Below are 56520 nucleotides of genomic sequence, written 5' to 3'. Positions count from 1 at the left end.
TACATCGGGGTGCTCTCGAAGGGGTGGAACAGCACCTCGTAGGCGTTGGCCCGCCCGCCGAGGTACTCGGCCTGGCTGTCGACCCAGCAGTGCTCGTCGCCGAAGGTGGCCAGCTCGGCCTTGGACAGCGGGACGGGGTCGCCCGCGAACACCCGGTTGTAGACCGTGCCCACGCCGTTGAACAGCAGCCACGGCAGCAGCAGCCCGAAGACGCCGCCGATCACGGCGAAGACGCTGATGGTGGCGGTGTCGTAGCGGTTGCCGGTGAACTTGCGGATCAGGGCGATGGCGAGGGCGCCGAGGGTCGGCAGGAACGCGATCAGCGCCCCGGCGGTGCTGGTCGCCCACACCCAGTCCCCCGGGCAGATCCCGGGCCCGAAGATGCTGTGCGCGAACGACAGCAGCGAAGCGGCCAGCTCGAGCACTGCGCCCACTGCTCCTCTCTTGATCCACCGGCTTTGCGGACCAGCCTAATGCCGGATGGGATCGCGTCCTCGGGCCTCATGGGGTGGGACGTGCGGGGGCCAGGTCGGGTTGCTTCCCCCCCGGCGCCTCCTCGTCCCGCCCCGGACGCGAGAAGGGCCCGCTCCCGGGTGGGAGCGGGCCCTTCTGCGGCTCGGCTACTGCTGGCCCTCCTGGGCCTGGGCCTCGGCGATCTTGGCGCGGACCTCGGTCATGTCCACCGCCTTGACCTGGGTGATCAGGTCTTCGAGGGCGGCTGCGGGGAGGGCGCCGGGTTGGGCGTAGAGCACGACGCCCTCGCGCACGGCCATGACGGTGGGGATGCTGGAGATGCCGAACGCCTGGGCGAGCGCCTGCTGGGCCTCGGTGTCGACCTTGCCGAAGACGACGTCGGTGTGCTTCTCCGACGCCGCGTCGAACACCGGGGCGAACTGGCGGCACGGGCCGCACCAGCTCGCCCAGAAGTCGACGAGCACGGTGTTGCCGCCACCCACGACTTCGTCGAAGTTATCGGTGGTCAGCTCGACGGTTGCCACATGGCCTCCCTGGTCTCGGCTGTCCCCAGGTTAACGATCCCGGGGGCGGGGGAATTCCCCGCCGACGCGAGTGCGCAATCCCGAATGGGCGGATTAACACGCACGGTAAGCGGTCACGACCACCGATGCGGTCACCCGGACCACCGGGGGCATGGCCGCGATGCGCTCCTCGCGGTCGGGCCGGGTGTGGAAGGCGTTCGGCCCCATCCCGACGAGCGCGCGGACGTCGGCGGGCGACAGGGTGAGCGGGAACTCGCAGAGCCGCTGGTCGAGCACGGCGAAGTGCGGGGCGAGCCGGGCGTCGATGCGGTCCTGCTTGTCCTCGTCGACGGTGAGCAGGTCCAGCCCGGCCACCAGTTCGGCCAGGTGGGCGCTGGTCGGGGCGGCCACCAGCAGGGTGCCGCCGTCGCGCAGGACCCGGCGCAGCTCGGGCGGGTTGCGCGGGGCGAAGGCGTTGAGGACCAGGTCGGCGGCGGCCGTGCGGACCGGCAGGGGCTGCCAGAGGTCGCAGGCGACCGCGCCGATGCGCGGGTGGGCCTTGGCGGCCCGGCGCAGGGCGGGCTTGGACGAGTCGAGGGCCACGCCCGGGCCGTCGTCGAGCAGGGCGGCCAGGTAGAAGCCCGTGCCCGCGCCCGCGTCGACCACGGGACCGGGACGCCGCCACGCGGTCAGGGCGCGCACGAGCGGGTCGTAGTGGCCCGCCGCCAGGAAGGCCGCCCGGGCGGCCACCATCTCGGCGGTGTCGCCCGCGGCGGGCGCGCCGCGCAGGAGGGTCACGTAGCCCTGCTTGGCGATGTCGAAGCTGTGCCGCCGCCCGCAGCGCAGAACGCCGACGTCCTGCGCCAGGCCATCCCCGCAGTGCGGGCAGACCAGCAGCGGCAGGACGTCGGCGAGCACGCACCGACCCTACGGGGTCAGCGGCGGGCGATCGCGGCCCGGACCCGCGGGCTGAGCAGGGCCGCGCCGCCGCCGAGCAGCAGGAGCAGGCCGGTGAGCAGCAGCCAACCGGGGTTGGCCCCGGTCTCGGCGAGGTCGTCCCCGCCGCCGGGCACGGCCGCGTCCGTGGTGGGGGTGACCTCGGGCGAGGTGGGCGCCCCGGTCGTGGCGCCCGTGGTCTCGCCGACCGACGTCGTGCTGGTCACCTCCGTGCTGGTGGTGGCGTCGGTCGTGGTGGTCGTGTCGGTCGTGGTGGTGGTGGTGGTGGTCGTGGTCGTGGTGGTCTCGACGTCGATGACGCAGGCGAACCAGTGGCTGACGTCGGGGACGTTGCCGCCCCGGTTGATCGGCGAGTACAGGTCCAGCCAGGGCAACTCGCCCAGGGCGGCGGCGGAGTACTTGTTGTAGCCGTTGCCGCCCTTGACGATCACGCCGACGATCTCGATGCCTGCGGGCACCGACGTGATGTCGATGTACTTCTTGCTCGGGTCGGAGTCGGTCGGCATGAAGCCGCGGCTGCCGGGCCAGAGCTTGGGGCAGTCGTCCCGCTTGCCCGGCTCGAACCCGACGTTGTTGCCCCCCTGGACGTCGTGCTGGGTCGCCCGGGGGTCCTCCACCGGCTTCTCCGCCGCCGCGACCGACGGCAGGATGCTCAGGAGACCAGCCAGCACGGCGGCCACGCCAACTCGACGCACAGTAACCACGATCTTCACCTTCGCTCGGGCATGCCCCCAAATGGGTGACGGCGGGCGGATTAGACCGCACCGAGACGACCCCGCGCCATACCCGTACGGGTGATTTATCCCAAATCTTCCAGCGCGGCCAGGATCGCCCGGTGGAACGTCGGGTAGGCGTAGACCATCCCGCGGAGCCGCTCGACGGGGACCTCCCCGTGCACGGCCACCGCGAGCGCGCCCAGCACCTCCCCGCCCGTCGGCCCGACCGACGTCGCCCCGACGAGCACGCCCCTGGCCGCGTCGGCGACCAGCTTGATGAAGCCCTCGTTGCCCACCTTGTGGATCCACCCGCGCGACGACGACGGGATCAGCGTCGAGCCGACCCGCACGTCGATGCCCCGCTCCCGCGCCTCCCGCTCGGTCATCCCGACCGCGCCGACCTCGGGGTCGGTGAACGTCACCCGCGGCACCGCCCGGTAGTCCGCGGCGGCGGGCCTGCCGAGGATGTCGGCCACCGCGATCCCGGCCTGGTACATCGACATGTGGGTGAAGGCGCCCTCGCCGGTCACGTCGCCGATGGCCCAGAGCCCGTCCGCGGCCCGCATGCGCGCGTCGACCCCGATCCCCCTCGCCGACTCGTCCAGGCCGTAGGCCCCGACGCCGAGCGCGGCCAGGTCGGTCTTGCGGCCGGTGGCGACGAGCACCTGGGCGGCCTTCACGGTGTCGTCGTCCACCGTCACCGAGAACGTGCCGCCGTCGTGGCGCACGGCGCTGACCTTGGCCCCGACCTGCACGTCGATGCCCTCGGCGGCGAACTGCTCGGCGACCACCTCGCCCGCCTCCGGCTCGTCGCGCGGCAGCAGCCGGTCGGCGGACTGCACCAGCGTCACCCGCGCGCCGAAGCGGCCGAAGACCTGCGCGAACTCGCAGCCGACCGGGCCCCCGCCGATGATCACCAGCTCGCCGGGGACCGCGGTGGCCCGCACCGCCTCGCGGTTGGTCCAGAACGGCGTCCCCGCCAGGCCCTCGATCGGGGGCACGGCCGGGTCGGTGCCCGGGTTGAGCACGATGCCGCGCTCGGCGTGGATGGTCGTGTCGCCGACGACCAGCTCCCCGCGGCCGGTGATGCGGGCGCGGCCGCGGACGAACTCGACGCCCGCCTTGGTCAGCCGCTCGACGGCGACCGCGTCGTCCCAGTCGTCGGTGGCCTCGTCGCGGATGCGGGCGGACACCATGCTCCAGTCGGTGTGCACCTCCGCGGTCCCGGCCAGCTCCCGCACCCGCCGCGCCTCGGCGAGCGCGTGCGCGGCCCGGACCATCATCTTGGTGGGCACGCAGGCGTAGTACGGGCATTCCCCGCCCACCAGCCTGGCCTCGACCGCGGCGACCCGCAGGCCCGCGCCCGCCAGCTCGGTCGCCACCACTTCCCCGCCCGGGCCCAGCCCGACCACCGCGACGTCCACCCGCACCGGCTTCTCCTCTCGACGGCCTCAACTCTGCCACCGACGAGGGGTCCCGGCCCCCTGTGGCGGGGACCGGGACGCCGCGGCTACTGGAAGACCACGTCGCTGCAGAAGTAGTAGGACTGGTCGAGGTGGCTGGCCTGCCAGATCGTGTAGACGACGTGGCGGCCGGTGCGGCTGCCCGCGTCCACGTCGACCTGGTAGCTGCCGCTCGGGGCGTACCGCCCGGTCGAGGCGACCAGTTGCAGGTCACCCCACCGCAGCGGCTGCGCGGTCGGGTCGACGCCCTGCCGGGTGATGTAGACCAGCAGGTAGTCGGCGCCGTGCCGGGCCTGGTCGGTGATGGTCAGCCGGAACCGCCTCGGCTTCACCGCCGCCTGCCACGGCCCGACCGCGTCCAGCGAGCGGTACCGCCCGCCCTCGGTCAGCCCCGCGCTGCACAGCTGGCCGTCCGGGACCGCGGCCTGGTGGTTGCCGCGCACGTTCTCCCGGAACAGCCCGTTCCAGTTCCACATCGCGTTCGGGTTGTCCCGCCACGCCTGCCAGCACATCGGGTCCTGCGTGGCCATGTCCGGGTTCTGGAAGTCGTCGCCCCACCGCTGCCAGCAGCCGTAGTTGCGCGACGCCGGGTCCGTCGCCGAGCCGTGCGCGGCCGCCGTCCCGGTGCCCAGCCCCGACATCGCCAGCCCGACCGCCGCGAGCACCGCGGCCAGCCTCCTGCCTGCCTCCACGAGCGCCACTGTCGCCTCCGGTTGAGGAATCACCAACAGAATGGGAGCGCTCTCGATCCTTCACCCTAGGCGGCTTCGGCGATCTTGTGAACCCCCTAGACCCAGACGGCGACGGCGGTGCGGTCGTCGTCGTAGGTCTTGCGGGCGAAGCCGACCTGGGCGGCGAACTCCAGCTCCGGCGGCGGGGTGCGCCACAGCTCGGCCAGGGCCGCGCCGACCTCGCCGGTCCCGTCGCCGAGCGGGTCGCCCACCCCGTCGGACAGCACGACCAGCACGTCGCCGGGCTCGACCTGCCCGCTGACGACGACCGGCTCGCCGGGCAGCGGCAGCGCGCGGACCGCGGAGGTGTGGATGACCGCGCCGTCGTTCTTGACCGGCTGCAGCGGCCGCCACCCCTCGCGCAGCAGCCAGATCGACGTGTCGCCGACGCTCGCCCCGTCCAGCGCGCCGGTCTCCAGGTCGAGCACGGCGAAGGACACCGTCGCCGCCATCTGCTCGGCCACCTCGCGCGCGGGCAGCCCCGGCGCGCCGAGCACCCTCCCGCCGAACTCGGCGATCTCGGCGGCGATCACCTCGACCAGCTTCCCCCACGGGATATCGTCCAAAGTAGACAGGATCTCGCAGAGGTAGTCGGTGCCCAGGCGCACCGCCCAGCGCGCGGCCCGGTGCGAGAGCGGACCGGCGGACACCCCGTCGGCGACGGCGACCAGCAGGTGGCGGCCGTCCGGCGTGGTCCGGCACAGGTACTCGTCCTGGCGGACCTTGCCGTAGCAGCGGTGGGACAGCCCGCGCACGCTGGCCGCCCGCACGTGCGCCGTCCGGTCGCCGCGGTGCACCGCGTACCCGTCGACCACGGTGTCCGGCCGGTGCCAGTGCTCCGGGTCCGGCGCGGGCACCACCGCGGCGAAGGCGCGGCCGGGCTCGCCGAAGACGTAGGCCATCAGACGAAGTCGTCGGCGCTGTAGGTGGAGACCCCGCTGGGCAGGTCCTCGGCGGGCGGCAGCAGGATGCCGGAGTCGCCGGAGGCCAGGCTCTGCCCGGAGGCCAGGATGCTGGAGATGAGGATCTCGGCCATCATCGTGATCGCCTTGGCCGCGTCCTCGCCCTGGTCGGCCAGGAACATCCGCATCGGCTTGGGCCCGCGCGCCGGGTGGATCAGCCGCTGCAGCACGGCCGGGAGCGCCCCCTCCACCCCGCACGGCACGACGTTGGGGAACATCGGGAAGCCCTGCCCGCTGGCCTTGTCGTAGTGGGTCAGGTCGTGGAAGGCGCCCACCCAGTCGGCCTCGGGGTCGGTCGGCCCGCCGTCGCTGAGGAAGAAGACCGCGGGCCGATGCACGGCGTATCCGTCGGCCTTGAGCTGCTTGACGTTGGCCTCGATCTCGGTGCGCAGCAGCCGGAACGCGGCGACGTAGGACGTGCCGCCGCGCACCGCCAGCCGGGGCAGCACCACGTTCTCGTCCAGCACGTCGCACAGCGGCAGCCGGACCTGCGCGTCGTCGGAGAAGTCGAGCACGCCGAAGCGGACCTTGTCGGACAGGATCGGCGCCTTGGCCAGCGCGTCGACCACCGCGGGCAGGATCCGCGACGCCGCGTCCAGCTTCGGGCCCGACATCGAGTACGACACGTCGATCACCAGGTAGAACGGGAGCAGCTTGCCGCGCATTGTCTCCTCCTAGTAGTGGTGCCCGTTGGTGTGCAGCGGGCGCAGCCGCACGGTGTCCTCGGCCGAGCCGTGCGGCCCGAAGCCCTGCGGGCGGCGCACGTTCGCCCGGTACCAGCGGTCGAGCTCCTCGTCGGTGCGCGCCATCGCCACCTCGGCCCACACCTCGACCGACCGGATGGCGATCTTGCTCTGCCGCGCGACCAGCTCCTCGGTGGCCCGCCTGCCGACCTCGACCTGGGCGTCGATGCGCTGCTGGGCCACGGCGACGCGGGCGTCCTCCTCGGCCTCGCGCAGCCTGCGGTCGTTGGCCACGCGGCGCTCGTCGGCCGCGTCCGCGGCGTCGTCCGCCCGGCCCGCGATGCGGTCGTAGAGGGAGTTCGCGCCGATGCTGGTGAGGATCTTGACCAGGATCGGCAGGATCTCCACGAACAGGAACAGCAGGAACAGCATCAGTCGGGCGGATGCGGCGCTGGACTGGTCCGCGGTGATCCGGTCGAGCGCGGTCAGCCGGGCGAGCAGGCCGCTGTTGCCGCTCTGCGCCTCGTGCGCGGCGGCGTCGGCGGCCCGCTTGCGCTCCTGGGCGACGGCCAGGTCGGCCCGCACCTGCGGCAGCTTCGCGCGGGCCGCCTCGGCGGCCGCGGCCCGGCCGTCCTCGGCCCGCCTGGTGGCCGCGGCGGTCACCTCGTCCAGCGCGCGCTTGGCCGCGTCGCGGTCGGCCCTGGCCCGGTCGGCGGCGGCGCGCTTCTGCCGCTGCGACTCGCCGACCCCGGGCACCCCGCTGCCGCACGTGCCGTCCAGCTCGCACTGGGCGGTGCGCTCGGCGTCGCGGTAGATCTCGTCGGCGCGCTCGTAGGCCGCCGTGGCCGCCTTGACGTCCGGGTCGTCGGCCACCGACGTTGTGTCGCGGCCCTCGATGACGGCCGCCAGCCGCCGCTCCTCGGCGCCCAGCGCCTCGATCTGCTGGAAGGCCGCGTCCAGCTCGACCTGGCTGCGCTGGTACGCCTCGGCCTTCATCGAGGTCAGCTCGGCCTCGATCTCGGGCTGGAAGACCCGCAGCACCAGCGGCGTGGACACCACCGTCCCGATGACGAACGCCAAGGCCAGCCGGGGCAGGGCGACGCCGACCTTGTGCCAGAACCCCGCCACCGACCCCATGCTGATGACCAGCATCCGGTCGAGGTTGAGGATCACGACGAACCACAGCAGCGCGGCCCCCACCGCGGCGGCGGTCCCGATGCCGAGCACGGAGTGCAGCGCGAAGAAGGCCGACACCCCGGCCAGCCCGGCGGTGGTGAGCAGCACGCCGCCCATCGCGGCCTGCTTGCCCAGGTCGCCGGGCGCGCGGGCGAGCACGTCGGGGCGGGCGCCCGCCAGCCGGGCCAGCAGCAGCCTCATGCGGCTCCTTCCGGGTCGAAGGTGAAGGCCGGGCCCGCGCCGATGAGGTCCTCCGGGACCATCGGGGCGGTCAGGGGGAGCTCGAACCGCAGCGGACCGCGGGCAGGCGCGGGGTGGGCGGTGAACGCGGGCGCGGGCAGCGGGACGGGCAGCGCGGGCAGGCCCAACGGCGGCACGGACAGGTCGACCTCGGGGAGCACCAGTGACGGCAGCGGCACGGGCAGCGAGGCGGTCTCCGGCGGCTGGAGCACCGCGACCGGCCCGACCACGGCGACATCCGAGCCCAGCTCGTTGTGCGCGTGCACCTGGAGGTACCCGCTGCGGTCGAGGTCGGCGAGGACGGTCCCCCGCCCCGGCGCCCCGTCGACGCGCACGGCGAACCCGCCCGAGCGGACCTCGATCGTCTTCGCGTGCTCGGCGACCCACCTGACCTCGACCGGCTGCCCCCGCAGGACGTGCTTGCCCGCGACGGCGGCCTCGGTGATCACCGGCGGCTCCTCGGGCTCGCCGAGCAGGGCGTTGAGGTGCCTGCGCCATTCCCGCGCGGTGGGCCGGACCGCCGGGTCGGGGTGCAGCGCCCTGGTCAGCAGGTCGACGCCCGCGGCGTCCAGGACCGCGGCCGCGGGCGCCGGGTCGGTGTTGTTCGAGGCGTCGGCGCCGGGCAGGAGGCAGCGCAGGACGAACAGGCCGTACTTGTAGAGGTCGGTGGCCCTGGTCAGCGGCCCGGGCTCGGGCGGCACCCAGTCGGGCGAGTTGAGCTGCGAGTGCCGCGCGACGACCCCCCGCGGTCGCACGCCGTCGCAGTCGATGAAGAAGACGCCGGTCGGCTGGAGCCGGTAGAGCTCGTTGGCGTGGTTGATGTCGCCGAAGACGACCTGCAGCTCGTCATGGAAGAACGCCAGCGCGGCGGCCATGTCCCGGCACAGCGAGATCCGCTCGCGCATGCTGGGCGCCTCATGCCCGAGCCGCGCCATCCGCACGGGGTCGATGAAGAGGTTCTGCACCTCCCGCGCGTGCGTGGCAGTGGTGTTGCTACCAGGCAGCTTGACATCGGCGAGGTAGGCGGCGGGTATGCGCGGCATGACCACCCCGACGACATCCCCACCATCCTCCACAACCCGACAAGGCCACGCGGCGAGTCTGTCCACTGTGTCCCGTCTTTGCAGGTCCAACCCACCCCTGACGGCCACGATCGTCCGCAACCGCCCCGGCTCGGTGTGCGCCCGCCGATACTCCTTGAACACCAAAGCCCCGGGGCGATCCGGCAACGAGAACTTGGGCAACTCGTACACCGCCGCCTCACCCCCGCGGCCGAGCAGCCTGCCCACCTCACCCAACTGCCCGCGCCCCACGGTGCCCACCAGAGCCACAATCCTCCAACCAGTCGCCCCAACCGTCCGGCAAACATAGGGTCCCCACCAGCCAATCGGACCGACTGGACAGAAAGTGTCCTGAAGCTGTCAGGTCCACGCCCGGAGGTCGAAGAACCCTCATCGAGCCACCACCGCGATCATGTTGAAGGTGATCGCCGCCCACGGCCGATAGTTACCGCCGACTTCCGACAGGCATGCCGGCCCTAGAGATACGCATCAGGCGTTGCGACGAAGGTGCGCTCCGTACCTGTCGGTCCGCTTGTGAACATGCTCGCCCTCCTCGCGATACGCAGGCCAAGACAGGATGAGGAACTCCTCATCGGGCGCATGCGAGTCGTAGTGCGCCGGGCCCGAGTCCCGCCCCCGGGCGGCGACGCGAATCCGGTACCGCCCGGCGCCGCAGGACGCGAGATCGGGCAACTCCCGCTCCATAGGCCCAAGCAGACTCGTGACCAGCAGCGAACCGCTCACGCACGCGAAGTCGAAGTCGACGACCTCGTCCCACTCCCCGAAGTCACCGCCTGCGGGAGCGGAGTCGTGCACTTCGACAGTGATCGACACCCGACCGGTATGAGTAGCCGCCCAGACCCGAGCCCCACCCGCCTCACGGCTCACAATGCCGTTCGCAGGCCCAACCACCCCAGGCGCGTAGTCACCAACGCGCTCACTAACCCAGAACGTGTGGTGACCGGCGTAGACGTCTCCCCTACGACCCTCAAGCTTCATCCCGCCTCGTCGCCTTCCGGTCAGCTGGCTCAACCAGCGGGACCTCAAGAGGTCACCAGCAACGCTGGCAACCAGGCCCCCGTCACCGACACTGCCGCTCTGCTCGCGTTGCCGACGGCCGTCCATTATCGGGCTCGTCGCGACTCCTTATCGGCACCACGGGCATATTCATCCCCCTCGGCGGAAACCTTGGATCGACGCCGCGAGTGGCGCGCAAGGTGACCACCTGTCCGTCCCGCCAGCTGACCGAGGATGACGACATGGCAGGAGAGCTCGATGGAACTCTTCAGGCCGGTGCCGGACATCTCATGTGAGCAACGACGTGCACGCCGGGCTCGGCTCGGACGCGGATCTGTGGGCGAGGGTTCGCGACGGCGACATGGCCGCCTTCCGGGCCGTCCACGACCGCCACGCGGCCCGGGTCTACCGGCATTGCTACGCCCGGATCGGCGATCACGCCGAAGCCGAGGAGGCCGTCAACCAGGTCTTCCTCACGGCGTGGTTGCGCAGGCACAAGATCGTCGCCGGGGCGGACGGGCTCCTGCCGTGGCTGGTGATCACGGCAGGCAACACGGCGCGCAACCACTTGAGGTCCCTGCGTCGCCGCGGCGCCCTCCTCAATCGAGTGGCCTCCGCCGTGGATCGAGGCGACGAGGCGGCCACCTACAACGCGGCGGTGCGGGCGGCGCTGGACAAGCTGAATGCCGCTGGACTCGCGGTGGTCGGGTTGTGCCTCATCGAGGGCTACACGTACGAGGAGGCGGCACGGGTGTTGGGCATCCCGGTGGGCACGGTCCGGTCCGGGTTGAGCCGCGCGAAAGACCGACTGCGCAACGAACTGAAGAAGAACGGTATCAACTACCAGGAAGGGGGCGTCTGATGCGGTCGCTGTTCAACGGGGCGCAGGAGTTCGACACCGCCAGCTCGTGGCGTGCGACCCGGGCTTTGATCGCCGGTCGTGCTCCGCGCCGGAAGAGGCTTGCCGTGACGGTGGGGGTGGTGCTGGCCGTGGCGGGCGGCGGTGCTGCCGCGATGGTGACCGCGCTCCCGGTGACCGATCCGTCGGGCGTGGAGTGCCGGGCTGTCGCCGCGGACGGGACTTCCCTCCCCGGGACGTTCGTCGGCGAAGCTGAGCCGTCGGACGGCCCCGCTGATCCAATCGCTGCCGTGGACCTGTGCACCACGCTGTGGCGCACAGGCTTGCTGCGACCCGGCATCAAGGGAGCGGTGCACCCCGCGCCCGGCACCGACCCCAACACGGCAGGCCCGTACCCGGTCCCGCCCCTGGTCGCCTGCGTCGACCAGGACGGCGGCCACGCGGTCGTGGTGGTCGGCCCCGGCCCAGCATCTTGTTCGTCGGCCGGTCTGGCACCTCTGGCTGAGTAGCTCTGGCGGGAGCGAAGCCAATGGTCACTCCTCCGCTCCTCGGCCGGCGCACAGCAACCCGCCGGTGATGGGCGCGGACCGCGCTGCCGTTCGGTTGATGTCTGCTCTCTCCCCCTGGTGAGCTGCTCGACGGCGTGAGCGTCAGCTCTCCTGTTCGCAGCTTCGGCTGCGCCGTCCGGGTGATCTTGGTGCGAGCGAGTTTGGCTGTGTGGCGTGGTGGCTATCACGGAGCTCGGGGGTACTGGGGTAACTCCTCGGCGTCGCAGGCGGCGCGCTCAAAGGTGTCAGCAGGCTTCCCGGTCAGATTGCGAAACTCTTCTGATGACGAATCCCCCAACTTTCCGTCATAGTCCCCGCTACTACCTCATCACAGGCACGCTCCTCACGATCGCGGCAGTCCTCGGATTCCTCTTCATCGACGAGGCGAGCTGGGCCCTGGTGATCGTCGGATGCCTCATCGGCGGATTCATCGCCGACGGCATCGCAGACCTCGTCCGGACCAAGCGAGCGAACCACCCTGGCTCTTGACCCAACTCCTGGCCGGACAGGCCAACCACCTCTCCGGCAGCGGTAAGAAGAACAGGCACCAACGACTAGCTCCACCCGCTCGGCGGTGCCGCTCGTAACCACCGAGCGGCACCGTCTTCGTCATCACGTACGACCTGGGGAATGACGTTGTCCATCGAGGCGGTCGCCGCTGAGCTGCGAGAAGCTCTTGCGAAGCTGCCGACCGGCCCGCTGCTCCAGGCAGCCACCAGCTTCGATGAGGCCCGCACGATCCTGGCCGCAGTCAGCCAGGGCACCAGTCGCCCAGAAGCAGGCACCGCTATCCACCACTTGAGCCACGCTCTTACCCAGACCGGTGAGGCACACGGAGCTGTGACGACCGCACGCGGCCTCGTCGAGGCGTACATCGCGCTCATCGCCAGCGATGCCCAGGCGGGTACACCCGTGACCACGGCACCTACGCGAGCACCGGCGGCACCAGCTGGCCTACGCTCCGGCGTCAACAAGGAGCTGGTGGCGGAGGTGCAGCGGCGCGGCGACAAGATCAGTCCGAAGAAGGTCGTCCCGACATGGCATCGCTTGGGATGAGATCGTGGACGCTGTGTTCACCGCCCTGACCGACGGCAGGCCAATCGGGATCACCGGCCGCGATCGGGTCGTCTACGCCGTCGACTACCGAGGCCGTCCGGTACGCCTCGCTGTCAGCGTCGGCAGCAATGGCTTCATAGTCGGCGCCAACCCGTTCAGCCTCGACCAGAAAGTGAAGCCGCTGCCATGAGCGACAATCCCGAGCTGCAGATCACCCTTCAGCCCGAGTGGGGCACCGGCCCGATCTGGGTCAGGAGAGGTGACGACATCGCTGAACCCTACGACGCCGAAGAAGTCACCGACGTGCTCAAGCTCAGTGACGAGTTGCGAGACGCCATCGCCGCATGGGACGAGCGCTTCCAGAACACGTTCAACGCGGCGTACCCGCCCGACTCGGCCTTCCCGACGCCGGAAGAGGAAACCGCCTGGCTTGCCCAAGGCAAGGAGCTCGCACTCCGGCTGCGCGCGGAGGTACCCGAGGCTGCGGTGACGTACGAAACGATCGGCGGCAGGAACATCCCGCTCGATGACGCCACCCATTCCCAGGACTGACCTGCCGGTCAGCTCACTTACACATCGGCTTGCAGCGGCCACCCATGTGCTGGCCTCCACACGGCCGAGCAAGCCCTCAAGGCTGCATCACCACGACTCAGACACCACAGAGGGGGCCGAGAACAGCAGAAGGCCCCTCCCTAAGGGAGGGGCCTTCTGATCTGACCTTGGAGGTTCTGCTAGACGGCGAGCTGGCCGATTCTTCTAGCAGGCCCTCTGGGGTGGAGCTGAGGGGAATCGAACCCCTGACCTTCTCGATGCGAACGAGACGCGCTACCAACTGCGCTACAGCCCCGTGGTGGTGCGCGGAGAGCATAGCAAGGGGCTCCGCGCACCCCCGAAACCGGGGGTCCTCACTCCCCCACCGCCCGCCGGTACGCCAGCTCGCGCGGGTCGCCGAGGTCGTCGAACCAGGGGTCTTCGTCGTCGATGTCGACGGCTACCGCGCCGGGGTGGGTCGGGCGGGCGGCCGGGCGGGTGTACTCCTCGACCGGGCGGGCGTGGTGGCGGCGGGCGGCCTGCATGCGGGCGAGGCGGCGGCGGCGGATCTCGTCCTCGATGCGGACCTGGCGGCGCAGGTAGGACAGGTACGCGACCAGCAGGACGTCGATGGCGCCGTGGACCCACCACAGCCACGGCAGCGCCACGCCCGCGGCCACGGCGGTCGCCACGGCGGCCAGCAGCATGAAGACGACCACGCGCTGGCGGAAGCGGTACTTCGCGCGGGCGGCGCGGGCGGCGGCGTCGGGGTCGTAGCCGCCGCGGCCGGGGCGGTAGCGGCGGGGTTCGATGTCGTCGTCGGGGAGCTCGGCCGGGGGCTCATCGTCGGCGGCCGGGGAGTCGTCGGCAGGGCGGACCACGCGGCCCGCGAGGGTGGACTCGGTGGTGCGGGCGATCTCCTGGCGCTTGCGCACGACCATCGGGACGAGGACGACGAGCCAGGCCACGACGAGCGCGACCACGATCAACGAGCTGGGCATGCCCCGGTACCTCCCCCTGTCCGTTCTCCCACGATGCTCCTGCCTTCGCCACGTTAGTCACAACAGTCACACGTGTGGCGGAGGCGCGCCGCACGTTATCGCCCATTCGGGTGGTCGCGCAGGGACTTTCCCCCGTAACGGTCTTGATCAAACTTTTATGGCGGCGCGGCCCGCCCGGCGGCCACCAGGCGGGCCACCAGGCCGCCCGGGATGTCCTCTGTGGTCAGCGCGAGGCAGCGGTGGTCGCGCCAGTCGCCCGCGACGTCGAGGTAGCGGCGGAACAGCCCTTCCTCGCGGAATCCCAGCTTCCCCAGCACCCGCAGGCTGGCCGCGTTCTCCGGCCGCACGGTCGCCTCCAGCCGGTGCAGGCCCGCCCCCGCGAAGCAGTGGTCGACCACCATCGCCACGGCCGCCGTGGCGACCCCGCCGCCCGCGGCGTGCGTGCCGACCCAGTAACCCACCCACCCCGAGCACAGCGCCCCCCGGACGATCCCGCCCACCGTGATCTGCCCGGCCACGCGGCCGTCCAACGTGATCACCAGCGGGATGGACGCGCCCCGCCGCGCCAGCCCGCGCAGCGTCCCCCACTGCGCCAGCCAGGCCAGCGCCGAATTGCGGTCCTCCCAGCTGCCCGGCGCGACCGGCTCCCACTCCTCCAGGTACCGGCGGTCGCGCAGCCGGATCCGGCTCCACGCGCCGCCGTCGGAGAGCCGGGGCGGCCGCAGCTCCACCACGCCCGCGGGCACCCGCAGCGGGCCGAGCCGGGCAGGCCACCCGGGATGGCGGCTCCCCGGGTCAGCCACGCTGGGCGAGGAAGCTGACCTGGACCCGCTCACCCGCGGCGACCTCCGTGGTGTCCTCGTCGACCAGGATCAGGCAGTTGGCCTCGGCCAGCGACGCCAGCAGGTGCGCGCCGGAGAGCCCGAGCGGCTGGACCAGGTACTCCCCGGTGGACTCCTCGCGCAGCAGCTGCCCGCGCAGGAAGCCGCGCCGGGCCTTGGTCGAGGTGATCGGGGACAGCAGCGACGCCGACACCACCCGCCGGTGCGGGTTGCGCTTGCCCTGCGCGGCGCGGATGAGCGGGCGCACCACGACCTCGAAGACCACCAGCGCGCTCATCGGGTTGCCGGGCAGCAGGAACGTCGGCACCGCGTCCGGCCCGAGCCTGCCGAAGCCCTGCACCGAGCCCGGATGCATGGCGACCCTGGTCATGTCGATCTCGCCGAGGTCGACCAGCGCCGCGCGCACCTCGTCGGCCAGGTCGCCGCCGACGCCGCCCGCGATGACCACGACCTCGGAGAGCAGCAGCCTGCTCTCCACGACCTCGCGCAGCTTGCGCGGCTCGGCGGGGACGATGCCCACCCGCACGACCTCGGCGCCCGCGTCGCGGGCCGCGGCGGCCAGCGCGTAGGAGTTGACGTCGTAGACCTGGCCTTCGCCGGGCGCGCGGTCGATGTCGACCAGCTCGTCGCCGACGGCGATGATCGAGACCCGCGGCCGCGGGTAGACCAGCACCTTCGCCCTGCCGACCGCGGCGAGCAGGCCGACCTGGGCGCTGCCGATCACGGTGCCGCGGCGCACGGCGACGTCGCCGGTCTGCACGTCCTCGCCTGCCCGGCGGACGAACCCGGCCGACGGCACCGGCTGGTGCACCGTCACCCGGGCGTGGTGGCCGTCGGTGTAGCCGGTGGGCAGCACGGCGTCGGCGAGGGTGGGCAGCGGCGCGCCGGTCGAGATGCGCACCGCCTGCCCCGGCTGCAACCGGCGCGGCTGGCGCGAGCCCGCCGCGATCTCACCGACCACCGGCAGCACCACCGGCTCCTCCGCGGCGGACTGGGTGTCGACGCTGCGCACGGCGTAGCCGTCCACCGCGGCCTGGTCGAAGCCGGGCAGCGCGCGCTCGGCGACGACCTCCTCGGCGCAGAGCAGCCCCTGCGCCTCGGAGATGGCCACCCGGACGGGCGCAGGCCGCACCGCGGCGGCGAGCGCGCGCTCGACTTGCTCGTCGACAGACCTCATCCGCACTCCCTGGACCCCCTGGTCACGCCAGCCGTCGGGTCAGCCACGCGCGCAGGTCGTCCCCATAGTCCGGATGGTCGAGCGCGAAGTCCACGGCGGCACGCAGGAACCCGCCCGGATTCCCCAGGTCATGCCTGCCGCCGCGGTGCACGACCACGTGCACGGGGTGCCCCTCGGCGATCAGCAGCGCGATCGCGTCGGTCAGCTGCAGCTCGCCGCCCGCGCCCGGGGTGATCCGCTTGAGCGCGTCGAAGACCGCCCGGTCGAGCAGGTAGCGCCCGGCCGCGGCGAAGGTGGACGGCGCCTGGTCGGCGGGCGGCTTCTCCACCATGCCCTTGACCTTGAGGACGTCGTCGTCGCCGGTGGGGTCGACGTCGAAGACGCCGTAGGCGCTGATCTGGTCCTTGGGGATGTCGAAGGCGCACAGGACGGTGCCGCCCTCGCGCTGGCGCACCTCCGCCATGCGCGACAGGACGCCGGTGGGGAGCACGAGATCGTCGGGGAGCAGGACGGCCACGGCATCGTCGTCGTCGCGCAGGTTGGGCTCCGCGCAGCCCACCGCGTGGCCGAGGCCGAGCGCCTGCTCCTGCAGCGCCGTCTCGACGTCCAGCAGCGCGGGGGCGCGGCGGACCTTGGCCAGCAGGTCGGTTTTGCCGCGCTCCTCGAGCGTGCGTTCCAGCTCCGGCTGCGGCTTGAAGTAGTCGGCGACGGCTTCTTTGCCCCGGGAAGTCACGATGACCAGCCGCTTCGCGCCGGCCTCCGCCGCTTCGCGGGCGACGTGCTCGATGCCGGGTGTGTCCACGACCGGCAGCAGCTCCTTGGGAACCGCCTTCGTCGTGGGGAGGAACCGGGTGCCCAGACCCGCCGCGGGCACGATGGCGGTGGTGAAGGCGCTCGACGAGTTCATGGACAGTGAGCCTAACCTCGTGGGGTGGCCGGCTCTGGACGTGATCTCGACGCGACGCGGGCGTGGACGAAGGACCAGTGGCGCAGGGCGCTGCTCAGCGAGCGGCGCCGGGTGCCAGCCAGCGCGCGCTTCGCCGAGGCGATCAAGCTGACCGGCAGGCTCACCGAGGGCCGGGTGGTGCGGCGCGGGGACACGTTGTGCGGGTACGTGCCGGTGGGGTCGGAGCCGGGGTCGTGGCAGATGCTCGACGAGGTGGCCGACCGGGGGGTGCGGATCCTGCTGCCGATAGTCGCGGGGACGCAGCCGCTGGACTGGGCCTGGTACGACGGCCGGGAATCGCTGCGGCCGGGGCCGTTCGGGCTGCTTCAGCCGATCGGGGAACGGCTGGGGGCCGCCGCGCTGCGCATCGCCGACGCCGTGCTGGTGCCCGCGCTGGCCGTCGACCGGACCGGCGTGCGGCTGGGGCGGGGCGCGGGGCACTACGACCGCTCGCTCGCGCTGGCCGCGCCGGGGACGCCGCTGATCGCCGTTGTGCGCGACCAGGAGGTGTTCGACCGGCTGCCCGCCGAGCCGCACGACATCCGGATGACGGCCGTGCTGACCCCGGAGAAGGGGCTGCGGGCGCTGGGGGCATGACGCAGGTCACCTTCGGCGGCTTGCGCTGCTGTTTGCGCTCACGGCCGGGGTTGGCGCAGAATTGATTGGCACTCTGACTGGTCGAGTGCCAGAACTGACGGAGAGGAACCGCGGTCGTGCCCACGTATCAGTACGCCTGTACGGACTGCGACCACCGTTTCGAGGCGGTCCAGAAGTTCACCGACGCCTCGCTGACCGAGTGCCCGGAGTGCACCGGGAAGCTGCGCAAGCTCTACGGGTCGGTCGGCGTGGTGTTCAAGGGCAGTGGCTTCTACCGCAACGACAGTCGGTCGGGGTCGAAGAGCGCGTCGTCCACGTCGTCTTCGGAGTCGTCGTCCACGTCGTCCACGTCGTCCACGTCTTCGTCCTCGGAGTCCAAGCCCGCGGCGAAGTCGGAGTCCTCGTCGACGTCGACCGCCACGGCCGCCAAGGCGTCCTGACCTGGGCTTTCCCCAGTTGTCCACAGGCGTCGGGTGACCCCTGGCGCTAGCGGAGGCAGCGCTCCTAATCTCGGAAGTGTCCGACTTCCGACGACCCAGGAGCTCCCGATGCCCCACGCCCTCCTCGACCGCCTGACCCGTTCGCTCAGCCTGCGCCGCGCTGCCGCGGGCGGCCTCGTGCTGCTGGCCGCCGGGCTGGCGTTCACGCCTACGGCGCGGGACGGGACCAGACCGGTGCTCGTCGCCGTCCGCGACCTGCCCGCGGGCGTGGTGCTGACCGGCGCCGACGTCCGGCCGGTGCGGGTGCCGCCGGACCTGGTCCCGCAGGCCGCGCTGTCCGATCCGTCCGATGTGGAGTCGGCGGTCCTGGTCTCGGCCGCGGGTGCGGGCGAACCGCTCACCCGGACCCGGCTGCTCGGGCCCGAGCACGTCCGCCTCGCGGCGGGGCCGGGGCACGACGCGGTGCCGCTGCGGCTGGCCGACCCCGGGGTGGCCCGGCTGCTGCGCGCGGGTGACCGGGTGGACGTCGTCGCCGCCGAGCCGCACGCGGTGGTGGCGCGCGACGGGGTGGTGCTCGCCGTGCACGGCGGGGATTCGGCACGGGACGGGCCGGTGGTGCTGCTCGCCCTTCCGGGGGATTCGGCGACACGGGTGGCCGCCGTAGCTTTGGCGCGCCCGGTGGGCGTTACCCTGCGCTAGCGGTTGATCGCTCTGCCGAGCGGCCGCCGCTGGCCGGGCCCGCCCCTTCGGGCCGCCGACAACCCCACCCCTGGACGGTCCACCCCGCCGTCCCCTGCGAACGGAGCTTTCCGGTGTTGAAGGGCTTCAAGGACTTCCTGATGCGCGGCAATGTCGTCGACCTCGCGGTCGCCGTCATCATCGGCGCGGCGTTCACCACGATCGTCACCGCGTTCACCGACGGCCTCATCAAGCCGCTGATCAACGCGATCGGCGGCAGCGACGCCGCCCAGGGCCTGGGCATCCGCATCCTGCCCGACAACCCGTCGACGTTCCTGGACTTCGGGTCGGTGATCAACGCCGTCATCAACTTCCTGATCGTCGGCGCGGTCATCTACTTCGTCATCGTCCTGCCCATCAAGACGATCCAGGACCGCCGCAAGCGCGGCGCGGAAGCGGGACCCGCCGAGCCCACCGACGTCGAACTCCTCACCGAGATCCGCGACCTGCTCCGCCAGCAGTCCCAGTCCCCCAAGTGACACGATTGACCCCATGACCCAGCCCGACCCGCCAAACCCCCAGCTCGGGCACCCCACCGCCCCACCCGCCCACCGGACCAGCCCAACTCACCCCACCCCATCCAGTCCCCCACCCCACGGAACCAAGCCCGGCCGAGCCGCCAGCACCACCGACTCGGCTCCAGTCGAGCCCTCCACCCACTCCGCTCCCTCTGCCGCCCCCAACACCCCCGCGCGACCCGCGGAAGGCGACCAGCAGACCCACGGCGCCTCCACTCACTCCCGTGGAGAACCCGCCCTGGCCGACGACCAGGGCGACCAGGGCACGGCCGGAGGCAGCGCGCCCGAGAGCAGCACGGCCGAGGGCAGCCCGCCCGAGGACGGCACGCCCGAGAGCAGCACGCCCGAGGACGGCACGGCTGGCGGCAGGACGCCCGAGGGTGGCGCCGCTGGTGGCGGGACGCCCGAGGATGGCGCGGCCGCGGGCAGCACGCCAGAGGGCGGCGGGGCTGGAGGCGGGACGGCTGGGGGTGACCGGGAGCAGGCTGAGCGCGAGCGGGCCGGGTGCGGTCCTGGGCGGGCCGGTCGTGGGCGCGAGCGGGACCGTGGGGGGCGGGGTGAGGCGGAGAAGCGGGCTCGGCTCGATCGGGTGTTCGGGGATGTCCTGCCGGACACCACCCGGGATGAGCGGGGGGATTGGGCGGATGAGCGGCGCGGGGACGATTGGTACCTGCGCAATCGTCCCCCGCACCACGGTGGTTGATCAGCTCGCGTAGAGGTCCGACAGCTCGCCGATCACGTACGGGACCAGGGTCGACAGGGTGGCCATCCCGTCGCGCACGGCGCTGCGGGAGCCCGCCAGGTTGACCACCAGGGTGCTGCCGGAGATGCCGACCAGGCCGCGGGAGATGCCCGCGTCCACGGCGCCTGCGGCCAGGCCGGAGGAGCGCAGGGCCTCGGCGATGCCGGGGATGGGCCGGTCGAGCACGCCCTGGGTGGCGTCCGGGGTGACGTCGCGCGGGGAGACGCCGGTGCCGCCCACGGTGATGACCAGGTCGGCGCCGCCGATGACGGCGGTGTTGAGTGCGTTGCGGATGGCGGCGGTCTCGCCCGCGACGGGCACGACGCCGTCGACGATGAAGCCTGCTTCTTCCAGCAGCTCGGTGACCAGCGGCCCGACGGAGTCGTCCTGCTCCCCGTGCGCCAACCGGTCATCCACGATGACGATGAGGGCCCTGCCCAGCTGCTGCGCGCTGCGTTCCATACCGGCAACCGTAGTAGGCCGAGCCCCACCAAGCCCCCGCGAGTGATCCGTGTCGTGCCGGAAGCAGCTCCCACCCTTCGCCGAACGCAGCTCGCACCAAGAGGTGCCCTCACCCAGGCCCACTTAACGTCATAGACACGCGCGTCAACCCCCGCGCTGCGGGCAACCCTCAATCAGGAAGGAGGCGCCCGATGACCCACCCGACCCTGACCGTTCCCCTGGCGGGCGCTACCCCGTCGAAGGAGCCCGCAACGGCCAAGAGAACCGGCTGCAAGCGCCTGCGGCATGGCCGACCGCTGAGCCGGGGGCAACGGCTGCCGAGTGAGCGACCGGCCCGGAGTGGGTTGCGGGTGCGGACCGGGCAGTCAGCGCGGGCTCAGTGGTGGGGTGTGGGTGAGCAGACGTTGCGGAGTGGGCGGCGGATATGGAGTGAGCAGACGCTGCGGAGTGGGCGGCGGGTGTGGGGTGAGCGGGCGGTGCGGAGTGGGCGGCGGGGTGGGAGGGGTGGGGTGGGATGAGCACTGTGCTGGTGATGGCTGAGGCTCCCGTTGCCGGGGTGGTCAGGACGGGGCTGTGTCCGCCTGCTTCGCCGGGGGAGGCGGCGGATTTGGCTGCGGCTGCGCTGCTGGACACCCTCGCCGCCGCGCGGGAGACGGCTGGGGTTCGGGTGGTGGTGGCGATGGCGGGGGATGTGCGGGGCTGCGCGCGGGCTGATGAGGTGGCGGAGGCGTTGGCGGGGTGCGTTGTGATTGCGCAGCGGGGGTTGGGGGTGGCGGCGCGGGTGGTCAATGCGCACGCGGATGTGGCGGGGCGGTATCCCGGGGAGTCGGTGGTGCAGATCGGGGTGGGTACGCCGCAGATTAGTCCTGGGTTGTTGCGTGGGGCGATGGCGGAGTTGGAGCGGGCGGATGCTGTGGTGGGGTTGGCGCTTGGGGGTGGGTGGTGGGCGTTGGGGTTGCGCGATCCGCGGTGGGCGGCTGTTGTGCGGGGTGCGCTGGGGTCGGGGGCGAATGCGGGGGTGATGGCGCGGCGGGCGTTGGTGAGGGCGGGGCGGCGGGTGGTTGATTTGCCTCGGTTGTCCGATGTGGACACGATCGCGGATGTCGATGTGGTGGCGGCGGCTGCGCCTGCCACGCGCTTCGCGGAGGCGGCGCTGTTGCTGCGGGCGAGGCTCTGACGGCTGGCGAAGCGGGTCAGGGTCGGAAGGGCCGAGTGCTGCGGCAGCCAGGCGCGGAGGCTGTTGCGCGAGAGGCTCGGTTGCTGCTGCGGGGCTGGGTTCGCAGGCCGAGGCGAGGCATGGCTGGGAGGGGGCAACCGTGGTGGCGGGAAGGGGCAACCGCGGCGGGTGGGAAAGAGGCGGCCACGGCGAGCGGAAAGGGCAACCGCGACGAGTGGGAAGGGTAACCGCGGTGCGTGGGAAAGAGGGCGGCCGCGACGAGTGGGAAAGAGGCGGGCGCAGTGAGTGGGAGGGGTACACCGCGGTGAGGTGGGTCGGAGCTGGTGGCCGTGTGCAGCGCGCAGGAAAGGGCAACCGCGGCGGGCGGGAAAGGCGGCCACGGCGGGTGGGATGGGGTAGTCGCGGTGCACAGGAAAGGGCAACTGCGGTGGGCGGGAAGAGGCGGCCACGGTGGGCGGGAAGAGGCGACCGCGGCGGGCGGAAAGAGGCGACCGCGGCGGGCGGAAAGGCGGTCACGGCGGGCTGGAGGGGGTAACCGCGGTGCGCAGGAAAGGGCAACCGCGGCGGGCGGAAGAGGCGGCCGCGGTCGGTGGAAAGGGGCGACCGCGGTGGGCGGGAAGGGGCGACCGCGGTGGGCGGAAAGGGGCGGCCGCGGTGGGTGGGAGGGGATCCACCGCACCGCGGCCGTTGTTGGACTCCCGGTTGGAAGCCGCCGGCTCGGGGGCAAACGAGCCGGAGATTCAGTTGACCTCTACGGGTTGGCCGCCGAGGGTGGCCTCGACCGTGCGGTCGCCGGTGCCGATGACCAGGGTGACCTTGTCGCCGGGGGCGTGGGCTCGGACGGCGGCCACCAGGGCGTCGGCGCCGTCGATGCGGCGTTCGTTGAGGCGGGTGATGACGTCGCCGGAGCGCAGGCCCGCCTTGTCGCCGCCGCCGCCGGGGACCACCTCGTTGACCATCGCGCCGATGCCGTCGGGGTTGTCGCGGACGGTCACGCCCAGGACGGTCTGGGTGGCCTTGCCGGTGTCGACGATCTGGTCGGCGGTGCGGCGGGCCTGGTTGATCGGGATGGCGAAGCCGATGCCGACCGAACCCGCCTCGCGGCTGCCCGCGCCGGGGCTGTAGATCGCGGAGTTGATGCCGATGACCTGGCCCTGCATGTTGACCAGCGGGCCGCCGGAGTTGCCCGGGTTGATGGCCGCGTCGGTCTGGATGGCGTCCAGGACGGTGGCCTGGCTGCCGTCCTCGCCGCCTGCCCTGGTCGGGCGCTGCAGGGCGCTGATGATCCCGGAGGTCACCGTCCCCGCCAGCTCGAACGGCGAGCCGACCGCGACCACGGCCTGGCCGACCCGCAGGTCGTCGGAGCGGCCCAGCTCGGCCACGGGCAGGTCCTTGATGCCCTGCGCCTTGACCACCGCGACGTCGGATGTCGGGTCGCGGCCGACGATCGTGGCGCGGGCGGTGCGGCCGTCCTGGAAGACGGCGGTGATCCCGCCGCCCTTCCCCGCGGCCTCGACGACGTGGTTGTTGGTGACGATGAGCCCGTCGGCGCTGATCACGAAGCCGGACCCCTCGCCAGCCCCGGACCGGCCCCGCACCTGCAGCTGCACGACCGTGGGCAGCACCTTGTCCGCGACGGCCTCCACCGACCCCGCGGGCGCGGGCGTGCTGGCCTGCTTGGCGGGCGGCGGCACGTTGAGCGCGTTGTTCCCCGACATCCCCGACTGGCTCTCGGCGACCAGGTAGCCCCCTGCGGCACCCGCTCCACCGCCGACCAGCAGGGCCAGCACGGTCACCCCCGCGACGAAGGCCCCCGACCGCTTCTTCTGCGGCTGCGGCTGGTGGAATCCGGAATAGTGCGCGTGCACCCCGAACGGCACCTGGTGCTGGCCGGTGTCCGCGTACCCGGGCCGGGCCCACTCGCTGCGCCCGGCCTCCCAACCACCGCGCTGCCACCCGCTGTGCCCCGGCGCGGCCGCCGGACGCTCCCACCCCGTCTGGGGTTCCGGCGCGCCACCGGGAACCGGACCGCCGGACTGCGCGCCCCGCTCGGCGGCGGGCTGCTCGTCGGGGACTTCCGGCGGGGTGGGCATGGCGGTACCCCCTGCGTCCTGCTGCGCGGTGACGGGCGCGGCTTCCGGGTGGCCGGGGCCCTGCTCCCCGACCACCCGGTCGCCGGATGTCGGCTGCCCGGGGCCCTGCTCCCCTGGCGAACCGTGGCTTGTCTCCGGGGTGTTCCCCGGGTTCTGGCGGTCAAAACCCGTCATGGCTCCAGCGTGAACGCGCTCACTGAGAAGGACCTGAGATGGGGCTGTGGGAGCGCCTAGAACCCGTAGCGCGGCCGCGTCGAGAGCAGGCGCTCGGCCAGATCCTCCGGCCGGACGTCGTTGACCCACACGCCCATCCCCGACTCCGAACCCGCCAGGTACTTCAGCTTGTCGGCGGTGCGCAGGATCGAGAACACCTGAAGGTGCAGCCACCCCAGGTCCCGGCCCTCGCGCACCGGGGCCTGGTGCCACGCGGCGATGTAGGGCAGCTCCCGGTCGTACAGGCCGTCCAGCCGCCCCAGGACGCGCAGGTACAGCTCGGCGAAGTCCGCGCGCTCGGCCGCGGTCAGCGCCGGGATGTCCGGGACCTGCCGGTGCGGCACCAGGTGCACCTCGACCGGCCACCGCGCCGCCTCGGGCACGAACGCCGTCCAGTGCGCCGATTCCGCGACCACCCGGGGACCGGCGCGCTCGGCCGCGAGCACGTCGCCCATCAGCGGACGCCCGTGCTCGGCGAGGTAGTCCGCCGCCGTCGCCAGCATCCGCTCGGTCCGCGGGGTGACGAACGGGTAGGCGTAGATCTGCCCGTGCGGGTGGGCCAGCGTCACGCCGATCTCGTCGCCGCGGTTCTCGAACGGGTACACCTGCGCCACGTCGGGCAGGGCGCTCAGCGCCTCGGTGCGCTCCGCCCACACGTCCACCACCATCCCCACGCGCTCCAGCGACAGCTCGCCGAAGGAGGTGGTGTGGTCGGCGGTGAAGCACACGACCTCGCAGCGCCCGAGCCCGCCCGCGAACGAGGGGAAGCGGTTCTCGAACACCACCACGTCGTAGTCCGGCTCGGGCACCTCGGTCGGGCGCCCCGGCGCGGACGGGCACAGTGGACACAGCCCCGGCGGCGGCTTGTACGTGCGGGTCTGGCGGTGGGCGGCCAGCGCGACCCGCTCCCCCGTCAGCGGATCGCGCCGCAGGTCGGAGACGATGTCGTGGGGCGGCAGGTCGCGGGTGTCGACGGCGGTGCGCGGCGGGGCGCCGGGGCCGTCGTAGTAGTGGATCTCCCGGCCGTCGGCGAGGTGGCGCAGCGTGTGCCTCATTCGGCGGCCCGGGCGTTCTCCGGGACGTCGGCGACGATCAGCTCGCCGACCCGGTCGGCCAGCACCGCGGCGGCGTCCGCGGTGATGCCCTCGTCGGTCACCAGCACGTCGGCCTCGTCGAGGGCCGCGATGGTCGAGATGCCGACGACGCCCCACTTGGTGTGGTCGGCCAGCACGACCAGCCTGCTGCCCGCCTCGACCAGGGCGCGGTCGGTCTCGCTCTCGTTGAGGTTGGGGGTGGTGAAGCCGGGCCCCTCGGCCATCCCGTGCACGCCGAGGAAGACCACGTCCAGGTGCAGGGAGCGCAGCGACTGCACGGCGACCGGCCCCACCAGCGCGTCCGACGGGGTGCGGATGCCGCCGGTCAGCACCACCGTCCTATCCGGACGGCCGGTGCGCAGCACGTCCGCCACCCGGATGGAGTTGGTCACCACGGTGATGCCCGGCACGTCGGCGAGGTGGCGGGCGAAGGTCCACGTCGTGGTGCCCGCGGAGATGCCGATGGCCGTGCCCGGGCGGATCAGCGAGGCCGCGCGCGCCGAGATGGCGTCCTTCTCGGCCAGCGCCCGCACCGACTTGGCCTCGAACCCGGGCTCGTCGGTGCTGCGGCCGACCACCGAGGTGGCCCCGCCGTAGACCTTCTCCACCAGGCCGCGCTTGGCCAGCACGTCGAGATCGCGCCGGATGGTCATGTCCGAGACGCCGAGCCGGGCCACGAGGGCGTGCACCTGGACGGCTCCGCTGCGGCGGACCTCGTCCAGGATCACCTCCTGGCGCTGGCGGGCAAGCACAACACAATCGTACACAGTCGAACGTGTTGTTCTGTTGTTATTACCCCGGGTGACCGGGTAGTCGCATCGCCATCAGCGCCCCGCCGTCGACCGAGCGGCCCGCGTAGACCGAGCCGCCGTGGCGCTGCGCCGCCTGCTTGACGATCGCCAGGCCCAGGCCCGAGCCGGGCAGGGTGCGCGCCTCCTCCGAGCGGTAGAACCGCTCGAACACGTGCGGCAGGTCGGCGTCGCTGATGCCCGGCCCCTGGTCGGCGACCTGCAGGAACGCATACCCCGTGCCCGCGTCGTCCAGCGTCACCCGCACGGTCCCGCCGGGCGGGCTGAACTTCACGGCGTTGTCCAGCAGGTTGAGCACCGCGCGCTCCAGCGTCGCGGCGTGGCCGATGAGGTGCCACGGCCGCAGGTTGACCTCGAAGCGCACGTCCCCGGCCCGGCGCCGGGCCCGGTCCAGGGCCTGTTCGACCACTTCGGTCAGCTCGACGTGCTCGTGCACGTCGGCCGCGGCGTCGGTGCGGGCCAGCTCCACCAGGTCGCCGATGAGCTGGGTCAGCTCGTCGAGCTGGGCGCGCAGGTCGTCCTGGATCTCGGCCCGGTCGGTGGGCGACAGCGTCGGCGCGCCGGGCTTCTCCGAGGCCAGCAGCAGCTCCAGGTTGGTGCGCAGCGAGGTCAGCGGGGTGCGCAGCTCGTGCCCGGCGTCGGCGACCAGGCGGCGCTGCCGCTCCTGGGCCTCGGCGACCGCGCCCAGCATGGTGTTGAAGCTGTGGGTGAGCCGGGCCAGCTCGTCGTCGCCCGCGACCGGGATCGGCCGGAGATCACCCGTGTAGGTGACGTGCTCGGTGGCGGCGGTGAGCCGCTGGATGGGCCGCAGGCTGCCGCCCGCGACGGCGAGCCCGGCCAGCGCGGCGACGATGATCCCCCCGCCGCCAATCACGATCAGCACCACAGACAGCTTGGCCAGGGTCGCCTTGGTGGACTCCAGCGACTGGGAGAGCACCAGCGCGGTCTTGTTGAGGTAGGTGTACTGCACCGCGTACACCCGGCTGTCGGTGCGCTGGTCGGTGCGGACGTTGCTGGGCAGCACGCCCTGGGCGACCTTCAGCTCCTCGGCGCTGATCGGCGGGCGGGCCACCGGCCGGTCGATGGAGATGGCCGACTCGCCGCTGGCGTCGATCACGTCGAACTTGACGTCGGAGAGCTCCAGGAACAGCACCGGGATCTCGGTGCGGCCCTCGGTGATCACCCGGGTGTTGTCCAGCAGCGCGTTGGCCCGCTCGACGAGGTTGTCGTCCACCTGCTGGTGGAGCCCCTGGTAGACGGTGATGTAGGCGCCGAGGGACACCAGCGCGACCGCCCCGCCCACGCACAGGGCCGCCAGCAGGCTGATCCGGGACCGCATCGTCACGCGCTGGCGGGCGCGAACCGGCGGGGTCATCAGGGCGGGGTCTCCCGCAGGACGTAGCCGACCCCGCGCACGGTGTGGATCAGCCGGGGCTCGCCGTCGGCCTCGGTCTTGCGGCGCAGGTAGCCGATGTAGACCTCCAGCGCGTTGCCCGAGGTCGGGAAGTCGTAGCCCCAGACCTCCTCCAGGATGCGGCTGCGGGTGAGCACCTGCTTGGGGTGGCTGAGCAGCAGCTCCAGCAGCGCGAACTCGGTGCGGGTGAGGCTGATCTGCCGGTCGCCGCGCACGACCTCGCGGGTGCCGGGGTCCATCCGCAGGTCGGCGAAGCTCAACCCGCCCTCGGCCTGCCTGCCCGGCTCCGGGCTGGCCCGCCGCAGCAGCGCGCGCAGCCGGGCCAGCAGCTCCTCCAGGGCGAAGGGCTTGGGCAGGTAGTCGTCGGCGCCGGCGTCCAGCCCGGCCACCCGGTCGGAGACCAGGTCGCGGGCGGTGAGCACGAGGATCGGCAGGTCGTCGCCGACGCCGCGCAGCCGCCTGCACACCTCCAGGCCGTCGAGGCGCGGCATCATGACGTCGAGGACCATCGCGTCTGGCCTGCTGCCCGCGTCCATCACCATCTCCAGGGCCGCCTGGCCGTCCCCGGCCAGGTCGACCTGGTAGCCGTTGAACTGCAGCGACCGACGCAACGAGTCGCGCACGGCCCGATCGTCGTCGACCACGAGAATGCGCATGGCGCCAGTGTTCCCCCTGCTGCTGAGACGTGCCTGAGAGGCTCGACCGGCTAGAACCCGTTGGCCATCCGCGCCGGGCGCGCGCCCCCGACCAGCGCGTCGAGCCCCTCGGCAGGTCCGCCCGCGAGCAGCCCGGCCCGGCGCAGGGTCGCGGTGCTCGCGGCCCCGGCGTACCAGGCCGACAGCCCCCGCGCGCCGAGCCGGACCGCGCCGGTGCCGCCGTGCTCGTGGCGCACGGCCGCGCCGTCCCAGACCAGCCGGTGGCGGCCGGAGTTCCACGGCGCGTCCGGGTCGTCGACCTCCAGGTCGACGGTGAACGGGCGGGCGTGGGCCACCGCGGGCCAGCCGCGGGCGGCGATGGCCGCGGGTAGGTCAACCACGCGCAGCATCCACGGCTCGACCTCGACCGGGGCCGCCGTGCGCGGGATGAGCAGCTCGACGGCCGGGTCCAGCAGCCGCAGCGTGATCTCGCCCACCACCGACGACCACGCGGCGATGCCCGCCAGCAGGCTGCGCGCGGTGTCGGCGTCGTCGGCGACGAGGTCGCGGACGTACAGGCCCTCGCCCCGGCGCTCGGCGGCGAGGTAGCCGCGCAGGTCGCCGTCGCCGTCCACGACGTGCACGAAATCGGGTTTCAGCAGGTCGGCGAGGGCGAAGGCGGGCTCGGCGCGGTCGAGCATGCCGTCGACGCAGGCGGCGGCGCGCAGGTAGGCCGCGCGCATCGCGGGCAGGTCGGCCTCGACCGCGGGGCGCACCGGCAGGGTGGCCCGCAGGCGGCCGACGGCGCCCATCGGCACGCGCACGCTCTCCAGCGCGCCCACGTGCTCCCAGCCGTAGCGCCGGTAGACGCCGGGGGCGCTGGGGAACAGCGCGGCGATCGGCTGCCCGGCGACGCGCATCATGCCGAGCAGGCCGCGCAGCAGCTCGCCCGCGACACCGCGCCCGCCCACGTGCGGGAGCACCACGACGCTGGCCACGCCCCCGCACGGCACCACGCGCCCGCCGAAGAACTGCCCGTACCCCCACACCCGCGCCACGCCGACGATCCCGGCGCCGTCCTCGGCCACCAGCGCCGACCAGCCCTCGCCGACCGGGCCGGACGAGCCGAAGGCCAGCCGCCGCATCCGCATCACGGCATCGATGTCGCCGGGCTCGAACGGCCGGATCCTCACCACGGGAAGAACCCCTGCCCGCTCTTGCGCCCCAGCTCGCCGCGCGCGACCTTCTCGCGCAGCAGCGCGGGCGGGGCGAAGCGCGGGCCCAGCTCGCGGGCCAGGTGCTCGGCGATGGACAGCCGCACGTCCAGGCCGACGAGGTCGGTCAGCCGCAGCGGGCCCATCGGCCAGGCGTAGCCCAGGCGCATGCCGGTGTCGATGTCCTCGGCGGAGGCCACGCCCTCCTCCAGCATCCGGATCGCCTCCAGCCCCACGGCGACGCCGAGGCGGGAGGTGGCGAAGCCGGGCGAGTCGCGGACCTCGATCACGGTCTTGCCCAGCGCCTCGGCCCAGCCGCGGACGCGGGCGAGCACGTCGGCGCCGAGGCCGCCGTGGTGGACCAGCTCCACGAGCGCCTGCACCGGAACCGGGTTGAAGAAGTGCATGCCCAGCACGCGCTCGCCGGGCAGCCCCTCGGCCAGCGAGCTGATCGACAGCGAAGAGGTGTTGGACGCCAGGACCGCCTCCGGGCAGGCGGCGGCGATCTCGGCCAGCACCGTCCGCTTGAGCGCCAAGTCCTCGGGCACCGCCTCGACGGCCAGCTCCGCGGTGGGCGGCAGCTTCGCCAGGGAGTCCACTGTGGTCAGTCCGGCGAGCGCGGCGTCGGCGTCGGCGAGCTTGCCGCGCTCCTGGGCCTTGGCCAGCGAAGCCGCCACCGCGTCCGCGCCTGCGCGGGCGCGGTCGGCGTCGGCCTCGGCGAGCACCACCCGTGACCCCGCGGCGAGGAACACGTGCGCGATCCCGGCGCCCATAGTCCCCCCGCCCACCACGACAACCGTTCCCGGGACGCTCACAGTGACGCTCCTTAGTCCTTGGCGGTGCTTCCACCCTAGGTACCTGCCACCCCCCGCCGACAACCGGCACCATGGGGGTGTGCGGATCATCCTCCTCCGGCATGCCGAGAGCATCGGCAACATCGACGAGCTGGCCTACTGCCGGATACCCGACCACGCGCTGCCGCTGACCGAGCGCGGCGAGGAGCAGGCGCGGGTCGCGGGCGCGCGGCTGCGCGCGCTGCTCGGCGACGAGGAGGTCGCCGTCTACGTCAGCCCCTACAAGCGGGCCGTGCGCACCCTCGCCCTGCTCGACCTCGGCGACCGGGTGGTGCGCCGGGTCGAGGAGCCGCGGCTGCGCGAACAGGACTGGGGCAACCTGCAGGACCCGGTGGAGCAGGAGGTGCAGAAGCGCAAGCGGCACGAGTTCGGCCACTTCTTCTACCGGCTGGCGCACGGGGAGTCCGGGGCCGATGTCGACGACCGGGTGGCCAGCTTCCTCAACGAGCTGGAGCAGCGGGTGGAGTACGACCCGTCGCACCCGAGCACCGCGCTGGTCGTCTCGCACGGGCTGACCACGCGGCTGCTGTGCAGGCGGATGTTCTCCTGGAGCATCGATCTGTTCGAGTCGCTGTCCAACCCGGCGCACTGCGAGCACCGCATCCTGACCTTCGCGGGCGGCCGCTGGCACCTCGACCGGCCGTTCGAGCAGTGGCGCACCGCACCCGACGGCTCCAGCCAGCTCTGATGGGCTGCTCCCCCTCTAATACCATTGCCTGGCATCCCCTACTTTGGAGAGTCAGCCGATGAGCGACCAGCCCGTGGTCCGACCCGCCCCGATCAGCGGCTTCACCGAGTGGCTGCCCGAGGTGCGCGCGGTCGAGCTGCATTGGCTGGACGGCATCCGGGCCACCTTCGAGCGCTACGGGTTCGCCTCGATCGAGACCCCCGCGGTGGAGTCGCTGGACGTGCTGACCGCCAAGGGCGAGACCTCGCAGGAGGTCTACACGCTGCGGCGGCTGCAGGCCGACCCGCGCGACCACAGCGACGCCAAGCTCGGGCTGCACTTCGACCTCACCGTGCCGTTCGCCCGCTACGTCGCCCAGCACTTCAACGACCTGGTCTTCCCGTTCAAGCGGTACCAGATGCAGCGGGTGTGGCGGGGCGAGCGGCCGCAGGAGGGCCGCTTCCGCGAGTTCACCCAGTGCGACATCGACGTGATCAACGTCGACGAGGTGCCCCTGCACTTCGACGCCGAGCTGCCCAGGATCATCCACGAGGTGCTGACCGGCCTGGGCCTGCCGCCCTGGTCGCTCAACATCAACAACCGGAAGGTCCTGCAGGGCTTCTACGAGGGCCTGGGCATCGGCGACCCGCTGGCGGTCATCCGGATCGCCGACAAGCTGGACAAGGTCGGCCCGGCCGGGGTCGCCGAGCTGCTGGCGGGCGCGGGCCTGTCGCCCGAGCAGGTCACCGCCTGCCTGGACCTGGCCCAGATCAAGGGCGCGGACGCCTCGGTGGTCGACGAGGTCACCCGGCTCGGGGTCAAGTCCGACCTGCTCGCCGAGGGCCTGGACGAGCTGGGCTTCGTGCTGGAGTCGCTGGCCGACCTGCCCGCGGGCAGCGTGGTCGCCGACCTGTCGATCGCCCGCGGCCTGGACTACTACACCGGCACGGTCTACGAGGGGAAGTTCCTCGACTGGCCCGGCTACGGCAGCATCTGCTCCGGCGGGCGCTACGCCGACCTTGCCGGGTCGTTCATCCGGCGCAACCTGCCCGGCGTCGGCCTGTCGATCGGCCTGACCCGGATCTTCGCCAAGCTGCTGGCCGAGGGCAGGCTGCCCGCCGGGCCGAAGTCGCCGACCCGGGTGCTGGTGGCCGTGCCCTCGGCCGAGCGCCGCGGCGACGCCTTGGCTACCGCGGCCCAGCTGCGCGGGCGGGGCATCAACACCGAGGTGTTCCACCAGGCGAGCAACCTCAAGAAGCAGCTCAAGTACGCCGAGCGCAAGGGCATCCCGTTCGTGTGGTTCCCGCCGTTCGACGAAGGAAAGCCCCACGAGGTGAAGGACATGGCGACCGGCGAGCAGACCGCGGCGGACCCGGGGACGTGGCAGGCATGAGCGGCGATATCGCACTGCTGCTCGGGCGGCGGGTGGCCGACGCGCTGGCCGGGCTGGGCGTGGAGATCACCCCGGAGGAGGCCGTCATCCGGCCGTCGTCCCGGGCGGGCGTGGACTACCAGTGCAACGCGGCGATGAGCCTGGGCAAGAAGCTGGGCAGGCCGCCGCGCGAGCTGGCGCAGGCCATCGTCGACGGGCTGGACGCCCCCGAGGTGGAGGCGCCGGAGGTGGCCGGGCCGGGGTTCATCAACCTCGTCCTGCGCACCGACTGGCTGGCCGCGCGGCTCTCCGGCCTCGACGAGCGGCTCGGCGTCGAGCCCGCCGCGCAGCCGCGCCGGTTCGCCCTGGACTACTCCAGCCCGAACGTGGCCAAGGAGATGCACGTCGGGCACCTGCGCTCGACCATCATCGGCGAGTCCCTGCTGCGGCTGCTGCGCTTCGCCGGGCACGAGGTCGTCCCGCACAACCACCTCGGCGACTGGGGCACGCCCTTCGGCATGCTCATCGAGCACCTGTCGGAGACCGGCTGGTCCGGCGACCACACCATCGGCGACCTCAACGGCTTCTACCAGGAGGCGCGCAAGAAGTTCGACGCCGACCCGGACTTCGCCGACCGCGCCCGGCTGCGCGTGGTCGCCCTGCAGAGCGGCGACGAGGCGACCCTGGCGCTGTGGCGGGACCTGGTGGCCGAGTCGACCCGGCACTTCGCCAAGGTCTACCAGCTGCTGGACATCTCGCTGACGCCCGAGGACATCTACGGGGAGAGCTTCTACAACCCGTACCTGGCCGAGGTCATCGCCGAGATGGAGGCCCAGGGGATCACCTCGGTCAGCGACGGCGCGGTGTGCGTGTTCCCGCCCGGCTTCGCCAACCGCGACGGCGACCCGCTGCCGCTGATCCTGCGCAAGCGCGACGGCGGCTACGGCTACCCCGTCACGGACCTGGCCACCGTCCGGTACTGGATCCGCGACCGCGGCATGACCGACCTGCTGTACGTGGTCGGCACCCCGCAGGCCCAGCACTTCCAGATGGTCTTCGCCGCCTCGCGCATGGCGGGCTACCTCGGGCCGGCCAACACCGCCGTCCACATCGGATTCGGCACGATCCTCGGCGAGGACGGCAAGACCATCCGCACCCGGGCGGGCGGCACGCTCAAGCTGGTCGACCTGCTGGACGAGGCCGTGCAGCACGCCACCACGCTGGTCTCGTCGCGCTCGTCGCTGGACCCGCAGGAGCAGGCCGCGGTCGCCCGCGCGGTGGGCCTGGGCGCGGTGAAGTACGCCGACCTGTCCGGCGACCGGGAGAAGGACTACACCTTCACCTGGGAGCGGATGCTGGCCACCGAGGGCAACACCTCGGTGTACCTGCAGTACGCCAACGCCCGCATCCACTCGATCCTGCGCAAGGCCGGGGAGTTCGACTTCCCCGGCGCGGAGATCACCCTGGCCGAGCCCGCCGAGCGCGCGCTCGGGCTCAAGCTCGCCCAGTTCCCGGCCGCGGTCGGCGCCGCGATCGACGGGTACGCCCCGCACAAGCTGTGCCAGTACCTGTTCGAGACGGCGACGGCGCTCACCGGGTTCTACGACAGCTGCCCGGTGCTGAGCGCGCCGGAGCCGGTGCGCAGCTCGCGCCTGGCCCTGGCCGCGCTCACCTCGGCGGTGCTGACCCGCGGCTTGGACCTGCTCGGGATCGAGGCGCCGACCAGGATGTGATTGTCCTGCCGGGGTGAGCCCCGACCTGGTCCTGCTGCCGCGGGTGTCCTACCGCGACCGGGAGATCACCGGGGGCAGGCTGCGCGACCTGCTCGCGCTGCTGGCCGCCGACCTGCGGGCCGGGTGCGGGACGCAGCGGCTGATCGACCAGCTGTGGCCCGACGAGCAGCCGGGCAACCCCGCCAAGGCGGTGCAGATCCTGGTGTCGCGGGCCCGGTCGCAGCTGGGCCCCGACCTCATCGTCCGCACGCCCACCGGCTACCGGCTGACCATCGCCGCCGAGCTGGTCGACAGCTCCGCCCTGCTCGGCTGCGCCGCCGCGGCCGCCCAGGCCGCCCGGGCGGGCGACCACGCGGGCGCCCTGGCCCACGCCGCCGCCGGGCTGGCGCTCTGGGACGGCTCCGGCGCCGAGGGCGACGGGCCGCTGTCCGCCCTGCGCGCCGAGCGGACCCCGGTCCACCGATCGCTGGTGCGGGCGCACGCGCTGGCCCTGTCCCGGCTCGACCGCCACGCCGAGGCGCTCGACGCGCTGGCCGACCTGGCCGACGAGCGCCCGCACGACGAGGAGATCCTCCTCGAACTGCTGCGCGCCGAGACGGCCACCGCCGGTCCGGCCGCCGCGCTGGCCCGCTACGAGACCTACCGCCGCATGCTGCGCGACGAGCTGGGCAGCGACCCCGGCCCCGCCCTGCGCGCCCTGCACCAGCGGCTGCTGCAAGGCGAGCCGGTCCGGCACAACGTCGCCCACGAGCCGAACCCGCTGCTGGGCCGCGAGGCCGACATCGCCGCCGTCACCGGCCTGGTCCGGTCCTCGCGGGTGACCACGATCGTCGGACCGGGCGGGCTGGGCAAGACCCGGCTGGCCCAGGCAGTCGGCCGGGCCGCCGAGCAGCCGGTCGTGCACCTGGTCGCGCTCGCGGGCGTCGGCTCGGACGACGACGTGGCGGGCGAGGTCGCCGCGGTCGTCGGCGCGGGCGAGGGCCGCATCGCCGACGCGCTGGGCCCCGGCGCGCTGCTCATCCTCGACAACTGCGAGCACGTCCTGCGCGGGGCGGCCGCGCTGGTGCAGACGCTGGTCTCCACGACGAAGGACGTGCGCGTGCTGACCACCAGCCGCGCGCCGCTGGGGCTGTCGTCGGAGTCGGTGTACCCGCTGCCGGAGCTGGACCTGGCGACCTGCGTCGCGCTGTTCGAGCAGCGGGCGCGGGCCGCGCGGCCCGGGGTGGAGCTGCCGCGGGCCGCCGTCACCGAGCTGTGCGCCCGGCTGGACGGGCTGCCGCTGGCGGTGGAGCTGGCCGCGGCCCGGGTCCGGGTGCTGTCGGTGCCGGAGATCGCCGCCCGGCTGGCCGACCGGTTCAGCCTGCTGCGCGGCGGGTCCCGGGACGCCCCGGCCCGGCACCAGACGCTGCGCGCGGTGGTCGACTGGTCGTGGAACCTGCTGGACCCGCCCGCCCAGGCGGCGATGACCGCGCTGGCGAGCTTCCCCGGCGGCTGCACCGCCGAGGCGGCGGGCTGGCTGGTCGACGGCGACGTGCTGGCGATCCTGGAGGCGCTGGTCGACCAGTCGCTGCTCAAGGTCGAGGACACCCCGGCGGGCACCCGCTTCCGGATGCTGGAGACGGTCCGGGAGTTCGCGGGCGCGCCGGGGCCGCCCGACGCGCGGTTCCTGGCCTGGGCGGCGGACTTCGGCGCCCGCCACCACGACGCGGTGTTCGGCCCGGACTCCTTCGCCGCCGCGCCGCTGGTGCGCGCCGAGGAGGACAACCTCCTGCGCGCCCTGCGCCTGGCCCCGCACCCGGCCGTCGCCGCGGTGCTGATGGGCCTGTGGGTCATCGAGTCCAACTACACCCGGCTGGCCGCGGTCGTCGCCGAGGTCGAGCCCGCGCTGCTGGCCGCGGAGCCGTCCGACCCGGCGGTCACCGCGCTGACCCTGACCGCCTGGTACGGCTACATGGCGGGCGGGAAGCGCGACGGCCCGGTGTTCGACGCGCTCGCCCGGATGCTCACCGGGCCGCCGGACACGACCGTCCGGGCGTTCGCGCACCTGCTGGTCGGCGCCCAACCCGACGGCGAGCACCCGGCCCACACCTCCGCGGCGGCGGCGCTGGCCAGCTACGACCACGAGCACGACGGCGACCTCGACGCCGCGCTGGCGGCGGGCGAGCTGGCGGTGGCGGCCGCCGACGAGCGGGCCACGCCCTGGCAGTGGGCGCAGGCGCACGGCCGCTGCGCCGAGCTCGCCCAGCGGGTGGACGACGGGCAGCGCTGCCGCGCGCACCTGCTGGCCGCCCTGCCGGTGATGGAGCGCCTGGGCGCGACCGCCGACGTGGTGGGCCTGCGCTGGTGGATGGTGCTGGCGGCCCTGGCCGCAGGCGAGGTCGACGAGGCGGGCCGGTGGCTGGACCGGGTGACCCGCGGCGACGTGGACAGCGGCACCCCCGCCTACGACCTCGGCGTGCTGGCCGAGGTGCGCATCGCCCGCGGCGAGGTCGACGCGGGGCTGGCGCTGTGGCGGCGGGTGCTCGACCAGGTCTGCGCGGTCGGGGAGCTGTACGCGGGCGGCGACCCGCCGGGGTTCGACCTGTGGGCGCTGGAGGCGCGCTGCGTCGCCGTCGTCGCGCACGCCCGCCACGGCGCGGTCGACCTGGTGGCCGACACCGCGGCGCAGCTAGCCGACCGGCTGCTGGGGATGCTCGCCAACCCGGTCGAGCAGCCGCCGCCGTACCTGATGCAGCTTCCGCTGTGGGGCGCGCACCTGCTGGCGCTGGGGATGGTCGACCTCGCGGGCGGCGACCCCCGCGGCGCGCGGCTGGTCGCGCTCGCCGAGGCCTGCGGCTACCTGCGCAACTTCCAGCCGACGATGGCCGTGGCCGCGGCGCGCGCGGCGGCGCGGGACGCCGACGGCCCGGCGTACGCCGACGCGGTGTCGGCGTACGCCGGGCTGGGCCGGGAGGAGCTGCGGCTGGCCGCCTTGGCCGTGCTCAGCGGTCGCGGTTGAACAGCCTGCGCGACCAGAGGTAGCCGACCAGGGCGATGAGGACGCACCAGCCGACCGCGACCCAACCCCTGCTCACCGGGGCCTCGGTCAGCAGGCCGCGGATCGTCTCGATGATCGGGGTGAACGGCTGGTGCTCGGCGAAGGCGCGCAGCCCGGCGGGCATCGAGTCGGTGGGCACGAACGCGCTGCCCAGGAACGGCAGGAACATCAGCGGCATCGGCAGGTTGCTCGCGCCCTCCACCGTCTTGGACACCAGGCCCAGCGCGACGGAGAACCAGACGATGGCGAAGGTGACCAGCACGACGAACCCGAGCACGCCCAGCCACTCCAGCGGGCTGGCGCTGGGCCGGAAGCCGATGAGCACGGCGACGCCGAGCACCAGCGCGATGCCGACCAGCGTTTGGATCATGCTGCCCAGGACGTGTCCGGTGAGGACGGACACCCGGGCGATGTTCATCGTGCGGAAGCGGGCGATGATGCCCTCGGTCATGTCCGTGGCCACCGAGATCGCCGTGCCCTGCGCCGCGCTGGCGATGGCCATGAGCAGGATGCCGGGGACGACGTACTCGATGTAGTCCGACCGGCCCCCGGACCCGCCGAGCCCGGCGCCGAGCGTGCCGCCGAAGACGTAGACGAACAGCAGCAGGAACAGGATCGGGAACCCGGCGAGCATGATCGTCACCGACGGGTAGCGCAGCAGGTGCTTGAGGTTGCGGCGCAGCATGGTGGCCGAGTCGGCCAGGGCGTGGCTCATCGGGCGGGCTCCTTGTCGGTCAGGGCGATGAAGACGTCGTCGAGGTCGGGCGTGTGGATGGACAGGTGCTCGACCTCGATGGACTCGTCGTCGAGGCGGTCGAGCAGGGCCTTGACCGAGCGCAGGCTGCCGTCGCTGGGCACGTGCAGGGTCAGCTCGTCGCGGTGGACGTCGCCGAGGGCGTAGGCGGCCGACTCCAGGCCGCGGGCGTCGGCGAAGCGCAGCCGCACGTGCCCGCCGGGGATCATCCGCTTCAGCTCGTCGGCGCTGCCCTCGGCGACGATCCGGCCGCCGTTGAGCACCGCGATGCGGTCGGCGAGCTGGTCGGCCTCCTCCAGGTACTGGGTGGTCAGGAAGACCGTGGTGCCCTGGCGCACGAGGTCGCGGATGACCTCCCACATGCCGCGGCGGCTGCGCGGGTCCAGGCCGGTGGTCGGCTCGTCCAGGAAGATCAGCCGGGGGCCGCCGACCAGGGTCATGGCCAGGTCGAGCCTGCGGCGCATGCCCCCGGAGTAGGTGGCCGCGGTCTTCTTGGCCGCGGCCACGAGGTCGAAGCGCTCCAGCAGCTCGGCGGCGCGCCTGCGGCCCGCGCGGCGGCCGAGGTGGTGCAGGTCGGCCATGAGGACCAGGTTCTCCTCGCCGGTGAGCAGGTTGTCCACCGCGGAGAACTGCCCGGTCACCCCGATCGCGGCCCGGATCGCGGCGGGCTCGCGCTGCCCGGCCACGGCGATGTCGCCGCCGTCGGCGCTGATGAGCGTGGTGAGGATGTTGACGGTCGTGGTCTTGCCCGCGCCGTTGGGGCCCAGCAGCGAGAAGATCGTGCCTGCCGGGACCCGGATGTCGATGCCGTCGAGGACGGTGTGGTCGCCGAAGGACTTGCGCAGCCCCACGACGGTGATCGCGTCGGTCATGGGCACAGCCTGCGGCGCGCCCGGATCAGGGCGGTTTCAGCGCGGTTTCACAGCAGTTCGTCGAGCAGCCGGTACCAGTACATCCGGTGCGGATCGATGCTGGTCAGGCCGTAGGCGTCGAGGAAGGCGTCGAAGGCGTCGTCGGCCGCCAGCTCGCGCTCGGCCAGGGCGATGTCCCGGTAGCGGTCGGCCCGGCCCAGGCGCGCGAGGTCGATCAGCACGCAGGAGCCGTCGGGCCGGATGAGCACGTTGGCCGGGGTGAAGTCCCCGTGCGCGACGACGGCGTCCTCCGCGGCGGGTCTGAGCCGGACGAGCCGGTCGAGCAGCTCCTCGGGGGTGCAGCCCGCGTGGTCGGCGTCGAAGTCCTCCGGGTCGACCCGGCCCGCGGCGACGTTGCGCCGGGCGGCGGCGATCGCGGCGTCGCGGCCCGCGTCGAAGGGGCACCCGGCGACCGGGATCGCGTGCAGGGCGCGCAGGGTGCGGCCCATCGCCGCGCCCGTGGCCGCGGGGTCGACCGGCGCCGCCTGCAGCGACGGGGCCTGCACGTCGGCCAGCACCAGCCAGGCGTCCGCGCAGGCGACGACCTCGGCGACGGGCACCCGCCCGTCCAGCCACCGCAGCCGCTCGTGCTCGTCGACGGCCTCGCCGCCGTGCTTGACGTAGAACGTGCCCGCGGCGCCCGTCGTCCGCCACACCCCGCCGCTGAGCCCTTCGTGGTCCGCCGACCAGACCGCGTCCCGCCCCACCGCGTCCACCACGACCCGAGGAATCCGCACCCGACCAGTCTGCCCGACCGCCCCGGGCAGGCGACGGCGCCCGGCCGTCCACATCGGACGGCCGGGCGCCGGTCACCCCCTCATCACTGGCGGCCGATGACGAACTCCACGCCGCCGATGTCCTCGCCGCGCTGGTCGGTCTGGTACATCCGCACGCTCTGCCCCGGGGCCGCGCGGTCGGACGCGGTGAAGGTCAGCGTGGTCAGCACCCGCTCGCCCGGCTTGAGCGCCAGGCCGTGCAGCACCGCCCGGCGCTGGTCGACGATCTCCAGCTGGGTCTCGCCGACCTGGCGCACGCCCTCGGCCTTGCCGCCTGCGGCCCGCCAGCGCTGCATCAGGTCCGGGCCGAGGTCGACGACCAGCCTGCCGCCGAAGGGCCGCTCACCGCCCGCGAGGACCAGGTCGGTGACCAGCGGCTCGCGGAACGGGTTGCCCAGGGTGAACGGGCGGGTGATCGGCTTGGTGCCCGGCAGCGCCGCCACCGAGTTCACGTTGCGCCACGCGATGTTGTTGTTGTTGCGCGCGTTGGTGTGCGTGGCGGTGGTCTCGGCGAAGGTCATCGGGTCCGACGCCGACTCCCAGCGGGCCAGCAGGCAGAAGTGGCCGGGGCCGGGCACGTTCGGCCACTCGATCATCACGGTGGTGCCGCCCGGCGGCACGCTGACGCCGGACTCGGAGCCGAACTCGGTCCAGTGCACGGGCCACTGCGCCCCGCCGCCCTGGGCGGTGTAGTACAGCCGCAACGTGCCGAGGTCAGGGCCGCTGCCGCCCGGGCCGGGGTTGTTCAGCTGCACGTAGACGTAGTTCGTCTGGCCCGCGACCGGGTTGGTGCCCGAGCACGGCGACGGCGTGGTGCACACCCGGATGTCCGGGCTGGTGTACGCCGACCCCGACACCAGCGGCTCGACCCCGGCGTCGCCGGTGTTGTCGCGCATGTAGACGTCGGTCGGGTTGCAGTTGATCAGCGCGCGGCGGATGAGCGCCGCGGTGTCGCTGCCGGTGGGGGTGGTCTGGTAGAAGTTGCCGCCCGTGGTCGTGGCGTAGTTCTGCATGATCGGCACGATGGTGCCGCTGAACGCGGTCGAGGTGGGCACGTAGATCGGGGTCAGCTTGATGCCCCTGGTCTGCGCGTCGAGCGCCACCTGCTGGGCGCTGGCCACGTCGGCGGCGGTGTGGGCGTCGTCGAAGCCGCCGGGGCGGGCGTCGGTGACCATGATCGCGTGCTTGGTCGCGTTGCTGCGCCAGGTGCCCGCGAAGTTCCCGGTCTGCGGGCGGGCGCCCGCGGGCAGGTTGTTGACCGCGGTGTTGAGCGCTTCGTCGGACGCCTCCGGCTCGCCGCCGCCACCGGTCGCGGTGAGCGCGCCGAGCTGGGCCGACACCGCGGCCTGGTTGCCCGCGGCGAGGTCGACGTCCACGGTCACGTTGTCCTTGAAGCTGACCAGGCCGAGCTTGTAGTCGCCGCCGGACAGGGCGACCACGTCCGACAGGATCGCCGAGAGCCCGGACTGCACGTTCGCCAGCGCGCCGCCCATGCTGCCGGTGGTGTCCATGACGATGGTGACGTCCATCGGGCCGCACCGGCTGGACTGGGCGGGGGCGGGCGCGGCGGCGGCGGTGCCCAGCGCGGGCGCGAGGGTGGCCGCTAAGGCCACGACGGCGGCGAGCGGCAGGCGCCGCCGCAGCAGGGTTGGGGACATGGGGAACCTCTCCCTCGGGTGGTCGAGTCGTCCCGAGCGTGCGTCCGGGCGGTTGCAGCCGGGTTGCGGGACGGTTGTCCGGTACCCGGTTGGCCGATTTGCCCGTCTGCCCGGCCGGCTACGCTCGCCTCGGGCGATGACGCACGGAGGCGACCTGGGGTGACCGGACCCGGATGGCTCGGTGTCCTGGGACCGGTCGAGGCCGTCGGTCCCGCCGGGCGGGCAGAGCTGCACGGCGCGCGGCAACGCGCCGTGCTGGGCGTGCTCGCCCTGCACGCGGGCACGGTGCTCTCGGCGACCCGGCTGGTGGACGTCCTGTGGGGCGACCGGCCGCCGCGCACCGCCGTCAAGACCCTGCACAGCCACGTCGCCCGGCTGCGCACCGCGCTGACCGCCGCGGGCTTCGGCGGCGTGCTGGTGACCCGCGACCCCGGCTACGCCCTCGACATCGACCCGGACGCGGTGGACGCCCACCGCTTCGCCGCGCTGGTCCGCGCCGCCCGCGGGCACACCCCCGAGCGGGCCGCCCCGCTGCTGCGCGAGGCCATCGGGCTCTGGCGGGGCGAGCCGTTCGCCGACACCCCGCTGGCGGGCTGGGGCGGGCACGCCGTGGCCGACCTCGCCGAGCAGCGGCTGACGGCGGTGGAGGACCTGTGGGAGGCCGAGCTGCGCCTCGGCGGGCACGACGAGGCCGCCCGCGAGCTGCCCCGGCTGCTGGCGGGCCACCCGCTGCGCGAGCGGATGGCCGGGCTGGCGATGCTGGCCCTGCACCGCTGCGGCAGGCACGCCGAGGCGCTCGCCGTGTTCGACCGGGTGCGCCGCGACCTGGCCGAGGAGTACGGCGCCGACCCCGGCCCCGACCTGGCCGCCCTGCACACCGCGATCCTGCGCCGCGACCCGGCGCTGGCCGCCGAGCCCGCCTACGGCGCCGCCCCCGCCCAGCTGCCCGCGCCCGTCGGCTACTTCACCGGCCGCGCCGCCGAGCTGGGCGCCCTCGACGACGTGGTCGCGGGGGCCGAGCGGCCGGTCGTGGTGATCACCGGCGCGGCGGGCATGGGCAAGACCGCGCTGGCGGTGCAGTGGGCCCACCGGGTCGCCGCCTGCTTCCCCGACGGCCAGCTCTACGTCGACCTCGCCGCCACCGGCGACGCGCTCACCCACCTGCTGCGCTCGCTGGACGTGCCCGACGACCGGGTGCCCGCCGACCCGGCCGAGCGCGCCGCGCTGTACCGGTCGCTGCTGCGCGCCCGCCGCTGCCTGGTGCTGGTGGACAACGCCGCCCGGGTGGACGAGGTGCTGCCGCTGGTGCCCGGCGCGGGGTCCAGCGCGCTGGTGGTGACCAGCCGCGCGACCCTGGCCGCCCTGGGCACCCGGCACGCCGTCCGCCCGGTCGCGGTGGACGCCCTCGACCACGCCGACTCGCTCGCGCTGCTCACCCGGGTGCTCGGCGAGGCCCGGGTCCGGCAGGAGCCGGTCGCCGCGGCCCGGCTGGCCCGGCTGTGCGGCGGGATGCCGCTGGCGCTGCGGATCATCGCCGCCCGGCTGCTCGGGGCCCCCGCCACGACGCTGGCCGCGACGGCGGACGAGCTGGCCACCGCGGGCAGGCTGGACGGGCTGGCCGTCGACGGCGACCCGCGGACGGTGGGCGCTGTGCTGGCCAGCGCGTACCGCCCGCTCCCCGCGGCGCAGGCGGCGATGTTCCGGATGGTCGGCCTGGTCCCGGGGCCGACCGTGACGCCCGGAGCGGGCGCGGCGCTGTGCGGGATCGGCGTGGCGGAGGCGGCGGGCGCGCTCGCCGCGCTCGCGGGCGGGCACCTGCTCGCCCCGGTCGGCCCGGAGCGCTACCGCGCCCACGACCTGACCCGGGAGTTCGCCGCCGAGCGGGTCCGGGCCGAGGTGCCCGCCGAGGAGCGCGCGGCGGCGGTGGACCGGCTGCTGGACTGGTACCTGGTGGTCGCCGCGGCCGCCAACGCCGTCATCGACCCGCGGCGCGACGCGGTGGAACCCCGGCCGCGGTTCCGGCCCGACCGGCTGCCCTTCCCCGACGACCGGCACGCCGCGCTGGCGTTCCTCAACGGCGAGCGGGACAACGTGCTGCCGGTGGTCCGGCTGGCCCTGGCCCACGGCAGGCCCGACGCGGCCTGGCAGCTGACCTACCTGCTCACCAGCTACCACGACGCGACCGGCCACTGGCACCTGCGCACGCGGGTGTGCGCGGTCGCCGCCGAGGCCGCCGCGGGCGACCCGCGCGCCGAGGCCGAGACCCTGCGCGGCCTCGGCGTCGCCTACTTCATGACCCGCCGCTTCGCCGACGCCCTGGCCACCAACCGGGCCGCGCTGCGGGCGGCGCAGGCGGCGGGCGACGCCGCCGGGGAGGGCCACGTCCTCAACAACATCGCCAACGCCCTGGCCGAGCTGCGCCGCTTCGACGAGGCCGTCGTCGCCCACGAGCGGGCGGTGGCCACCTGCGCCGCGGCCGGGAACGCGCTGGGCCGGGCGCTGGCCCAGCGCAACCTCGGGCACACCTACGTGCGGATGGGCCGGGCGGAGTCGAGCCTGGGCCCGCTGACCGACGCCCTGGGCACCTTCGCCGAGCTGGGCCACGACCGCCTGGTCGCGGCCACCCTGGACACCATCGGCGAGGCCCGCCTGCAGCTCGGCGAGCACGCCGGGGCGCTGGCGGCCGTCGAGCGGGCCATCGCCATCAGCCGCGAGCTGGGCGACCGGTGGCTGGAGTGGGAGTGCCTGCTCGACGCGGGCCGGGTGCACCTGGACCGGGGCGCCCCCGACCCGGCGGCCGAGCACTTCGCCGCGGCCCTGGCGGCCAGCCGCGCCGTCGGCGACCGCCACGGCGAGGCCGCCGCCACCGCCCACCTGGGCCGCGCCCACCTCGCGGCGGGCCGCGTCGCCGAGGCCCGCCGCGAACTCGAACGCGCCGCCGTCCTGCGCGCCGGGGTGCCCGACGCCGACGAGCAGGCCCAGATCCAGGGCGCGCTCGCCGAGCTGCGCCAGGTCACCGGGCCAGGATGGTGACCACGGTCTTGGCGTTGCCCAGCACGCCCGCCGAGGGGTCGAACAGCTCGAACCCGAAGCGCTCCTCCGGCGGCCGCGGCCCGGGCACCAGCGGGATCTCGGCCACCCCGACCGTGCTGCCCACCGGAATGGTGATCAACCCGTCCCGCACCGGCACGTAGCCGACCGGCTTGGCCAGCGCGATCGTCCGGAAGTGCACGGTGATCGGCGCGCGGGCGGGGAAGTTCGTCCTGATCTCGACCCGGCAGCTCTCCTGGCCTGCGGTGGCGACGCGGTCGGTCCCCCAGCAGATCTTCCCCCCGTCGACGCCTGTCCGCTGCGGCGGATCGTCGTCGTCGATGACGGTGCCGACCGCGCTCCCGTCCCCGATCACCAGGTTGACCGGGTTGCTGAGCACGACGGTGAACGTCTCGGTGCTCTCGGCGGTGGCATCGGCGACGACGGGGACGACGACCGTGCGCGGGGCGGTCTCGCCGTTCCAGCTCACCGTGGTCGTGGTCGCCTGGAAGTCCCCCGGCGCCACCGCGGTCCCGCTGACCGCCTGCACCTGCACCGACCCGGTGGCGGCGCACCCGGCGGCGGGGGCCACCGAGACCAGGAAGGTGAAGTTGCGGACGCCGGAACCGCCGGTGCCTTCATAGGTGCCGTAGTCGCCCACCGACACGACCGCGTCCCCGCACGCCGCCAACCCCACCTCAGGCGCCCCAGAAACCGACCCGACCGTCGCCACCGCGACGACCGCGCACAACACCGCTGTCCGCACCACTTCGCCCGCCTCCCGTCTGCATGCTTTCCCCCTGGCTAACGCACGGCGGTTGCAGCGCGGTTGTGCCCTCGGCGGTCGAGCTACCGGTCAGCGGCCTTTGGGGCGTTCCAGGAACAACGACTGTGCCGGACAGGTACGTTTCCTGCTATGGGGGTCTCTGCCGCGCAGACGAGGCAGCTGGGGCCGTTGCCGCACTCCGCGCTGGCCGCCGCCACCCTCTGCGTTCTGCAGGGCGCGGTCCCGCTGGCGATCACCGCTTGGCTCGACAAGACCCCGGACGGCCTGTGGACGACGTTCACCCGCCGATTCGATTTCTGGACCAGCTGGCCGTGGTGGGCCGGAATCCTCGGCTACGCCCTCGTCCTGGCAGCCACCCTCCCAACCCTCGCGCGGCGGCGCAGCGGCGGCCTTGTGCTGCTGGGGGTGGTGAGCGCTATCTCCTACGCCGGACTCGCCGGATTCTGGATTGGCCTGCAATCGCCGGGATCGATTGTGGGCCACATCGGCGAAACCCTGAGCCTGAGCGTCGTATACGGCAACTTCTGGCCAGCCCTGCTGATCGCCATCTTCACGGGCTGGCGATACCGGGCGTACACGAGTCGGGACCGGGAAGGGCGCGCCCACGGAACCGGGGCTGCGGGCGGCGGGACCAGCCGGTAGCCGCCCACCGCCACCTACCGCAGGCGGATCGCCAGTGCCCCCGGCAGGAATCGAACCTGCGACACACGGTTTAGGAAACCGATGCTCTATCCCCTGAGCTACGAGGGCTTGCCAGGGGTCACCATACCCCCCGCCCGGGTTCGGGGCGGCCACTAGGGGCCCTGCCGGATGTCCGTTTCGCCCGGGGAGGGCAGGATGGGGGGTGTTCGCCCAGGTGAGGATGATCGAGGGGAGTGGCGGATGGGTCGCCGTCTGGAGATCGATGGGATCTCCAAGAGGTATGGAGACGTCGTGGCGTTGCGGGAGATGACGTTCGACGTTCGGGCTGGGGAGCTGTTCGGGTTCGTCGGGAGCAACGGGGCCGGGAAGACGACCACGATGCGGATCGCGCTCGGGGTGTTGGCGGCTGATGGTGGGGAGGTGCGGTGGGACGGGGCGCCCATCACGCCGACCACGCGGCGGCACATCGGGTACATGCCGGAGGAGCGCGGGCTCTACCCCAAGATGAAGGTCGGCGAGCAGCTGGTCTACCTGGCGCGGCTGCACGGGCTCTCCGCCGCGGCGGCCGAGCGGTCGGTGCGGGAGTGGACCGAGCGGCTCGGGGTGGCGCAGCGGTGGGATGACGAGGTGCAGCAGCTGAGCCTGGGCAACCAGCAGCGCGTGCAGCTGGCCGCCGCCCTGGTGCACAACCCCCTCATCCTCGTCCTCGACGAGCCGTTCTCCGGCCTGGACCCGGTCGCCGTCGACGTCATGAGCGGGGTGCTCAAGGACAAGGCGCGCGACGGGGTGCCGGTGGTGTTCTCCAGCCACCAGCTCGACCTGGTGGAGCGGCTCTGCGACCGGGTCGGCATCGTCCGCAATGGACGGATGGAGGCGTGCGACACCGTTGAGGCGCTGCGGTCTTCGGGGACGACGCGGCTGGTGGTGGAGGCGCCGAACGCCGGGCCCGGGTGGGCCGACGGGGTGCCGAACGTGACCGTGGTCGCCCAGGACGGGCCGCGGACCGAGCTGGAGCTCGGCGAGGGCGCCGACGACCAGGCCGTGCTGCGCGCGGCGCTGGCCACCGGGCCGGTCACCGAGTTCAGCAGGCGCAGGCAGTCGCTGACCGAGTTGTTCCGCAGCGTGGTTACCGGGGAGGGATCGGCGTGAGCGACATGCCGGACGTGCAGTTGGGGAACTGGCAGGCCGTCGGCCTGGTCGCGGGCCGCGAGATCAAGACCAAGGTGCGGTCGAAGGCGTTCATCGCCCTCACCGGCGTCACGCTCGTCCTGCTGGTCGGGTTCAGCCTGCTGATGAAGCTGATCTCCGGCGGCTCCGACGCCACCGTCGGCCTGCTCGGGCCGACCGCGTCGCTGGAGCAGCCGCTGAAGGCGACGGCGACCACCATCGGGCGCACCATCGACACCCGCGCGGTCACCGACGAGGCCGCGGGCCGCGCCGACCTGGCGGCGGGCGACCTCGACGCCCTGCTCGTGCCCTCCGGCGACACCTTCGCCGTGGTGGTGCAGCAGGACCTCGACGGCTCGCTGGAGGACGTGCTCAACGTGCTCGCCGGGCAGGTCGCGTTCAACGAGGCCATCACCGGCCTCGGCGGCGACCCGGCCGCGGTCAACGAGACCGTCGCGCAGGCGCGGGTCGAGGTGCGGCCGATCGAGCCGCCGCAGGAGTACGACGGACAGCAGCTGGTGATCGGGATGGTCGCGGGCGTGCTGATCTACATGTCGCTGCTGCTCAACGGGCAGATGGTGGCCACCGGCGTGGTCGAGGAGAAGTCCAGCCGGGTCGTCGAGCTGCTGCTGGCCACGATCCGGCCGTGGCAGCTGATGGCGGGCAAGGTGCTGGGCATCGGCCTGATCGGGCTGGTGCAGATGGCCGTGGTCGGCGGCATCGGCATCGCCGCGGCGCTGGCGTTCGACGTGCTGACGATCAGCCTGTCGACGGCGGTCGGGACCGTCATCTGGCTGGTCGTGTGGTTCCTGCTCGGCTTCCTGGCGTACTCGCTGCTGTTCGCGGCGCTGGCGGCGCTGGTGTCGCGGCAGGAGGACGTCGGCGGGGTGATCACGCCGCCGCTGATGTTCGTCATCCTGGGCTACGTCGTCGGCATCTCGGTGCTGCCGTCGGACCCGGGGAACAAGCTGGTCGAGACCCTCTCGCTGATCCCGGTCTTCTCCCCCACCCTCATGCCGATGCGCATGGCGATGGGCGGGGTGCCCGCGTGGCAGGCGATCCTCGCCGTGGTCCTGACCGCGGCCCTGATCCCGGCCCTGGTGTGGCTGTCGGGCCGCATCTACCGCAACGCCGTGATGCGCAGCGGCGCGCGTGTGAAGCTGATGGACGCGCTCAAGCCTGCGTAGTCAGCACAAGGGGCGCGGGTGTTGTCCACCAGGACAACGCCCGCGCCCCTTGGCGTCTGGGACGGTCAGGCCGGGCGGGTGTAGGACCGCGGGTGGCCGGGGAGCCCGCGTCCGTGGCCTGCGGTGGCCGTCACGGCGCCGCGGCGGGCGGGGAATTCGACGATCTGCTGGTAGGTCGGGCGGTTCTGGGTGGAGATCGGCTCGTGGGTGATCCCGCCGAGGGCGTTGTGGATGATGGCGTCGGCGCACCACTGGTCGCCTGCGGCGCAGTCGCCGTCGCCCGGGTAGACGGTGGTCGCCGGGGTCGCCGCGGCGGTGCGCAGGGTGTCGACCAGGATTTGCCGGCAGCGGGCGAGGTCGCCGCCACCGCAGAATTCCGCGCCCAGCGGTGACGCGACCGGCTCGCCCAGCACCGCGCGCAGGTCCTTGTGGACGAAGCCCCACCAGCCCGCCTGGTAGGACGAGCCCTGGTGGGCGTTGCCGTTGGACGGCGACTCGTCCACCTTCAGCACCCGGGTCAGCTCCGCGTACGCCGCGTCGCCGAGTCCGGGGGCGAACTGCGCGCGGACCAGCAGCGGCCACCAGGCGTCCATGATGCGGATGGCGTCGGCGTGCTCGTACACCCGGCCGTTGGCCTTGCGCAGGCCCCCGGCGGCCAGCCAGTCGCGCAGGGAGCGCAGGGCCGGGTCGACCGACGGGTCGGAGCCGATGACGCGCAGCAGCAGCGGCAGCACGCGCTCGGCGCGCAGGTCGGCGAGGGCGGCTTCGGCCATCGCCTGGGTCAGGCTGACCCGGGTGACACCGCCCTCGGCGACCAGTGCGCGCACCCGCGAGTCCAACAGGTCACCGCGGTGCACGGCGCCGCGCTCCAGCCCGGACGCCGCGGTCCCGGGCGCCTGGTTGTTGTTCCACGAGATGATGTAGTCCTGGTTCACCACCTGCGGATGCGACTCGTAGGGGGTGTACGCCGCGCGGTTGGTGTCGGGGTTCCAGCCCGCCCAGTCGTAGCCGGCGTTGGCCAGCACCGGCATCCCGGGGTCGACGGCGGGGTCGCGGACGGGGTTGTTGCCCGAGTTGTAGTACGCGATGTCGTCGGCGTCGGCGTAGAACCAGTTGAACGTGTAGCCGATGTGCGAGGCGGCGCGCTGGAAGTCCGCCGCCGACCGGATCGCCGCCGGGTCGTTGAACTCCTGGAAGCCGATGACCGAGTCCAGCTCGTGCAGGTAGGTCGACCGCAGCCGGGTGTAGGCCACCGGCTTGCCGCCGATGGTCGCCCGGTGCGTCACCGGACCGTACTTCGTCCGGTAGGCCCGCAGCGTGTACGACCCGGCGTCGACCGGGCTGCCCACCGACCAGTACCAGGAGTTGCGCCGCTCCACGACCTCCATCGGCAGGCATTGGCCGCGGTGCAGGTAGTGGTTGCTGCCCAGGGTCGGGGGGCCGCTGGGCGAGCAGAGCTCGACGGCGTAGGTGTCGATGATGTCCTGCGACGAGGACGTCGCGCTCCAGGCGTAGTCCTGGCCGCGGCCCAGCAGCACGTAGAAGCTGATCCCCGCGAACGACGCGCCGCGCGCGCTGATCCCCGGCCCCTGCAACTCCTGCAGCATGAGCAGCTGCGGGGCGAAGTAGCCCGTCTGCGGCCCGAACACCGCGACCGGGTTGCCGCTGGCGGTGTGCGCGCCGGAGACCAGCAGCGCGTTGGACATGCCGCGCTTGTCGGCCAGCAGGTCGCCGGGCAGGACGCCGTCGGCGAGCAGGCCGCGCGCGACCTCGATGGTCTGCGGGCCGCCCTTGGGCGTCGCCAAGTCCTTGCGCTGCACCGCGGCGGTCTGCGCGCCCGTCCGGTCGAACACCAGCGGCTGGCGCACGACCGAGCCGGGGTCCGGCATGGCCGCGCCGCGCGGGTTGGCGGGCGGGAGCGCGTACGGGAAGCGGGCGCCGGTGTGGACGGTCTGGATGTGCTCGGGGTCGTCGGCGGTGCGCAGCGACCGCCAGATCCGCTCGCCCTCGGCCAGGCCGTAGCGCTCCTGGATGGCCAGCTTGGCGACCGCGGCCTGCACCTCGCCACCGCCGCCCGCGCCGAACTGCGAGCCGATCACCGCGGCGATGACGGCCAGGTCGGTCAGCTTGAACGGCTCGATGCGGCCCGCGTTGGTGATCGCGTCGATGTGGCCGAGCAGGACGTACTCGCCGGGGAAGTACCGGCCGCTGTGCGCGCGGCTGATGTAGGCGTTGACGCCCTCGACGTAGTCGCGCGCGTCCGCCATCGCCTGCGCCCCGCGCGGGCCCGCCGCGGCGGCGTCGTCGATCTGGCGCTGGAGGTCGGCCTCGGTGTACGGCGCGTCGGCGAAGAAGCCCTGCTCCAGCTGCTGGTTGGCGGCCGCGCCGCCGGCGAACGGGGTGAGCTGGCCGCGGCCGACGCGGCGCAGCACGTCCATGACGAACAGCCGGTCCTGCGCGGCGGCGTACCCGGCGCCGAACATCGTGCCGGAACGGGTAGTGCCGGTGATGTGCGGTGTGCCGGTCGCCTTGTCGCGCACGATCGTCACGTCCGCCCGCGGCTTGGTGGTGCTCTCGACCTGGGCCGGGGGCACGCCGAAGGAGGCGTCGTTGAAGTACTGGGCGATCTTGTCGGTGGTCAGCGCCGGGTACCCGGTCGCCAGCGCGGCGTACTTGCCGAGTTGGTCGTCGGCGTGCCGGGGCCGGGTGCCGAGCACCTGGTGGGCCAGGATCTCGGCGAGCGTGGCGCTGCCGTTCTGGCCGGGCGGGTTGATGTCGGCGCACTGGCCGACGCAGTAGTCGGTCGCGGCGGTGGCGGGCGGGGTGACCTCGGCCGCGGCGGGGGCCGGGAGCAGGGAGGCCAGGACCGTCACGCACGTCGCGGCGGGGATGAGGACTCGCACCGGGGATGCTCCTCTCGCCTTGTGACGTTCGGTCACGTTACCGGTGCGTGGCGCAGTTGCGAAAGGCTTTCAGCTTCGGCCCCTCCCCGGCCTCCCGGTAAGCTTCCGAAAAGGGCACCCTTCGGGGAGGGCGCATGCTGAAAGTGATCGTCGCCGACGACGAGGACCTGGTCCGCACGAGCCTGCGGACGATCCTGACGAGCGCGCCCGACATCGAGGTCGTCGCCGAGTGCGCCAGCGGGCACGGGGTCGCCGACGCCGTGCGCCTGCACCGGCCGCACGTCGTGCTGCTGGACATCCGCATGGGCGACACCGACGGCATCACCGCGCTGCGGGCGATCACCGCGCTGGTCGACCCGCCCGCGGTGTGCATGCTCACCACCTTCGACATGGACGACTACGTCCGCCGCGCGCTGCGGCTGGGCGCCTCCGGGTTCCTGCTCAAGGACGTCGACCCGGCGTACCTGATCAAGGCGGTGCACGACCTGGCCGCGGGCGGCGTCGTGCTCGACCCGACGGTGGCCGCGCGGGTGGTCAACGCGATGGCCGTCGGCGAGCGCGCGGCCGAGCCCGCCCGCGAGCGGCTGGCCACGCTGTCCGAGCGCGAGCGCGACGTGGTGACCCTGATCGGGCGCGGGCTGTCCAACGCCGAGATCGGGCGCGAGCTGCACCTGTCGGAGACCACGGTCAAGGGCTACGTCTCCGCGGTGCTGGGCAAGATCGGCGCCAGCAACCGGGTGCAGGCCGCGCTGGTGGCCTACCGCGGCGGGTTGATCGCGTAGTCGCCGACCGAGGAGTGCACCTCGACCCGGTTGCGCCCGCGGCGCTTGGCCCGGTAGAGGGCGATGTCGGCGTTGGCGAACAGCTTCTCCAGCGAGTGCGGGCCGGTCGCCACGCCGATGCTGACCGTCGGCCGCTGGGTGGTGCCGAGCACGGCGGTCCAGTCGTGCTGGTCGACGGCGGTGCGCACCCGCTCGGCGACCGAGACGCCGACCGGGACGTCGTGGGCGTGGTCGGCCGGGTTGTCGACCAGGACGACGACGAACTCGTCGCCCGCCCACCGGGCGATCAGGTCGCCGACCCGGCACTCGTTGCGCAAGACCTGGGCGATCTCGCGCAGCGCCGCGTCGCCCGCGGCGTGGCCCGCGGCGTCGTTGACGCCCTTGAACCAGTCGACGTCGATGAGCACCAGCCACGGCACCCGGCCGCTGGCGATGGCGCGTTCGAGCAGCTCAGGAGCGGTGTGCTCCAGGCCGAGGCGGTTGGCCAGGCCGGTCAGCGGGTCGCGGGCGGCGGCCTCCTGGGCGGCCATCGCCAGGCGCTGGGCGCGGATGGCCAGGCGGCGCTGCTCCAGGGCCTGGCTCAGGCCCTCCTGCAGGGTCTCGACCGCGGTCCGCCGGGCCATCACCGTGCGGCGCAGGGCCGCGGCCTCGCCGGCGTGGTCGCCGTTGTCCCGGCAGATGTTGGCCAGGTCCTCGGAGTAGCGCTGGAGCAGGGCCACGTCGTTGATCTGCTCGGCGCACTCGACGGCGGTGATGCCGTGCTGGGTGGCCGCGTCGAGGTCGCCGGTCTGCCAGCGGATGCGGGCCAGCACCCAGTTGCCGACCGACTCGGCCCACACGTCCGGGCCCGGGGCGGCCAGCTCCAGCGTCCGGTTGGCGATGCGCTCGGCCTCGTCCAGCTCGCCGAGCCCGGCCAGCGACGCGCCGTAGGCGGCGAGCAGGGCCAGGTGGATGCGCCCCCCGGTGACCAGGCCCAGGCCCTCCTCGAAGGCCGCGATGGCCTCCCGGTAGCTGGCCTCGGCCTCGGCCGGGGGCTGCTCGCAGGCGCGGAAGTTGAGCGTCCCGCCCAGGTTCTGCAGCGCGTGCGCCAGGATCTCCACGTCGTCACCCTTGCGTGCGACTTCGACGGCCACGCGGGTGATGTCCAGCGACGCCCGGCGGTGGCCGATGCCCTCCAAAAGGTAACCCAGCCGGTGCAGGGTGTCGGCCGCGAACGAGCCGCGGGGCTGCTCGGCGTCGATGTCGCTCCAGCCCTCGGCGGCCAGCTCCAGGGCCAGCGGGATGCGCCGCAGCCGCCAGGCCGAGACCGCCCTGCGGGTCAGGATGGCCGCGCGCGTCCACGGCGCCAGACCCGGCGGCACCTTGGCGAGCAGCTGGTCGAACAGCATGTTCGCCTCGTCGGCGCGGCCTGCGTCGATGAGCAGGCGCACCTCCCGGTCCGCCCGGAGCGCCTCGGCGGCGGCGAGTTGGTCGTCCTGGCCCACACCGTCCTCGGTCTTCGGTCCGGGCCACCCCAGCGCGGGCGGGGGCGACCGGTGGTCTGAGACACAGGTGGGAAAGGCTACTAGGCCAACCGAGCGTAACCCGTTTGGAGTAGCCATTCCGGGACGATCCGGACGACGGTGCGCGACCGACTCGGCACGGACCGTCAAGACCGTCCTACCTCAGGGTAGGGCAGCGGGACCGCATCGCGGGCGGTTTTGGCCGCGACGACCACCGGGTTTCCGGCCGCCGACCGCGCAGATCGCACCGAGCAGGCGAGGTGGCGGGCACCCGGGCGGCGCGTCCGGGTGGCACCCGCCCGAGTGGCGGAGACCACACTGACGCTGGGTCGATCATGAATCACTCGATCGAGGGATCAGGTTTCTCGATGGTGTTGACCCACTGGCCCCGGCTGGGCGGCCCTGATTGCCTTGGCCGCGCAAGATCGGTCCGCCGGGGTGCGCGGCGGGGAAAGCGAGGGGCCCGTGCCGCAGCCGTTCCAGTTGCCCGAGTTCTACGTGCCGTACCCGGCGCGGTTGAACCCGAACCTGGCCGCGGCCAGGGCGCACACCCGCGAGTGGGCGCGGACCATGGACATGGTCGACGCCCCGCAGCACGGGGTGCGCATCTGGGACGCCGCCGACCTGGAGGCCCACGACTACGCCCTGCTCTGCAGCTACACCCACCCCGACGCCGACGAGCTGAACCTCAACCTCGTCACCGACTGGTACGTGTGGGTCTTCTACTTCGACGACCACTTCCTGGAGCTGTTCAAGCGCCCCCGCGACATCGACGGCGGCAAGGAGCACCTGGAGCGGCTGAAGCTGTTCATGCCGCACGACGGGGAGATCACCGCGGAGCCGGTGAACCCGGTCGAGCGCGGCCTGGCGGACCTGTGGAACCGGACGGTCCCGCACCGCTCGGCGGCCTGGCGGGCGCGGTTCATCGAGAGCACCGCCGCCCTGCTCGACGAGTCGCTGTGGGAGCTGGCCAACATCGACGCAGGCCGGATCGCCAACCCCATCGAGTACGTCGAGATGCGCCGCAAGGTCGGCGGCGCGCCCTGGTCGGCCAACCTCATCGAGCACGTGGCCGACGCCGAGGTCCCCGCCGAGGTGGCGGGCGCGCGGCCGATGCTGGTGCTGCGCGACACCTTCGCCGACGCAATCCACCTGCGCAACGACCTGTTCTCCTACGAGCGCGAGGTGCTCGACGAGGGCGAGCTGTCCAACGGCGTGCTGGTGCTGGAGGCGTTCCTGGGCATCAGCACCCAGGAGGCCGCCAACCGGGTCAACGACCTGCTCACCTCCCGGCTGCACCAGTTCGACCACACCGCGGTCACCGAGGTCCCGGCGATGGCCGACGAGGCCGGGCTGGACCCGGCGGCGCGGGCGGCGCTGCTGGCCTACCTCAAGGGCCTGCAGGACTGGCAGTCCGGCGGGCACGAGTGGCACCTGCGGTCCAGCCGGTACATGAACACCGGCACCCGCGCCAACGCGCTGGCCGGGCCGCTGGGCCTGGGCACCTCGGCGGCGCGGATCGTGCCGTCGCTGCTGTCGCCCCAGCGGTTCGCCCGGTTCACCCACGTGCCGTTCAGCCCGGTCGGGCCGCTGGACCCGCCCGAGGTCGACATGCCCTTCCCGCTGCGGCTCAACCAGCACCTGGACCGCTCCCGCGAGCACGTGGTCGAGTGGACCGCGGCGACCGGCGCGCTCGACGAGGGCGTGTGGGATGAGGCCAAGCTGCGCGCCTACGACCTGACGCTGTGCGCGGCGGGGCTGCAGCCGGACGCGGACGCCGAGACGCTGGACCTGACCGCCGACTGGATCGTCTGGGGCACCTACGGCGACGACTACTACCCGGTCGTCTTCGGCAGGCCCGCCAACCTCGCCGCCGCCAAGGCGCAGAACGCCCGGCTGGCCGCGCTCATGCCGCTCGACGGCGACGCGCCCGAGCCGGGCAACGGCCTCGAACGCGGCCTGGCCGACCTCTGGCAGCGCACCGCAGCGGACATGACCCCCGAGAACCGGGTCTCGATGCGCGCCTCGGTGGTGGACATGCTGGAGAGCTGGGTGTGGGAGCTGGCCAACCACCTGCAGAACCGCATCCCGGACCCGGTGGACTACATCGAGATGCGGCGCAAGACCTTCGGCTCGGACCTGACGATGAACCTCTGCCGCATCAACCACGGGCGGCGCGTCCCGCCGCAGGTCTACGCGAGCAGGCCGGTGCGGGCGATGGAGACCGCGGCGATGGACTGGGCGACCCTGCTCAACGACGTGCACTCCTACCAGAAGGAGATCGAGTACGAGGGCGAGCTCCACAACGCGGTGCTGGTGGTCGAGGACTTCCTCCGCGTCGACCGGCACGCCGCCCGGCGCGTGGTCTGCGACCTGATCAACGCCAGGATGCGGGAGTTCCAGCGGGTCACCGAGCACGACCTGCCGATCCTGTTCACCGACTTCGACCTGCCCGAGGAGACCAGGGAGACCCTGCTGGGGCACGTCGAGGAGCTGCGCAACTGGATGGCGGCCATCGACCACTGGCACACCGGCTGCCACCGCTACACCCCGCAGGCGCTGGCCGAGCACAGCCCCGCGCGGTCCGCGGCACCCGACCGCCTGGGCACTGCCGGGCTGGGCACTGCCGGACTGGGCCCCGCCGGACTGGGCACTGCCGGGCTGGGCATCGGGCCCGACCGGCTGGGCACGGCCGCGCTGCGGCTGGCCGCCCGGGGCTAGGCCGGCCTCAGCCCGCGGCGGGCAGAGCGCTGAGGAACTCCGCCAGGGCGTCGTTGAAGACCTCGGGGCGCTCCAGGTTGGGCATGTGGGCCGCGCCGTCGACGACCAGCAGGCGGCCGTCGGGCAGCGCGTCGGCGGTCTCCCTGGCGACCGGGACCGGGGTGAACTCGTCGTCGGAGCCGACCACGACCAGGCCGGGGACCGCGGCGGCGCGCAGGCTGGGCAGGTAGTCGGGGCGGTCGGCCCGGCCGCGCTGGGCGGCCGCGGCGCCCGCCGCCGGGGCGCCCGCCATCATCGGCAGGACGAACGCGCCCACCTCCGGGTTGCCGGGCGACACCATCTTCCAGATGACGTCGTCGGCGTAGCCGCGCATGCCCTCCCGGTCGAGCTGGTCGGCCATCGCCAGGCGGTTGCGCCGCGACTCCGGCGTCTCCGGGTGCGGGGTCGTGTCGGCCAGGACCAGCCCGCGGACGCGCTCGGGGTGGACGCGGTGGAACTCCATCACCAGCTGCCCGCCCATGGAAAGTCCACACAGGACCGCGGACTCGACGCCGAGGGCGTCGAGTAGCTCGACGAGGTCGGCGGTGTGCCGCGCGAAGGGGACGGTGCCCGGGGTGACCGGGCTCTGGCCGTAGCCGCGCAGGTCCGGGGCGATGGCGCGGTAGCCGATGCGGGGCAGCAGGTCCAGCTGCGGGCGCCACATCGTCCGGTCGAACGGGTGGCCGTGCACCAGCAGGACAGCGGGGCCGGAACCGGCGTCGTCGTAGCTCAGCACCTCTCCGACGATATCCGAACCGGTCACCAATCCCACATGAGGAGATAACGCCCCGGAGCCGCGTCCGCCGTGGTCAGTTGTGCGCTATGGGAGGCGTCCAGGCGCAGGGGCTCGGGCCTGCCCGCGGCCCCGCTGCCGCCGCGGTGCTCCCACCGGCAGCGGGCGGGGCGGGC

At 73.3% G+C, this 56520-nt stretch carries 53 protein-coding genes, 2 tRNA genes and 1 pseudogene (2 of these 56 running past the window's edge); 21 read left to right on the top strand and 35 right to left on the bottom strand.

The window, feature by feature from the left end; all coding sequences use genetic code 11:
- The 11 genes from ACWEPX_RS27580 to ACWEPX_RS27530 all read right to left on the bottom strand — a co-directional run.
- A protein-coding gene (locus tag ACWEPX_RS27580) for a serine/threonine-protein kinase (RefSeq protein ID WP_451900154.1) crosses the window boundary here: on the bottom strand, positions 1-434 show its beginning. Its footprint begins 1552 nt before the window's first position; 434 of the gene's 1986 nt are visible here — the first part of the coding sequence; its start codon is at positions 432-434; its stop codon lies off the left edge, out of view.
- A 186-nt stretch (positions 435-620) separates the two neighbouring features.
- The gene (trxA, locus tag ACWEPX_RS27575) at positions 621-998 is read right to left on the bottom strand and encodes a thioredoxin (protein ID WP_451900153.1); all 378 of its coding nucleotides are present in this window, start codon (positions 996-998) and stop codon (positions 621-623) included.
- Between the two features lie 93 nt (positions 999-1091).
- On the bottom strand, positions 1092-1895 hold the full coding sequence (locus ACWEPX_RS27570) for a putative RNA methyltransferase (protein ID WP_451900152.1): 804 nt from the start codon (positions 1893-1895) through the stop codon (positions 1092-1094).
- A gap of 17 nt (positions 1896-1912) precedes the next feature.
- The gene (locus ACWEPX_RS27565; protein ID WP_451900151.1) at positions 1913-2629 is read right to left on the bottom strand and encodes a hypothetical protein; all 717 of its coding nucleotides are present in this window, start codon (positions 2627-2629) and stop codon (positions 1913-1915) included.
- A 104-nt stretch (positions 2630-2733) separates the two neighbouring features.
- On the bottom strand, positions 2734-4080 hold the full coding sequence (locus tag ACWEPX_RS27560) for a dihydrolipoyl dehydrogenase family protein (RefSeq protein WP_451900150.1): 1347 nt from the start codon (positions 4078-4080) through the stop codon (positions 2734-2736).
- A gap of 80 nt (positions 4081-4160) precedes the next feature.
- Entirely contained in the window at positions 4161-4754 is a 594-nt protein-coding gene (locus tag ACWEPX_RS27555) for a lytic polysaccharide monooxygenase auxiliary activity family 9 protein (protein WP_451900170.1), read from the bottom strand.
- Positions 4755-4900: 146 nt separating this feature from the next.
- Complete coding sequence (locus tag ACWEPX_RS27550) at positions 4901-5746, bottom strand: protein phosphatase 2C domain-containing protein (protein ID WP_451900149.1); 846 nt, start codon at positions 5744-5746, stop codon at positions 4901-4903.
- Positions 5746-6471, bottom strand: coding sequence for a vWA domain-containing protein (locus tag ACWEPX_RS27545; protein WP_451900148.1), 726 nt, complete (start codon positions 6469-6471; stop codon positions 5746-5748). Before ACWEPX_RS27545 ends, ACWEPX_RS27550 begins: the two co-directional genes overlap by 1 nt.
- 9 nt (positions 6472-6480) lie before the next feature.
- Positions 6481-7866 (bottom strand): DUF4407 domain-containing protein, encoded by a 1386-nt coding sequence (locus ACWEPX_RS27540; protein ID WP_451900147.1) that lies wholly within the window; start codon positions 7864-7866, stop codon positions 6481-6483.
- Positions 7863-9227 (bottom strand): hypothetical protein, encoded by a 1365-nt coding sequence (locus tag ACWEPX_RS27535; RefSeq protein ID WP_451900146.1) that lies wholly within the window; start codon positions 9225-9227, stop codon positions 7863-7865. The genes ACWEPX_RS27540 and ACWEPX_RS27535 overlap by 4 nt, the downstream gene beginning before the upstream one ends.
- 228 nt (positions 9228-9455) lie before the next feature.
- Positions 9456-9800, bottom strand: a complete 345-nt coding sequence (locus ACWEPX_RS27530; protein WP_451900145.1) for a hypothetical protein — start codon at positions 9798-9800, stop codon at positions 9456-9458.
- A gap of 475 nt (positions 9801-10275) precedes the next feature.
- Between ACWEPX_RS27530 and ACWEPX_RS27525 the strand changes: the two genes are divergently transcribed.
- The 6 genes from ACWEPX_RS27525 (at position 10276) to ACWEPX_RS27500 (ending at position 12998) form a co-directional block, all read left to right on the top strand.
- Positions 10276-10845, top strand: a complete 570-nt coding sequence (locus ACWEPX_RS27525; RefSeq protein WP_451900144.1) for an RNA polymerase sigma factor — start codon at positions 10276-10278, stop codon at positions 10843-10845.
- Between the two features lie 104 nt (positions 10846-10949).
- Positions 10950-11351: a hypothetical protein gene (locus ACWEPX_RS27520; protein WP_451900143.1), complete on the top strand. Its 402-nt coding sequence runs from the start codon at positions 10950-10952 to the stop codon at positions 11349-11351.
- 321 nt (positions 11352-11672) lie between these two features.
- The gene (locus tag ACWEPX_RS27515; protein ID WP_451900142.1) at positions 11673-11879 is read left to right on the top strand and encodes a hypothetical protein; all 207 of its coding nucleotides are present in this window, start codon (positions 11673-11675) and stop codon (positions 11877-11879) included.
- A 141-nt stretch (positions 11880-12020) separates the two neighbouring features.
- Entirely contained in the window at positions 12021-12446 is a 426-nt protein-coding gene (locus tag ACWEPX_RS27510) for a hypothetical protein (RefSeq protein ID WP_451900141.1), read from the top strand.
- A 4-nt stretch (positions 12447-12450) separates the two neighbouring features.
- Positions 12451-12636, top strand: coding sequence for a hypothetical protein (locus tag ACWEPX_RS27505; RefSeq protein ID WP_451900140.1), 186 nt, complete (start codon positions 12451-12453; stop codon positions 12634-12636).
- Positions 12633-12998, top strand: coding sequence for a hypothetical protein (locus tag ACWEPX_RS27500; RefSeq protein ID WP_451900139.1), 366 nt, complete (start codon positions 12633-12635; stop codon positions 12996-12998). Before ACWEPX_RS27505 ends, ACWEPX_RS27500 begins: the two co-directional genes overlap by 4 nt.
- A 222-nt stretch (positions 12999-13220) precedes the next feature.
- On the opposite strand, the gene ACWEPX_RS27495 is transcribed toward ACWEPX_RS27500, so the two are convergent.
- The 5 genes from ACWEPX_RS27495 to ACWEPX_RS27475 form a co-directional block, all read right to left on the bottom strand.
- Positions 13221-13293: transfer RNA gene (locus ACWEPX_RS27495), tRNA-Ala, on the bottom strand.
- A 58-nt stretch (positions 13294-13351) separates the two neighbouring features.
- On the bottom strand, positions 13352-13978 hold the full coding sequence (gene sepX, locus ACWEPX_RS27490; protein ID WP_451900138.1) for a divisome protein SepX/GlpR: 627 nt from the start codon (positions 13976-13978) through the stop codon (positions 13352-13354).
- A 155-nt stretch (positions 13979-14133) separates the two neighbouring features.
- Positions 14134-14781, bottom strand: coding sequence for a GNAT family N-acetyltransferase (locus ACWEPX_RS27485; protein WP_451900137.1), 648 nt, complete (start codon positions 14779-14781; stop codon positions 14134-14136).
- Positions 14774-15997 (bottom strand): molybdotransferase-like divisome protein Glp, encoded by a 1224-nt coding sequence (gene glp, locus ACWEPX_RS27480; RefSeq protein WP_451900136.1) that lies wholly within the window; start codon positions 15995-15997, stop codon positions 14774-14776. Before glp ends, ACWEPX_RS27485 begins: the two co-directional genes overlap by 8 nt.
- Positions 15998-16019: 22 nt before the next feature.
- Positions 16020-16904, bottom strand: coding sequence for a UTP--glucose-1-phosphate uridylyltransferase (locus tag ACWEPX_RS27475; protein WP_451900135.1), 885 nt, complete (start codon positions 16902-16904; stop codon positions 16020-16022).
- A 24-nt stretch (positions 16905-16928) separates the two neighbouring features.
- On the opposite strand from ACWEPX_RS27475, the gene ACWEPX_RS27470 reads away from it, so the two are divergent.
- Positions 16929-17540 (top strand): 5-formyltetrahydrofolate cyclo-ligase, encoded by a 612-nt coding sequence (locus ACWEPX_RS27470; protein ID WP_451900134.1) that lies wholly within the window; start codon positions 16929-16931, stop codon positions 17538-17540.
- 116 nt (positions 17541-17656) lie between these two features.
- A pseudogene (locus ACWEPX_RS27465) lies at positions 17657-17797 on the top strand (FmdB family zinc ribbon protein); the annotation flags it as partial.
- Positions 17798-17811: 14 nt separating this feature from the next.
- Here the strand turns inward: ACWEPX_RS27465 and ACWEPX_RS27460 are convergent.
- A complete protein-coding gene (locus tag ACWEPX_RS27460; protein WP_451900171.1) occupies positions 17812-17961 on the bottom strand; it encodes a hypothetical protein in 150 nt (49 codons plus the stop codon).
- Positions 17962-18088: 127 nt separating this feature from the next.
- Between ACWEPX_RS27460 and ACWEPX_RS27455 the strand changes: the two genes are divergently transcribed.
- Positions 18089-18679 carry an SAF domain-containing protein gene (locus tag ACWEPX_RS27455; protein ID WP_451900133.1) on the top strand — a complete coding sequence of 197 codons (591 nt, stop codon included), beginning with the start codon at positions 18089-18091 and terminating at the stop codon, positions 18677-18679.
- A gap of 113 nt (positions 18680-18792) precedes the next feature.
- Positions 18793-19197, top strand: a complete 405-nt coding sequence (mscL, locus tag ACWEPX_RS27450; RefSeq protein WP_451900132.1) for a large-conductance mechanosensitive channel protein MscL — start codon at positions 18793-18795, stop codon at positions 19195-19197.
- A gap of 742 nt (positions 19198-19939) precedes the next feature.
- Here the strand turns inward: mscL and ACWEPX_RS27445 are convergent.
- Positions 19940-20440: a MogA/MoaB family molybdenum cofactor biosynthesis protein gene (locus ACWEPX_RS27445; RefSeq protein ID WP_451900131.1), complete on the bottom strand. Its 501-nt coding sequence runs from the start codon at positions 20438-20440 to the stop codon at positions 19940-19942.
- Positions 20441-20954: 514 nt separating this feature from the next.
- Here ACWEPX_RS27445 and ACWEPX_RS27440 point away from each other — a divergent pair.
- A complete protein-coding gene (locus tag ACWEPX_RS27440; RefSeq protein WP_451900130.1) occupies positions 20955-21617 on the top strand; it encodes a TIGR04282 family arsenosugar biosynthesis glycosyltransferase in 663 nt (220 codons plus the stop codon).
- A 740-nt stretch (positions 21618-22357) separates the two neighbouring features.
- Here the strand turns inward: ACWEPX_RS27440 and ACWEPX_RS27435 are convergent.
- From ACWEPX_RS27435 to ACWEPX_RS27405, 7 genes are all read right to left on the bottom strand, one after another.
- The gene (locus tag ACWEPX_RS27435) at positions 22358-23710 is read right to left on the bottom strand and encodes a S1C family serine protease (protein ID WP_451900169.1); all 1353 of its coding nucleotides are present in this window, start codon (positions 23708-23710) and stop codon (positions 22358-22360) included.
- 230 nt (positions 23711-23940) lie between these two features.
- Complete coding sequence (gene galT, locus ACWEPX_RS27430; RefSeq protein ID WP_451900129.1) at positions 23941-24978, bottom strand: galactose-1-phosphate uridylyltransferase; 1038 nt, start codon at positions 24976-24978, stop codon at positions 23941-23943.
- The gene (locus ACWEPX_RS27425; RefSeq protein ID WP_451900128.1) at positions 24975-25769 is read right to left on the bottom strand and encodes a DeoR/GlpR family DNA-binding transcription regulator; all 795 of its coding nucleotides are present in this window, start codon (positions 25767-25769) and stop codon (positions 24975-24977) included. Before ACWEPX_RS27425 ends, galT begins: the two co-directional genes overlap by 4 nt.
- A 40-nt stretch (positions 25770-25809) precedes the next feature.
- Positions 25810-27201, bottom strand: coding sequence for an ATP-binding protein (locus ACWEPX_RS27420; protein ID WP_451900127.1), 1392 nt, complete (start codon positions 27199-27201; stop codon positions 25810-25812).
- On the bottom strand, positions 27201-27896 hold the full coding sequence (locus ACWEPX_RS27415) for a response regulator transcription factor (RefSeq protein ID WP_451900126.1): 696 nt from the start codon (positions 27894-27896) through the stop codon (positions 27201-27203). The genes ACWEPX_RS27420 and ACWEPX_RS27415 overlap by 1 nt, the downstream gene beginning before the upstream one ends.
- Before the next feature lie 50 nt (positions 27897-27946).
- Entirely contained in the window at positions 27947-29071 is a 1125-nt protein-coding gene (locus ACWEPX_RS27410; RefSeq protein ID WP_451900125.1) for a GNAT family N-acetyltransferase, read from the bottom strand.
- Positions 29065-29904, bottom strand: coding sequence for a 3-hydroxyacyl-CoA dehydrogenase family protein (locus tag ACWEPX_RS27405; RefSeq protein ID WP_451900124.1), 840 nt, complete (start codon positions 29902-29904; stop codon positions 29065-29067). Before ACWEPX_RS27405 ends, ACWEPX_RS27410 begins: the two co-directional genes overlap by 7 nt.
- A 79-nt stretch (positions 29905-29983) precedes the next feature.
- Here ACWEPX_RS27405 and ACWEPX_RS27400 point away from each other — a divergent pair, with 79 nt between their 5' ends.
- From ACWEPX_RS27400 to ACWEPX_RS27385, 4 genes are read left to right on the top strand one after another with little or no spacing between them, the layout of a single operon-like run.
- Positions 29984-30631 carry a histidine phosphatase family protein gene (locus ACWEPX_RS27400; RefSeq protein WP_451900123.1) on the top strand — a complete coding sequence of 216 codons (648 nt, stop codon included), beginning with the start codon at positions 29984-29986 and terminating at the stop codon, positions 30629-30631.
- Positions 30632-30689: 58 nt separating this feature from the next.
- The gene (gene hisS / locus ACWEPX_RS27395) at positions 30690-32003 is read left to right on the top strand and encodes a histidine--tRNA ligase (protein WP_451900122.1); all 1314 of its coding nucleotides are present in this window, start codon (positions 30690-30692) and stop codon (positions 32001-32003) included.
- A complete protein-coding gene (argS, locus tag ACWEPX_RS27390) occupies positions 32000-33715 on the top strand; it encodes an arginine--tRNA ligase (RefSeq protein ID WP_451900121.1) in 1716 nt (571 codons plus the stop codon). The genes hisS and argS overlap by 4 nt, the downstream gene beginning before the upstream one ends.
- A 13-nt stretch (positions 33716-33728) precedes the next feature.
- On the top strand, positions 33729-36713 hold the full coding sequence (locus ACWEPX_RS27385) for an AfsR/SARP family transcriptional regulator (RefSeq protein WP_451900120.1): 2985 nt from the start codon (positions 33729-33731) through the stop codon (positions 36711-36713).
- Here ACWEPX_RS27385 and ACWEPX_RS27380 read toward each other — a convergent pair.
- The 4 genes from ACWEPX_RS27380 to ACWEPX_RS27365 form a co-directional block, all read right to left on the bottom strand.
- Positions 36697-37467, bottom strand: coding sequence for an ABC transporter permease (locus tag ACWEPX_RS27380; protein WP_451900119.1), 771 nt, complete (start codon positions 37465-37467; stop codon positions 36697-36699). The two genes, ACWEPX_RS27385 and ACWEPX_RS27380, sit on opposite strands and share 17 nt — an antisense overlap.
- Positions 37464-38378, bottom strand: coding sequence for an ATP-binding cassette domain-containing protein (locus ACWEPX_RS27375; RefSeq protein ID WP_451900118.1), 915 nt, complete (start codon positions 38376-38378; stop codon positions 37464-37466). The genes ACWEPX_RS27380 and ACWEPX_RS27375 overlap by 4 nt, the downstream gene beginning before the upstream one ends.
- Positions 38379-38425: 47 nt before the next feature.
- Positions 38426-39154, bottom strand: a complete 729-nt coding sequence (locus ACWEPX_RS27370; RefSeq protein WP_451900117.1) for an aminoglycoside 3'-phosphotransferase — start codon at positions 39152-39154, stop codon at positions 38426-38428.
- 83 nt (positions 39155-39237) lie between these two features.
- A complete protein-coding gene (locus tag ACWEPX_RS27365; protein WP_451900116.1) occupies positions 39238-40851 on the bottom strand; it encodes a vWA domain-containing protein in 1614 nt (537 codons plus the stop codon).
- A gap of 159 nt (positions 40852-41010) precedes the next feature.
- Between ACWEPX_RS27365 and ACWEPX_RS27360 the strand changes: the two genes are divergently transcribed.
- Complete coding sequence (locus tag ACWEPX_RS27360) at positions 41011-43884, top strand: BTAD domain-containing putative transcriptional regulator (RefSeq protein WP_451900115.1); 2874 nt, start codon at positions 41011-41013, stop codon at positions 43882-43884.
- Here the strand turns inward: ACWEPX_RS27360 and ACWEPX_RS27355 are convergent.
- Positions 43865-44647 (bottom strand): Calx-beta domain-containing protein, encoded by a 783-nt coding sequence (locus ACWEPX_RS27355; RefSeq protein ID WP_451900114.1) that lies wholly within the window; start codon positions 44645-44647, stop codon positions 43865-43867. The genes ACWEPX_RS27360 and ACWEPX_RS27355 overlap by 20 nt on opposite strands.
- A 150-nt stretch (positions 44648-44797) precedes the next feature.
- On the opposite strand from ACWEPX_RS27355, the gene ACWEPX_RS27350 reads away from it, so the two are divergent.
- The gene (locus ACWEPX_RS27350) at positions 44798-45310 is read left to right on the top strand and encodes a hypothetical protein (protein WP_451900113.1); all 513 of its coding nucleotides are present in this window, start codon (positions 44798-44800) and stop codon (positions 45308-45310) included.
- 35 nt (positions 45311-45345) lie between these two features.
- Here the strand turns inward: ACWEPX_RS27350 and ACWEPX_RS27345 are convergent.
- Positions 45346-45418, bottom strand: a tRNA-Arg gene (locus ACWEPX_RS27345).
- Positions 45419-45550: 132 nt separating this feature from the next.
- Here ACWEPX_RS27345 and ACWEPX_RS27340 point away from each other — a divergent pair.
- Both ACWEPX_RS27340 and ACWEPX_RS27335 read left to right on the top strand, forming a co-directional pair.
- The gene (locus ACWEPX_RS27340) at positions 45551-46459 is read left to right on the top strand and encodes an ABC transporter ATP-binding protein (RefSeq protein WP_451900112.1); all 909 of its coding nucleotides are present in this window, start codon (positions 45551-45553) and stop codon (positions 46457-46459) included.
- A 5-nt stretch (positions 46460-46464) separates the two neighbouring features.
- On the top strand, positions 46465-47664 hold the full coding sequence (locus tag ACWEPX_RS27335) for an ABC transporter permease (protein WP_451900168.1): 1200 nt from the start codon (positions 46465-46467) through the stop codon (positions 47662-47664).
- 65 nt (positions 47665-47729) lie between these two features.
- Here the strand turns inward: ACWEPX_RS27335 and ACWEPX_RS27330 are convergent, their stop codons facing one another.
- Positions 47730-50567 carry a penicillin acylase family protein gene (locus ACWEPX_RS27330; protein ID WP_451900111.1) on the bottom strand — a complete coding sequence of 946 codons (2838 nt, stop codon included), beginning with the start codon at positions 50565-50567 and terminating at the stop codon, positions 47730-47732.
- A gap of 134 nt (positions 50568-50701) precedes the next feature.
- Between ACWEPX_RS27330 and ACWEPX_RS27325 the strand changes: the two genes are divergently transcribed.
- Positions 50702-51349, top strand: a complete 648-nt coding sequence (locus ACWEPX_RS27325) for a response regulator (RefSeq protein WP_451900110.1) — start codon at positions 50702-50704, stop codon at positions 51347-51349.
- Here the strand turns inward: ACWEPX_RS27325 and ACWEPX_RS27320 are convergent.
- Positions 51325-52833, bottom strand: a complete 1509-nt coding sequence (locus ACWEPX_RS27320) for a diguanylate cyclase (protein ID WP_451900109.1) — start codon at positions 52831-52833, stop codon at positions 51325-51327. The two genes, ACWEPX_RS27325 and ACWEPX_RS27320, sit on opposite strands and share 25 nt — an antisense overlap.
- 483 nt (positions 52834-53316) lie before the next feature.
- Here ACWEPX_RS27320 and ACWEPX_RS27315 point away from each other — a divergent pair, with 483 nt between their 5' ends.
- Positions 53317-55572 carry a terpene synthase family protein gene (locus ACWEPX_RS27315; RefSeq protein WP_451900108.1) on the top strand — a complete coding sequence of 752 codons (2256 nt, stop codon included), beginning with the start codon at positions 53317-53319 and terminating at the stop codon, positions 55570-55572.
- A 7-nt stretch (positions 55573-55579) separates the two neighbouring features.
- Here ACWEPX_RS27315 and ACWEPX_RS27310 read toward each other — a convergent pair whose 3' ends face one another.
- Together ACWEPX_RS27310 and ACWEPX_RS27305 are read right to left on the bottom strand one after the other, a co-directional pair.
- A complete protein-coding gene (locus ACWEPX_RS27310; protein WP_451900107.1) occupies positions 55580-56347 on the bottom strand; it encodes an alpha/beta fold hydrolase in 768 nt (255 codons plus the stop codon).
- A 23-nt stretch (positions 56348-56370) separates the two neighbouring features.
- Positions 56371-56520 carry the 3' end of an XRE family transcriptional regulator gene (locus ACWEPX_RS27305; protein ID WP_451900106.1) on the bottom strand. The gene runs 765 nt beyond the window's last position, so only the last 150 of its 915 coding nucleotides appear in the window; the start codon falls outside the window, past its right edge — the gene reads right to left on this strand; its stop codon occupies positions 56371-56373.

This window comes from Actinokineospora sp. NPDC004072 (assembly GCF_053604195.1).
The sequence above is the reverse complement of the archived record's forward strand: the minus strand, read 5'-3'. Positions and strand labels throughout refer to the sequence as shown.

What these genes read in the sequence shown, in the direction of transcription:
- ACWEPX_RS27440 (WP_451900130.1), top strand. Translation starts at nt 20,955, where the DNA reads ATGAGCACTGTGCTGGTGATGGCTGAGGCTCCCGTTGCCGGGGTGGTC.
- argS (WP_451900121.1), top strand. Translation starts at nt 32,000, where the DNA reads ATGAGCGGCGATATCGCACTGCTGCTCGGGCGGCGGGTGGCCGACGCG.
- ACWEPX_RS27435 (WP_451900169.1), bottom strand. Translation starts at nt 23,710, where the DNA reads ATGCCCACCCCGCCGGAAGTCCCCGACGAGCAGCCCGCCGCCGAGCGG.
- ACWEPX_RS27365 (WP_451900116.1), bottom strand. Translation starts at nt 40,851, where the DNA reads ATGTCCCCAACCCTGCTGCGGCGGCGCCTGCCGCTCGCCGCCGTCGTG.
- ACWEPX_RS27415 (WP_451900126.1), bottom strand. Translation starts at nt 27,896, where the DNA reads ATGCGCATTCTCGTGGTCGACGACGATCGGGCCGTGCGCGACTCGTTG.
- hisS (WP_451900122.1), top strand. Translation starts at nt 30,690, where the DNA reads ATGAGCGACCAGCCCGTGGTCCGACCCGCCCCGATCAGCGGCTTCACC.
- ACWEPX_RS27500 (WP_451900139.1), top strand. Translation starts at nt 12,633, where the DNA reads ATGAGCGACAATCCCGAGCTGCAGATCACCCTTCAGCCCGAGTGGGGC.
- ACWEPX_RS27515 (WP_451900142.1), top strand. Translation starts at nt 11,673, where the DNA reads ATGACGAATCCCCCAACTTTCCGTCATAGTCCCCGCTACTACCTCATC.
- ACWEPX_RS27510 (WP_451900141.1), top strand. Translation starts at nt 12,021, where the DNA reads ATGACGTTGTCCATCGAGGCGGTCGCCGCTGAGCTGCGAGAAGCTCTT.
- ACWEPX_RS27380 (WP_451900119.1), bottom strand. Translation starts at nt 37,467, where the DNA reads ATGAGCCACGCCCTGGCCGACTCGGCCACCATGCTGCGCCGCAACCTC.
- ACWEPX_RS27375 (WP_451900118.1), bottom strand. Translation starts at nt 38,378, where the DNA reads ATGACCGACGCGATCACCGTCGTGGGGCTGCGCAAGTCCTTCGGCGAC.
- ACWEPX_RS27325 (WP_451900110.1), top strand. Translation starts at nt 50,702, where the DNA reads ATGCTGAAAGTGATCGTCGCCGACGACGAGGACCTGGTCCGCACGAGC.
- galT (WP_451900129.1), bottom strand. Translation starts at nt 24,978, where the DNA reads ATGAGGCACACGCTGCGCCACCTCGCCGACGGCCGGGAGATCCACTAC.
- glp (WP_451900136.1), bottom strand. Translation starts at nt 15,997, where the DNA reads ATGAGGTCTGTCGACGAGCAAGTCGAGCGCGCGCTCGCCGCCGCGGTG.
- ACWEPX_RS27540 (WP_451900147.1), bottom strand. Translation starts at nt 7,866, where the DNA reads ATGAGGCTGCTGCTGGCCCGGCTGGCGGGCGCCCGCCCCGACGTGCTC.
- ACWEPX_RS27335 (WP_451900168.1), top strand. Translation starts at nt 46,465, where the DNA reads ATGCCGGACGTGCAGTTGGGGAACTGGCAGGCCGTCGGCCTGGTCGCG.
- ACWEPX_RS27455 (WP_451900133.1), top strand. Translation starts at nt 18,089, where the DNA reads ATGCCCCACGCCCTCCTCGACCGCCTGACCCGTTCGCTCAGCCTGCGC.
- sepX (WP_451900138.1), bottom strand. Translation starts at nt 13,978, where the DNA reads ATGCCCAGCTCGTTGATCGTGGTCGCGCTCGTCGTGGCCTGGCTCGTC.
- ACWEPX_RS27340 (WP_451900112.1), top strand. Translation starts at nt 45,551, where the DNA reads ATGGGTCGCCGTCTGGAGATCGATGGGATCTCCAAGAGGTATGGAGAC.
- ACWEPX_RS27350 (WP_451900113.1), top strand. Translation starts at nt 44,798, where the DNA reads ATGGGGGTCTCTGCCGCGCAGACGAGGCAGCTGGGGCCGTTGCCGCAC.
- ACWEPX_RS27475 (WP_451900135.1), bottom strand. Translation starts at nt 16,904, where the DNA reads ATGAACTCGTCGAGCGCCTTCACCACCGCCATCGTGCCCGCGGCGGGT.
- ACWEPX_RS27550 (WP_451900149.1), bottom strand. Translation starts at nt 5,746, where the DNA reads ATGGCCTACGTCTTCGGCGAGCCCGGCCGCGCCTTCGCCGCGGTGGTG.
- ACWEPX_RS27545 (WP_451900148.1), bottom strand. Translation starts at nt 6,471, where the DNA reads ATGCGCGGCAAGCTGCTCCCGTTCTACCTGGTGATCGACGTGTCGTAC.
- ACWEPX_RS27445 (WP_451900131.1), bottom strand. Translation starts at nt 20,440, where the DNA reads ATGGAACGCAGCGCGCAGCAGCTGGGCAGGGCCCTCATCGTCATCGTG.
- ACWEPX_RS27420 (WP_451900127.1), bottom strand. Translation starts at nt 27,201, where the DNA reads ATGACCCCGCCGGTTCGCGCCCGCCAGCGCGTGACGATGCGGTCCCGG.
- ACWEPX_RS27555 (WP_451900170.1), bottom strand. Translation starts at nt 4,754, where the DNA reads ATGTCGGGGCTGGGCACCGGGACGGCGGCCGCGCACGGCTCGGCGACG.